Genomic DNA, 57,041 nt, shown 5'->3' with positions numbered 1-57,041 from the left:
AACATGTCGGCCAGCCGGCCGGCGATCGGCATCGCGACCGCGGCGGTCAACAGGGTGGACGTGATGACCCAAGAGGCGTTGTCGGGACTGGTGTCGAGGTATCCCGGGAGCCGGCCGACGATCGGTACGACCAGGGTCTGCATGAACGACGCGAGCAGGCCGCCGAAGCACAACACCGCGATCAGGACGTGTGGCTGCACCGGCTTGCTGTCTCTGCTGTTCATTACTTGCATCATGCATGCATGTGGGAGCTACAAACAAGTCAGACAGTGATTCCGATCACGGCCGGTCGACGGGTGAGGAGCTCAGACGAGCAGGCGGTTGCGCAGCGCCTCGACCTCGGCGTCGCCGACCTGGCATGCCGAGAGATAGGCGGGGAGCGAGCCGAAGGCGTCGGTCATCGCGGCGTAGGCGGTGTCCAGGAACTCTTCGCGAACGCCGAGCAGGTCCGCGGAGATCTCGAACGGCTCACCGTCCTTGGAGTCGGCGCCGTACACCCGCATCAGGTGGGCGCGGAGAGCTTCGATGTCGTTGTTGCTGGCCAGGTAGTCGGTGAAGATCTCCTCGCGGCGCACGCCCAGGGTGTCGAGCACGATGGCGGTGACCCAACCGGTGCGATCTTTGCCGGCCGCACAGTGGGTCAGCAGACGCCGATCGGGGTCGGCGAGGATCTTGATGGCCGACCCGACGGCGCTCATCGCACCCGGCAATGCCGGCATCATCCGGTAGACGTCGAGCATGTACTGGCCGCGGGCAGCGGTGTATTCGGCCGAGGTCATCTCGTGCGGCGCCTTGCCGTCGCGCCGGCTCAATCCGAACGGCAGCGCGTGTACCTGCACGCCGTCGGGTACCCGGTCGAATCCGCTGCGCTGCGCCTCGGGCAGATCGCGCAGGTCGAACACGTCGGTCACACCCAGTTCGGAGAGCTTTCGGACACCGCTGTCCTCCAGACCGCTGAGCTCGGAACTGCGGAACAGGAAACCCGCACCGACGCAACGCCCTTCGTAGGTTTTGAGGTCGGATACATCGCGGAAGTTCCAGGCGCCGGGGAGCATGGCGTCAGTGTAAATGGTCACTGCCGCAAGGTGATGGGTGTCGAAGAGGCGAGGCTGTGGAAAACTAGTGCCTCATGAGCAACGGAACCCTGATCCTGATGCGCCACGGCGAGAGCGTGTGGAACGCCTCCAACCAGTTCACCGGTTGGGTCGATGTCGCCTTGACCGAGAAGGGCGAGGCCGAAGCCGTCCGCGCCGGCGAGCTGCTCGTCGAGCACGACCTGCTCCCGGACGTGCTCTACACCTCGCTGCTGCGCCGCGCGATCTCCACCGCGCAGATCGCCCTCGACACCGCGGATCGGCACTGGATCCCGGTGGTCCGCGACTGGCGGCTCAACGAGCGCCACTACGGCGCGCTGCAGGGTCTGAACAAGGCCGAGACCAAGGAGAAGTTCGGCAACGAGCAGTTCATGCTCTGGCGCCGCAGCTATGACGTGCCGCCGCCGCCCATCGAAAAGGGCAGCGAATACAGCCAGGACGGCGATGTGCGGTACGCCGACCTGCCCGCGGTCCCGTTGACCGAATGTCTCAAAGACGTTGTGGTGCGGCTCATCCCGTACTTCGAGGAGACCATCGCCGCCGACCTGCGGGCCGGTAAGACGGTGCTGGTGGCCGCGCACGGCAACTCCCTGCGCGCCCTGGTCAAATACCTCGACGGCATCTCCGACGCGGACATCGCCGGGCTCAACATCCCGACCGGCAACCCCCTGCGGTACGACCTCGACGAGAACCTCAAACCACTCAATCCCGGTGGCGACTACCTCGACCCCGAGGCCGCCAAGGCCGGTGCCGCCGCGGTGGCGGCCCAGGGCAACAAGTAGCGAGTGTTTCGACCAACCGCAGGGGAAGTAATTCCCCTGCGGTTGTCGTAAAACCGGGACTCAGATTTCCGGGTGGGGTCTACTCTGGGTCCATGGTGGGCAAAAACACATCAGAGGTCGGGGAAGATACGCGCACGCCCAAAATCAGCGTGTTGCATTCAGTCCCTCAAGAGCGTTATGAAATGTATGTCGGCGACATGTACGTCGGCTATCTTGACTATGTCAACGAACCCGATCAGGTGGTGTTGACCCATACCGTCGTGCTCGATCAATACAGCGGCCAGGGTTACGCTGCGCACCTGGTCAAGTATGTTCTCGACGACATCGCCAAGACCGGGAAAGACGTGGTTCCGCTCTGTTCCTACGTCGGCTATTTCATCGAACGGCACCCCGAATATGCGGCAATGGCCACCGAGGTCACGCGCTGACCGGTAGGTGACCTGTTTTCGTCGGAGTTCGACGGGTGTGAAAGTCGCCGGGGCGACTTTCGGATGAACAACGATCGAACACTCGCGGCAAGACTTGTTATCGACCGTGGATGGCGAGCATTCTGCAGAGGTGTTGTGCCGCGCTGCCCGTAAGATTTGCCTGTGACCGTAATCGTTGTCGCAGGAGTGGCCATCCTGGCACTTCTCATCAGTGGGGCGGCCGGATGGTTCCTCGGCCGACGCCGAACTACTCCTCGTGACCTGCCCTCGCCCGGCCCTTCGCCGACGCGGTCGTCGCCGGAATCGACGCCGCCGGCGACGAGCACCGACAACCTGCCGATGACCCGCGCGACCCTGCTCGACCTCATCATCGAGGGCGGTGAGACCGGACTGGCAGTGGTCGACGTGGTCCGCGACGTCGTCTTCTACAACGAGCGGGCGGTCTATCTCGGGATGGTTCGAGAGCATCTGCTCGACGACGACGTCTGGGAGCACGCCCGGGTCACCCTGGAAACCGGCGCGGTCGAGCAGTTCAGCTTCGTTCCGCCACAGGGCTCCGGCGGCTTCGTCTCGACCGGGCGCAGTCCCGGCCGCAAGGTCCATGCGGTGTCCTGCCGCATCGGCCTGGTCACCGACGGCAAGGAACGCTACGCGGTGGTCTACGGACAGGACGACACCGAGAACGCCCGGGTCGAGGAGACCCGACGCGACTTCGTGGCCAATGTGTCCCACGAGCTCAAGACACCCGTCGCCGCGATCGGGCTGCTGGCCGAGGCGCTGATGGAATCGTCCGACGACCCGTACTCGGTCGAGCATTTCGCAGAGCGCGTGCACATCGAGTCGCAGCGTCTGGGCAACATGGTCTCCGAACTGATCGCGCTCTCGCGCCTGCAGGGTGCCGAACGGCTGCCCGACCTCGACGACCTCGAAGTCGATCCGCTGATCGACGACGTCCTCGACCGGGCCCAGATCAACGCCGAGGCCGCCGGGATCAGCCTGACCGCCGACGACGATTCCGGGCTGCACGTCCACGGTGACCACACGTTGCTGCTGACCGCCCTGAACAACCTCGTCGCCAACGCCATCGCCTATTCACCCAGCGGAACCGCGGTGTCGGTCAGTCGCCGGGTGGTGACCGTCGGGGACCAAAAGATGGTGGCGATCGCGGTGACGGACCGCGGCATCGGCATCGCACCCGAGAATCAGAAGCGGGTTTTCGAACGCTTCTTCCGGGTGGACAAGGCCCGGTCCCGTAAGACCGGCGGCACCGGCCTCGGGCTCGCGATCGTCAAACACGTCGCCTCCAATCACGGCGGCGCCATCGACCTGTGGAGCAAGCCCGGAACCGGCTCCACCTTCACGCTCACCATTCCCCTCGTCACCGAGCCGTCCCTGTCGGAGGGCCGGCAGACACCCGCGATCACCAAGTCCCAACCGGCGCCGGTGGTCTTCGAAGAGAAAGAACTGAGCCTTTGACACACGTGCTGATCGTCGAGGATGAGATCTCCTTGGCCGACCCGCTTGCATTTCTGCTCCGTAAGGAAGGGTTCGAGGCCACGATCGTCACCGACGGGGCCAGCGCGCTGCCGGAGTTCGAACGGGTGGGACCGGACATCGTCCTGCTCGACGTGATGCTCCCCGGCGCCTCGGGCACCGAGGTCTGCAAGGCCATCCGCGCGCGTTCCTCCGTGCCGGTGATCATGGTGACCGCCCGCGACAGCGAGATCGACAAGGTGGTCGGTCTCGAGCTCGGCGCCGACGACTACGTGACCAAACCGTATTCGGCGCGTGAGCTGATCGCCCGGATCCGGGCGGTACTGCGACGCGGTGGTGTCGAGGGCGAGAGCGTCGACCTCGACGGTGGACTGATCGAGGCCGGGCCGGTGTCCATGGACGTCGAACGGCACACGGTGTCGGCCGGTGGAAATCCGATCACGTTGCCGCTCAAGGAGTTCGACCTTCTCGAATACCTGCTCCGCAACGCCGGACGGGTCCTGACCAGAGGGCAGCTGATCGATCGGGTCTGGGGAGCCGACTACGTCGGGGACACCAAGACCCTCGACGTCCACGTCAAGCGGTTGCGGTCCAAGATCGAAGCGGACCCGGGCAACCCGAAACACCTCGTGACGGTCCGGGGGCTGGGCTACAAGTTCGAGCCCTGATCACACGTCCCGGCGCTCAGGCGTGTTCTTCGGGATGCTGGGCGTACTTGATGTCGCCTTCCTGGCGCTTGGTCGCGGCTGCGGTGGCCGGATGGATGGCGATGAGCCCCAGCGCGCTGCGCCGCGAGCAGATCTTGGCCAGTTCGTCGTAGGCGGGCTCACCGATCAGCGCGATCAGCTCCGGCCGGTAGGACTGCCAGACCTGCTTTTCGCCGATGTGCGCGTCGGGTGACCCCGAGCAGTACCACTTGAGATCCGCGCCGCCGGAGCCCCAGCCACGCCGGTCGAACTCGGTGATCGTGGTCTTGAGTACTTCATCGCCATCGGGACGCTCGACCCACTGTTGTTCGCGCCGGACCGGCAGCTGCCAGCACACCTCGGGCTTGACCTCGAGCGGTTCGATGCCCTTGCGCAATGCCATCGAGTGCAGCGCGCAACCCTGGCCGCCGGCGAACCCGGGACGGTTGAGGAAGATGCACGCACCTTTGTACTTGCGGGTCTTGAGGGCGGGCTCGCCGTCGAGATCGTCCTCTTCGAGATAGCCGCGCTTGCCCAAAGGGTTTTTGCCAGAACCCTTTTCGTAGAACTGCCAGTCGGCGGGGGTCAGCTGCGCCATGCCCTTGGCCAGGATCTCGCGGTCGTCGTCGTCCGAGAGATAGGCGCCATGACTGCAGCACCCGTCGTTCTCGCGGCCCTCGATGATGCCCTGGCAGGCGGGGGTCCCGAAGACGCAGGTCCAGTGCGACAACAGCCACGTCAGGTCTGCGTTGATCAGATGTTCGGGGTTCGAGGGGTCGACGAACTCGTACCACTCGCGTGGGAAGTCGAGAGGAACTTCGGGTTTCGGCGCGATTTTGGAGGCTGCGTGCACAATTGCCAACGGTAGACGCATTAGGTTGTAGAGCGTGCGTTTAGGAGTGCTAGATGTCGGGAGCAACACAGTCCACCTTTTGGTGGTCGATGCACATCGTGGCGGTCACCCGACCCCGATGAGTTCGACCAAGTCGACCTTACGACTCGCCGAGCAGATCGACGGCGACGGTCGGCTGACCCGTCGTGGCGCCGACACCCTCGTCGACGCGGTCGACGAGTTCACCAAGATCGCCTACACCTCGGGTTGCGAGCAGGTCATGGCCTTCGCCACCTCCGCGGTCCGGGACGCCACGAACTCCGACGAGGTGCTCGAGCGGGTCCAGGCGCAGACCGGTGTCCGCGTGACGGTGCTCTCCGGGGTCGATGAGGCCCGTCTGACGTCGCTGGCGGTCCGCCGCTGGTACGGCTGGGGTGCCGGTCGGATCCTGGCCGTCGACATCGGTGGTGGCTCGTTGGAGCTGTCCAACGGTGTGGACGAGGAACCGGACGTCGCGCTGTCGCTGCCGCTCGGCGCCGGACGGCTGACCCGGGAGTGGCTGTCGGAGGATCCGCCGGGGCGTCGACGGGTGGCCGTGCTCCGCGATTGGCTCGATGCCGAGTTGGCCGTGGCATCCAAACAGCTGATCGCCGCGGGACGACCGGACATGGCCGTCGGTACCTCCAAGACGTTCCGGTCGTTGGCGCGACTCACCGGGGCGGCGCCTTCCAGTGCTGGACCCCGGGTTAAGAGGACACTGACCAGTGATGGTCTTCGACAGCTGATCGCGTTCATCTCACGGATGACCACATCGGACCGGGCAGAGCTGGAGGGAGTGAGTGTGGACCGAGCTGGACAGCTGGTGGCCGGCGCACTCGTGGCCGAGTCCACCATGCGGGCTCTGTCGGTCGATACCCTGGAGATATGCCCGTGGGCCCTCCGAGAAGGCGTGATCCTACGCAGGCTGGACCTGGAGTCCAGTGATGCCGAATTGCCGGCGGGCCAACGCTAAGGATGGTGAAGTAACTCATGGCCAGAGGAATGGATCCCGAATCGCGTCCGATCTCGGTCGCCGAGCTGTTGGCCCGTGCCAAAGAGCAGGGTGCCGACGATGTGGTCTCGGCGGTCGGTAATTCGCCGACTGCGACCGGGCGTCGTCGTCGTGGCGGGAAAGACTCGGTGTCGGTTGCGGAGTTGACCGGCGAGATCCCCCGGGTGACCGCCCAGCCGAAGGCTGCCGACGCGTCCCAGCCGAAGGCTGCCGACAGATCACAGTCGAAGAGCAACGACAAGCCCCGGCCGAAGGCTGCGGAAGGGACTGAGTCGAAGGCGGATTCGCCGTCGACGTTGCCGCCGACCCGGGACTTCAGCACCGCGGAGGTCTCGAAGCGGGCTGCGGCCGCGCAGACCGGGGTGAAGCCGACACCCGGTGCACCTGATCGGCCGGCGCCACTGGGTGCGAAGCCGTCGACCGCGCAATCGGGGCCGGCCCAGAAATCCGACTCCGGTGATGCTGCCGCGGACGCGGCGTCAAAGGCGGGTGCGTCCGAACAGGATTCGGCGCGCACTCGATCGAGCGCCGGCGGTCCCGACGAGGAAACCACCGGTGTCATCCCGTCGATGCAGGCGTACTCGCAGGTGGACGACAGTGGTGACGACGACCATCACGTCCTCAGTGCTGCGGAGCGGGAACGAGAGTTCGAGCGGTACCGCAACTTCGAAGACGTCGAGACCGGTGCGGACACTGCCACCGCATCCTCGGGTGTCAAGAAGAAGCGGGGTCTGTTCGGGTTCGGCCGCAAAGCCGCGACCGAGACGAGGTCCGAGGCCGACCATGATGGTGATGGCCACGCGGATCGGACTGTGACACAGTTCATCCCGAAGGTGGCCGAATCCGGATCGTCGTCCGGGGCCTCGACGCCCGAACAGGAACCGGAACGTGCATCCGAGCCGGCAACGCAATCGTTGCCGATGTCGCGGGCGCAGGCGGCGAAGTCCGCAGATCGTTATCTCCGTTTCGACGCAGATCCCGACGCCACCGCTGCCGCCCCCGCCATCACCGCTGCCGACGACGAAGACGAAGACGACGACACGGCGAAGCCGGTTGAGGTCGCGGACGAATCCCCGACGTCAGAGATCGGGCGCGTTCGCGGGACCGATACCTCTCTCGCCGCGACCTCGGGTCCCGATGCCGGCGATGCCGCCGACAAACCGCCCGTGGACAAGACCGTCAAGCCATCGTTGATCAAAAATGTTCCCGAACCCACGGATTCAGGACGCGGCTTGACCCCGGCCCCCTCGGGCGGCGCAGAAGAACAATCCCCGACGGTCCAATGGGCGGTGCTGATCGGTCAGGTACTGGCCGGGCTCGCCGTCGGCGTGGCCTTGTTCTGGGGTTTCACCGAATTGTGGCGCTGGAACGTCCTGTTCGCGTTGATCCTGTCGGTGGCGGTGATCTTCGGGCTGGTGACGATGGTTCACGTCGTGCGGCGGAGCAACGATCTGATCAGCACCTTGCTGGCGATGGGTGTGGGATTGCTGGTGACGATCGGTCCGCTTGTCCTGTTGTTGATTGCGGGGGACTGACTCCAGGTGCCGGCGAGTCCGGAATCCCCACCGGGGGACATCTCAGCACGGCTGCCCGACGTGGGCCCGAGTCGTGAGCTCCTGCGGGGCGACATCTCGGTCGGACTGTCGACGGCCTCTGTCTATCCGCAGAACACCGAAGCCGCATTCCAGTACGCCGCCGACCTGGGATATGACGGCATCGAGTTGATGGTCTGGGCGGACGCGGCGAGTCAGGACATCACCCGGGTCGCGCGGCTGTCCGAGCGCTACCAACTACCCGTCTTGTCCGTGCACGCGCCGTGTTTGCTGATCTCGCAACGGGTCTGGGGACGTGATCCGGCCGCGAAACTGGCCCGTTCGGTGGCTGCCGCCGAGGATCTCGGCGCCAAGACCGTGGTCGTCCATCCGCCGTTCCGGTGGCAGCGGAAGTACGCAAACGGATTTCGTGATCTGGTGCAGATCCTCGAGGACGACTCCGATGTGGCCATCGCGGTGGAGAACATGTTCCCGATCCGCACCGACCGGTTTTTCGGCAAGTACGAGGAGGCGGCGGACCGGATGCTGCGGCGCGGTGGGGGACCGGGCACCTCGGTGTCCGCGTTTGCCACCTCGATCGATCCGACCGACGACGGCTTCGCGCACTACACGCTCGACCTGTCCCATTCGTCGACCGCCGGGATCGATGCGATCGAGATGCTCGAACGGATGGGTACCGGCCTGCGTCATCTGCATCTGGCCGATGGTTCGGGCGCCGCGGTCGACGAACACTTGGTCCCCGGTGAAGGTTCTCAACCCTGTGTGGAAGTGTGTAGTCGACTGGCCGAGGGCGACTTCTCCGGTTCGGTCATCTTGGAAGTCAGCAGCAGTGCGGTGAACACCAAAGCTGAGCGTCGCGAGATCCTTTCCCGCTCACTGGATTTCGCAAGAACAAACCTCGAGCGGGCATAACCACAGGAGTATTTGTAAGTTGTCTGTGCCCAACCTTGACATCGTCAACACCCTGCAGCAGGTCGGTGATCCGGAATCGGACCGGATCGAGTACACCGCGCAGATCGACCCCGTCTTCACCATCGGCCCCAAGGTTCACGGCGGCACCCTGCAGATGCTCACCGCCAACGCGGCGCTGGCCGGGTTCATCGCCACCGCCGACCCGGAAAGGCCCGCGGCCCAGGGGCTGGCGCCGATGGCGATCGCCACGAATTTCCTCGGAGCACCCGATCCCGCCGAGATCACCCTCGCGGTTTGGGTACGCAAGCGCGGGCGCCGGGTGTCGCTGGTCGACGTCGAGGTTCATCAGAACGGGCGCAACCTGGTTCATTCGACCGTGACGATCGGTACCCCCGACACCGAAAGCCACTACTCGGCACCCTCGTCGTTGCGGGATATGCCCGCCGAGCCCGGCGACGACGTGATCTACATCCAGGACAGCCCGATGGCCGAGATCATGCATCTGGGCGCGGTCCTCGACATCGCCATCGAGGAGAAGTCGGTCGCGTTCGTGCGCGGCCAGAAGGCCGACCCGGTCTTCCGGATGTGGGCCCGCCCGAAGACCACCGCGCCCGACGGACTCTTTGCCGTACTCGCCGGTGATCTGAGCGCTCCGGTGGTGATGAACCTGCACCTGTTCGGATGGGCTCCGACCATGCAGCTGACCACTTACCTGCGCCGCAATCCGGCGCCGGGCTGGCTGCGGATCGAGTCGTCGAGCACCGAGGTCGGGCACGGCTGGTTCGAAGAGGACCACGTGGTCATCGACTCGACCGGCAACGTTGTCGTGCAGTCCCGCCAGCTCGCCCTGGTCCCGGACGCCACCTGATCCCCGACCCCCCGACGCACACCTCCATCAATCTTCAGCGTGAGAAAGTGACTTCATGACCCAGCGAATCGCAATCGTCGGCGGCGGCAACATCGGCGAGGCCCTGTTGGCCGGGCTGATCCGGACCGGCAAGCCCGTCAAAGACCTCGTCGTGGCCGAGAAATTCGCCGCCCGGGCAAAAGAGCTGACCGATGACTACGGCGTCCGCGTCACGGACATCGCCGACGCGGTGGAAGGTGCCGCGATCGTCGTCCTGGCCATCAAGCCGGGCGACGTCGACTCGGTGCTGTCGGTGATCGCCGAGATCGAGGACATGGGTGAGAAGGAACGGCTGACCGTGACCCTGGTCAGCGGATTGCCCACCGCGAAGTACGAGAACGCGTTGCCCGCCGGCGCACCGGTCGTCCGGGTCATGCCCAACACCCCGATGCTCGTCGGCGAGGCGATGTGCGGTGTGTCCGGTGGCCGGTATGCCACCGAGGAGCACGTCGCGACCGTGGTGACGTTGCTCGAGACCGTCGGCAAGGTTGTCGTCGTCCCGGAAAAGCAGATGGACGCCATCACCGCGCTGTCCGGGTCCGGTCCGGCGTACATGTTCCTGATGGCCGAGGCGATGGCCGATGCCGGTGTCAGCCTGGGCTTGACCCGGGCGATGGCGACCGAGCTCGCCGCCCAGACCATCCGCGGCGCCGGTGTGCTGCTCACGGACTCCGGGGTCTCCCCGGTGGATCTGCGGGCCGCGGTCACCTCACCGGCCGGGACCACCGCGGCCGCGGTGCGGGAGTTCGAGCGGTACGGACTGCGGCATGCGGTCTCGGAGGCGGTCCTGGCCAGCGCGGCCAAGAGTGAGCAGATCGGCAAGGCCGTGCTTTCGGCGATCGAAACCGACTGACACGGAGATCTCATAGAGAGGCTGCGAACTGCCGCGGCGGTCGTATCCGGGAGCCTCTCTCCCGGATGCGACCGCCGTCGGCGTTTACCGGGACACGACCACGATCGATCGGCGCCAATTAGGAACAATTGCCCACTCGCGTCGCACTGACCCCACCCGCCACGCTAAGCTGCCTACAGCACGTGCGTGTCTGGAGTCCGCAGGAGGGGAAGCCTGCGGCCGCGACGCGTGCACCGGAGGTATGAAATTTTCATGGCATCTGCAAACAAGTCAGGTGACAACGCCGGTGGTGGAACCCAGTTCCTCACCGTCGCCGAGGTCGCAACATTGATGCGGGTCTCCAAGATGACGGTGTATCGCCTGGTGCACAACGGCGAGTTGCCTGCAGTTCGTGTGGGTCGCTCGTTCCGCGTGCACGCGAAGGCGGTTCACGACTATCTCGAGACGTCGTACTTCGACGCCGGTTAGGCCCGGCGCCGGCAAACGCCCCGCCACGGGCCGTGGACGAACATCCACGGGCCGGGCGGTGCTGACCTGCCAACATGTCGGCACCGGCCAGTGGTCGCCGGTCTTCGATCCGGGGTGGATTTCGCCACGGGTCGCTGTGCCGGTAAGGTTTGCAGGCGACCCGTTCGCCGGTGTTCTGGCGCGCGAAGTAAGTGAGCCACCCTGTGTGGACGGCCAAAACCTGTAGGACCATCAGGTCAGATCGTGAGGAAGTTCCCAGATGGGTTCAGTGATCAAGAAGCGCCGCAAGCGCATGTCGAAGAAGAAGCACCGCAAGTTGCTGCGTCGCACGCGAGTGCAGCGCAGGAAACTCGGTAAGTGAGTTTTCTCGCCCGATGACAGAACCCGCCGCATTGTCGGCGGGTTTCGTCATTTTCGGGGTCCGTCGGATCGTGATCGTGACGATCTGAAGTCGCTGGTTCGGATTATCAAGATGTTAACCCGCGACTCTCTGGTTAAATCCGAAACAAGTTCCGTACGCTGGGCGCATGACCGAGCATCGGGACGGGGCGGCGGCTGCGCCGGCAGTCGTGTTGGTGACCGGTGCCTCGACGTTCCTCGGCGGCTATCTCACCACCCGGCTGGCCCAGAATCCGGCGATCGACCGGGTGATCGCGGTCGATTCGCTGGTGCCGTCGAAAGACATGCAGCGACGCTTCGGTCGGGCGGAGTTCATCCGTACCGACATCCGTCGGACCAGCATCGCCAAGATCATCGACCAGGCCGGGGTCGACACGATCGTGCACGCCGCGACATCGGTGATGGATGCCGTCGGCCATTCGGCGGCGATCAAAGAGTTCAACGTCATCGGCACCATGCAGCTGTGCGCGGCCGCTCAGCGCAGCCCGACGGTCAAGCGGTTCATCGTCCGGTCGGCCGGGCTCATCTACGGGTCGAGTTCGGCGGATCCGGCGCATTTCTCTGAGGAGACCGCCGCCCGCGTCGAACCCACCAACGGATACGCCCGCGACCTCATCGACGTCGAGGGGTATGCCCGGGGCCTGGGGCGTCGGCGTCCGGACATGACCGTCACCATCCTGAGGTTGTCCGCGATGCTCGGCCCGAAGATCTCGACCCGGATGAGCAAATACTTCTCGTCGTCGGTGATCCCGGTCGTGATCGGACATGAACCGCGGTTCCAGTTCCTGCACGAGGAGGACGCGCTGTCCGCCCTCGAGCACGCCACGTTGGCGGGCCGGCCCGGGATCTTCAACGTGGCCGCCGACGGGGTGATGACGCTGACCCAGGCGGTCCGCCGGGCCGGCCGGATCGGTATGCCCGTCCCGGCGGCGATGCTCGGAACCGTGGCGGGGGTGTACCGGGGCATGCGCGTGACGGCGATGCAGCTCGACCAGGTCGATTACGTGACCTTCGGCCGGGTCCTGGACACCACCCGGATGCGGACCGAACTCGGTTTCGTACCCACGTATACGAGCATCGAGACGTTCGACGATTTTCTGTCGCGGAAACCTCTGGAACCGGTGATCTCGCCGGAGGCCTGGTATCGCATGGAGCGATGGGCGCGCAGGGCTGCGATGCAATTGACGTGAACCAGCAGGCAATTTGTCATCGGAAACGAGATGGGGTGGCGCGAAAGCCGTCGAGGCGGGGACAATCAAGATGTTGTGGCGTGAATGCGACATCCAGGGGTGGCAAGCGTTGAGCTTGAGGGAGGTGTGTGCTGGTGCCGGGTCGGGACCGAACAACTGATGCGCGGACGGCGAAGGTGATCGAGCTCTATTCGAGTTCACCGGGGCCGAACGGGCGTGCGCGACGGCGACATCCTTCCCAGGCGACCCCGGGTGGGGTGAAAGTTGATCCGCCGCAACAGAATTCGACCAACAATGCCCGCCCGACCAACGGTCATCCCAACACCGACGACTTTCATCAGGCGCCGGTCACACCGATCACCGCCGATGTCGGGGCGAAATTGGCGGCGGGGGAGTTCGCCGAACCCGAGTCGTCGTCGCTGCTCGGACTCGACGCCGTCCGCGGCGCGGTGGCCCACTCGATCACCGGTGCCGCGGGATACCTGCGGCAGCGGGTCACCGGCGACTACGAGGTCGACGACTTCGGCTTCGATCAGCACTTCACCGAATCGGTGTGGTTGCCCGCGATGCGGGTGCTGTTCGACATGTGGTTCCGCGTCGAGGTCAGCGGCATCGAGAACCTGCCGCTCGACGGCGGGGGACTGCTGGTCGCCAATCACGCCGGCACCATCCCCATCGACGCGCTGATGACGTCGGTGGCGGTGCACGACCACCATCCGACCAACCGGCACCTGCGGGTGCTCGCGGCCGACCTCGTCTTCGACACCCCGTTCATCAGCGAGATCGCCCGGCGCACCGGTTCGACGCTGGCCTGCACCGCCGACGCGCAGCGGCTGTTGCGGGGTGGTGAGCTCACCGCGGTCTGGCCCGAAGGTTTCAAGGGCATCGGCAAGCTCTACAAAGACCGCTACAAGCTGCAGCGCTTCGGTCGCGGCGGGTTCGTCACCACCGCGCTGCGGGCGGGCGTCCCGATCATCCCGGTGTCGATCGTCGGCTCCGAAGAGATCTATCCGATGCTCAGTGACCTCAAGCCGATCGCCCGATTGCTGGGTCTGCCGTATCTCCCGGTCACCCCGACGTTCCCGCTGCTCGGTCCGTTGGGACTGGTGCCGTTGCCGTCGAAGTGGAAGATCCATTTCGGGACGCCGATCGAGACCGGTCACTTCGACGAGCAGGCCGCCGACGATCCGATGGTCGTGTTCGACCTCACCGACCACGTTCGGGAAGAGATCCAGCAAACCCTCTTCAAGATGCTCAGTCGTCGCGGGAGCATCTACTTCGGCTGACCCCACCCCCCGATAATGTGCCCTTTTGGCGAACAAAACCCCAGGTCGGGTGCGCCAAAAGGGCACATTATCGGGGGTTGGGTCAGCGGCGGAGGTGTTTGACGGCGGCGGCGGCACCACCGCCGGCAGCGCCGAGGAGCACCGCCGTCGGCACACCGATCCTCGCGGCCTTGCGGGCCGTGCGGTAATCCCTGATCTGCCAGCCGCGGACCCGGGCGACATCCCGGAGATCGGCGTCCGGGTTGATGGCCACCGCGGTGCCACAGAGCGAGAGCATGGGCACATCGTTGTGCGAATCCGAGTACGCGGTGCAGCGCTTGAGGTTGAGCCCTTCGCGGATCGCCAGGGTGCGTACGGCGTGGGCCTTGCCGAGGCCGTGCAGGATGTCGCCGACGAGCCGGCCGGTGAACACGCCGTCGACGCTCTCGGCGACGGTGCCCAGCGCTCCGGTCAGGCCGAGCCGGTCGGCGATCGTCTGCGCCAGCTCGACCGGTGTCGCGGTGACCAACCAGACCTGCTGGCCGGCATCGATGTGCATCTGGGCCAGGGACGCGGTCCCCGGCCAGATCTTGTCGGCGATGAACTCGTCGAAGATCTCCTCGCCCAGCCGCACCAGCTCTGCGGTCTCGCGTCCGGCGATGAACGAGAGGGCCTTCTCCCGGCCCTGCGCGACGTCCCCGGAGTTCTCGCGGCCGGTGATACGGAACTTCGCCTGGGCCCAGACGAACTCCATGACGTCGCGGTAGCTGAAGTAGTCGCGGGCGGCCAGGCCCCGGGCGAAGTGGATCATCGAAGCGCCCTGCACCAGGGTGTTGTCGACGTCGAAGAAGGCGGCGGCGGTCAGATCCGGCGGGACCTCGGTCGGTACACCCGGCTCGTCGACCTCGATGGTGGCGACGGTGCCCTCGTTCGGAACGCGCAGGGAACGTTCCCGGAGCTTGGAATGCGCGGCTTGCGCGCTGGCCTCACCGGCCAGTGACTGGCGCAGTTCGGCAGCGGACTGACGAAACCGGCCGACCCGGCTCGCCAGTGGCGACAGCGGACCCGACGGGGTGGCCGGTTTCCCGGGGACCTCGTCGTCGTCATCGTCGTCGACCGCGTCATCGTCGTGTTCGACGTCGCGGGCATCGTCGTGGGTCCTGCGGTGGGCCTGTTCGGGCCCTGATCTTGCCCCGGTCGCGTCGTCGACGTTGTCTTCGATGCGGGAGTCGGTCTCGGAATCATCGCCGCCGGTGTCCCCGTCGCCTGGAGTTCGTGTCACTCCTCTTCGCCTCCCTGATCGGTCCGCTTCAAGCGTAGTCGGTGCGCAGTGGGAGACTGTCGGTGTGACGATCACGCTGCTATCCCGGGCGGGTTGTGCCGCCTGCGCCCGTGCTGTTGCCGATCTGCAACCGATCCTCGACGAGTTCGGGGTCGAGTTCGAAGAGATCGATGTCGACGCGGCCGCGGCGACCGACCCCTCTCTGCGCGCCGAATACGGTGACCGGTTGCCGGTCGTCCTGCTCGACGGTCGTGAGCATAGCTATTGGGATGTTGATATCCCCAGGTTGGAAGCCGATTTGCGGACGTCTGCTGGACACTAGTCCAGACTCCTGGCCAGAAATTCACGATTTCTGTGGTAGCCGAGTTTGTGAATGCATTCACAAGCGGTACCGTGGACCGTCGAGTGGTTACGTTCGCGTAAACCGAAGTGTTCGGGAGTGGACTTTTGTCCGTGCTCCACGAACAACGCAGCCCAGATGAGGAAGACGGTCGGCATGGCGAAAAGTCCCGCGTTGGGGCAGCCGGACATCCCGGGTGCCTCGGTGGCCCGGCTTGCCACGTACCTGCACGTATTGCGCTCGATCAGTGAGAGCGGCGCCCTGGTCGTCTCGTCGAATCAACTCGCCACCGCTGCCGGGGTGAACCCCGCGATCCTCCGCAAAGACCTCTCGCATGTGGGATCCGGCGGCGTGCGCGGCGTCGGCTACGACGTCAGCCGACTGATCGCGCGTATCGCCCTGACCCTCGGTGTCGAGAACAACCACAACGTCGTGCTCGCCGGGGCCGGACATCTGGGCCGGGCGCTGGTCAGCCGGGCCGGGTTCGACCGCCGGGGCATCAAGATCGTCGCGCTGGTCGATGCCGATCCCGACCTCGTCGGGACCGTCGTCGCGGGCAACGACAGCGAGATGCTGGTCGGCGATCTGGACGAGGTCCCCGCGATCTGTGTCGAACACGGCGTGGAGATCGCGGTGCTCGCCACCGCCGACGACTACGCGCAGGTCACCTGCGACGCCTTCGTGGCGGCCGGGGTGCAACAGATTCTGAACTTCACCGCCGTCACCCTGCAGGTCCCCGAGCACATCTTCGTGCGACCGGTAGACCTCGCGCTGGAGCTGCAGGTGATGGCATTCAATGCAGCACGCAGACACAGTGCGGAAAACGAAGCGGAGCAACCTAATTCGTTGCCGCGCGGTCGGGCGCCGAAACCCCGGGCGCGATCCAACAAGAGGTCGGTGGGCGTGTGAGTATTTTCCTGTTCGGCGTATCGCATCGCAGTGCGCCGGTGCCGATCCTGGAGCAGCTGGCGGTCACCGAATTCGACCGGCCCAAGCTCATCGACGAACTCCTCGAGAGCTCGCAGATCAGCGAGGCCATGATCGTCTCGACCTGCAACCGGGTCGAGATCTACGCCGTCGTCGATGCCTTCCACCCGGCTCTGGAGGCCGTGGGCGAGGTGATGGGCAGGCACTCGGGCATGTCGGTGAACGAGATGACCAAGTACGCCTACGTCCGCTACTCCGAAGCCGTCGTCGAGCACCTGTTCTCGGTCGCGGCGGGCCTCGACTCGATGGTGGTCGGCGAACAACAGATCCTCGGCCAGATCCGGTCGTCGTACGCCAGTGCCGACGCCAACCGTTCCGCCGGACGGGTACTCCACGAGTTCGCCCAGCAGGCCCTGCGGGTGGGCAAACGGGTGCACAGTGAGACCGGACTCGATCGGGCCGGCGCCTCCGTGGTGTCGGTGTCTCTGGATCGGGCCCGTTCGGTTCTGGGCCGCGACATCTCCTCGGCCGTCGTGCTCGGCGCCGGTGCGATGGGCGGACTGGCCGCCGCACACCTGGCCCGTGCCGGTGTGTCGGACCTCGCACTGGTCAACCGGACCCATGAGAAAGCCCGCCATCTGGCCGGCAATGTGACCAAGAACCACGGCATCAACGCGCATGCGGTCCCCATGGACGAGCTGACCGAGGCGCTGGCCGATGCCGACGTCCTGGTCACCTGTACGGGCACGATCGGCGCCGTGGTGGGGGTCGGGCAGGTGCACTCTGCGCTGGCCAGACGGACCTCCTCGAGCCCGCTGGTGATCTGTGATCTTGGTCTCCCTCGCAACGTCGATCCGGCGGCCGCGCGGCTGCCGAATGTGCACATCATCGACATCGAAGGTCTGCGCGGCGACGAGGCCACCAAGGCCGCCGACGCCGATGAGACCGCGGCTCGGGAGATCGTCCTGGCCGAGCTCGCCGACTACATGACCCACCAGCGGCAGGCCGAGGTGACGCCCACCGTGACGGCCCTGCGGCAGCGCGCGGCCGAGGTCGTCGAAGGGGAGATCCTGCGGCTGGAAAGCCGGCTCCCGGGCCTCGACGACCCGCAGCGTGACGAGGTCGCGAAGACCGTCCGCCGGGTGGTCGACAAGCTTCTGCACGCGCCCACGGTGCGTGTCAAACAACTTGCGAGTACTCCGCAGGGTGATCAATATGCCGAGGCACTACGTGAGCTTTTCGAGCTCAAACCTGGTGCCGCAGAATCGGTTTCAACCCCCGAAGTCGGTCTCGGTGAGACCGACGCACCCCGAAAGGGTCTTTGAGAAATTGAGTTCTGACACACGCCGCAATCCGATCCGGATCGGCACCCGGGGTTCCTTGCTGGCCACCACCCAGGCGGGCACGGTGCGTGATGCGCTGATCGCTGCCGGGCATCCGGCGGAGCTGGTCATCATCAAGACCGCAGGCGACCTGTCGGCCGCGCCGGTGCAGGAGATCGGGGTCGGGGTGTTCACCACCGCGATCCGCCAGTCGTTGACCGCGGGCGAAGTCGACGTCGCGATCCACTCCTACAAAGATCTCCCGACCGCCCCCGAACCGGGCCTGGTCATCGCGGCCATCCCGACCCGTGAAGATCCCCGAGATGCGCTGGTCGCAGCGGGTGGCAAGGTGCTCGGCGAGCTGCTGCCCGGCGCCACCGTCGGCACCTCGGCTCCCCGCCGGGCCGCGCAGCTTAGGGCATTGGGTCTCGGTTTGGAAATCCGCCCCCTTCGAGGCAATCTAGATTCTCGGTTGGGCAAAGTCGCCAGCGGTGAACTCGACGCGGTGGTGGTGGCCAGGGCCGGACTGGTACGTATCGGACGGGCTGATGAGGTCACCGAAGCGTTGGATCCGGTCCAGGTGCTACCGGCGCCTGCACAGGGAGCTTTGGCCGTGGAGTGCCGTGAGGACGATGCCCAACTGGTGAGCATTCTCGCCGAGTTGGATGATCCGTCCACCCGTGCGGCGATTGACGCCGAGCGTGCGGTACTCACGGCCCTCGAGGCCGGGTGCACCGCGCCGGTCGGTGCGATGGCCGAAGTGGTCGAGTCGATCGACGAGAGCGGGCGCATTTTCACCGAACTGTCGCTCCGCGCGACGGTGGTGGCCGAGGACGGATCTGATGCCGTCCGGGCCTCGGTGGTGGGCCCGGTCTCGAGAGCGACCGAACTAGGCCGAGAACTTGCCGCAGAACTGCTGGAACTGGGAGCGAAAACGCTCCTCTAGGACCGGCGGGCCGAGCTACAGCCCCGAGCGGGGCAGGAGAGCAACATGAGCCGAACCAAAAAGGTCATCACGCCTGGACGAATCCTCTTCGTCGGGGCAGGACCCGGCGATCCCGGGTTGCTGACCGTCCGCGCCCGCACTGCGATCGAGAACGCCGTCACGGTGTTCATCGACCCCGACGTGCCGTCCGCGGTCGTCGCGCAGATCGGTGCCGGATCCGGTGAGCCGACCGCGTCGAAGACGTCTCGTTCGGGTGCCACAAAACCGAGCAAGCAAGACATTAGCGCCGCGCCCGAGGGTGCGGATCAGCAGGGTGCGCAACAGCCCGACGCCGACGCTGCCGACGACGACAACACCCAGGTCAGCAACGTACGGCCGGCCCTTGGTGACCCCAATGAGGTCGCCAAGACGTTGGTCGCCACTGCGCGGGAGGGCCACGATGTGGTCCGTCTGGTCGCCGGTGACCCGCTGACCACCGATTCGGTCCTGGCCGAGGTCAATGCGGTGGCCCGCACGCAGGTGCAGTTCGAGGTCATCCCGGGATTGCCCGCCACAGCCGCTGTGCCGAGCTACGCGGGTATGCCGCTGGGTTCGGCCCATGCCGTGGCCGATGTCCGCGGAGAGGTCGATTGGGCGGCTCTGGCCGCTGCTCCCGGACCGCTCGTGCTGCACGCGACGTCGGGACATCTGGCCGAGACCGCGAGCGCGCTGACCGAGAACGGCCTGGCGCCGCAGACGCCGGCCGCGATCACCGTCAACGGCACCACCTGCCAGCAGCGCACCATCGAGGCCACACTGGCGACCCTGAACGAGAGCGGCAGCGCCCTGACCGGGCCGCTGATCGTGACCATCGGCAAGGTCGTCGCCCAGCGCGCCAAGCTGAACTGGTGGGAGTCGCGGTCGCTGTACGGCTGGACCGTCCTCGTGCCGCGCACCAAGGACCAGGCCGGCGACATGTCGGAACGGCTCGTCACCCACGGCGCCATCCCGATGGAGGTCCCGACGATTGCAGTCGAACCGCCCCGGAGCCCGGCTCAGATGGAGCGCGCGGTCAAGGGTCTGGTCGACGGCCGCTACCAGTGGGTGGTCTTCACCTCCACCAACGCGGTCCGCGCGGTCTGGGACAAGTTCGCCGAATTCGGTTTGGATGCAAGGGCTTTCAGCGGCGTCAAGATCGCCTGTGTGGGCGAGGCCACCGCTGAGAAGGTGCGCAGCTTCGGAATCAACCCGGAACTGCTGCCCACCGGCGAGCAGTCGTCGCTGGGGTTGCTCGAAGACTTCCCGCCGTACGACGACGTCTTCGATCCGGTGAACCGGATCCTGTTGCCGCGCGCCGACATCGCCACCGAAACCCTGTCCGAGGGCCTGCGTGGCCGCGGCTGGGAGATCGATGACGTGACCGCGTACCGCACCGTTCGGGCAGCGCCGCCGCCGGCCGAGACCCGCGAGATGATCAAGACCGGCGGTTTCGACGCGGTCTGCTTCACCTCGAGTTCGACGGTCCGCAACCTCGTCGGTATCGCCGGGAAGCCGCATGCGCGCACGATCGTCGCCTGCATCGGCCCGAAGACCGCCGAAACCGCGACCGAGTTCGGTCTGCGCGTGGACGTGCGTCCGGAGAACGCCTCGGTGCCGGAGCTGGTCGATGCGCTCGCCGAACACGCTGCACGTCTGCGTGCCGAGGGCGCACTGCCCCCGCCGCGTAAGAAGGCCCGGCGCTCGCGCTCGTAGGCTGGGGTCCATGACCGCACATCTCTACCGTCCGATCTCCGATCGACCCCGTCGGCTACGCAACACCCCGGCCATGCGCCGGCTTGTTGCCGAGACATCACTCGAGGCGCGCCATCTGGTGTTGCCGATGTTCGTGGCCGACGGGCTCGACGAGCCCCGTCCGATCAGTTCGATGCCGGGGGTGCAGCAGCACACCGTCGAGTCGCTCCGGAAGGCCGCCGACGCGGCGGTCGCGGCCGGTGTTGGGGGCCTGATGCTGTTCGGCGTCCCGACGCCGGAGGACAAGGACGCCGTCGGTACCGCCGGCACCGACCCCGACGGCATCCTCAACGTCGCGCTGCGGCAGCTGCGGAGCGATCTCGGTGATTCGACCGTGATCATGGCCGACACCTGTCTCGACGAGTTCACCGATCACGGCCACTGCGGTGTGGTGCGTCCCGATGGCGTGGTGGACAACGACGCCACACTCGCGCGCTACACAGAGATGGCCGTCGTGCAGGCACAGTCCGGAGCCCACATGGTCGGGCCCAGCGGAATGATGGACGGCCAGGTGGCCGCGATTCGCAGTGCCCTCGACGATGCCGGATTCATCGACACCGGGATCCTGGCGTACACCGCGAAGTACTCCTCGGCGTTCTACGGCCCGTTCCGGGAGGCGGTCGGCTCGTCGCTGCAGGGTGATCGCAAGTCGTATCAGCAGAACCCGGCCAACCTGCGGGAGGCCGCCCGCGAACTGCACCTGGATCTGGCCGAGGGCGCCGACATCGTGATGGTCAAGCCGGCGATGCTGTATCTCGACGTACTCCGTCGGATCGCCGACGAATCCGATGTTCCGGTGGCCGCGTACCAGATCTCCGGTGAGTACTCGATGATCACGGCCGCCGCCGAACGGGGATGGATCGATCGGGATGCGGCCATCGCCGAGTCGCTGCTCGCCATCCGGCGCGCCGGAGCTGACATCGTCCTCACTTATTGGGCGCATGAGGTTGCATCTGCGCTACATTGACAAGCGCAAACAATAAGTGATTGCCCGTCGGGGGTGGGGCCTGATGGTGACCGGGGTGCTGGGGGGCAGCTGTGTCGGATCAACCGAGTCGTCTTGAAGTGGCATTTGCCAGCTCCATCGAACGCCGGCGAGGGATCGCCGGGCCGTTCCGCGGCCGAGATGACCTGTACGACTTCGTGAGTCAGCTTCGGCTCGAAGGTATCCCGGTCGAGGCGTCGGCCGCCGTCCTCGACTTCGACCCGATGGATTTTCGGCGGTGGCTCGACAGGGACACGGTGGTTCAATGCCCGCCGGGTGATGGCCGCAACGGTTCGGCGCAGGTACTCGCGCTCGGTGGCGTCTCGCGTCCGATGCCCAAACGGGGTCGTCAGGAACCCGTGCCGAGTGACGAACTGCGTCGCGCATTTGACGTGCCGGTCCGAAAACGGGCATCCGAGCTCTTTTCTGAGCCCCCTCTCGACGAAGCGGGCTGGTTTCCGCTGGTGCGGTTGCTGGCCGGCGAAGGGGTGCCGGTGGATGTGAGCACCGCGATCCTCGGGGTGGACCTCGATGCCTACCGTTTCTGGATGGCCGATGGCCGACGGCAGATCACCAGCGCCGTCGGCGACTCGGAAAGGCCCGCCTGAGCGGCGCCAACTAGGCTGGGACGCATGTCCGTGCCCCCCACGTCCCCTGGCCACAACCCATACGGTGGGCCCCCGGCCGCCCAGAGTCCCGGCGCCGCGACGGAGCCCACATCGAACAAACCGGCCATCCCGAACGCCACGGCGATCGCGACCGAGCTGTGGATCCTGGTGATCATTGCCCAATGCGTCATCTTCGGGTCGCAATACCGGCAGTTCTTCGACACCGCCGACGATGTCGCCAAGGACAATCCGGATGCGCAGTTGCCCGACGGCGTGATCTGGGCGGTCATCGCTGTCACGGGCCTGGTCCTGGCGGTGGTTTTTGCCGGGCTCACCTGGCTGGCCCGGATCGGCTACAACTGGGCACGACTGGCCCTGGGATTCTTCAGCTTCTTCCTCGTTGTGCAAACGGTGTCGGCATTCTTCGCCGACAGTTCGGACACCTGGGTGATGATCCCGACCGTGATCGGCGGAGTGGCGGCCCTCGGTGCCGGCGTGCTGCTCATGCATCGGGATTCCGACAAGTACTGCGAGGACATGACGCGGTGGCGCAAAGACAAGAAGCAGCGGCCGCCGTCGTACTACAACTCCCAGAACCACTACACCCCGCAGTACAACGCGCCGTATCCGCCGCAGCAGTACGGGCAGCAGCCCCAGCAGTGGCAGCAACCCTATGGCCAGGATCAGCCGAGCCCCCAGGCGCCCCGCTACGGCGGCGAGGCCGGGGATCGTCCCGAGGGATACCAACCACACGCCGGTCCCGATGACTACAGTCCAGAAGACAACAGATCTGAGCCAGGAGACCGAACGTGAGCAGCAAGCCTGTCGAACCGGCCGCACCGCCGACCCTGGTCACCCGCGCCTACTGGCTGTGGACGATCAGCGGTGCGCTGATGGGCCTCTACGGAGTCGGGCTGATCGTCGCGAGCCTGATCGAGGGTATCGGCGGGTTCGTGGCCCTCGGGGTCTTCTTCACGGCCATCGGGGCCGCGTTGCTGTTCGCGGCGCGTAAGGCGTTCCCCGGCGATCCGCGGTGGCGGTCGGCGCTGGCCGTGTTCACCCTGATGTTGGTCGCACTCGGGATCATGGCGTCGTTCCTGATCAAGGGCGCTGCCGCGCTGCCCCTGCTGTTCAGCGTTATCGCGCTCATCGGATCGATGATGGCGTTCCGGCCCTCCTCGGATCCCTGGTTCGAAGACGAAAAATGAGCGGCGGTCGCGAGTGGGATCCGGCAGAGGGCGAGACCCTGTTCTATGAGCCCGGCGGTGCCTGGTGGGTGGTGGCCATCGGCCCGGTGCTCTGTCTGATCGTGCTCATCACGGAGATCGTCGGCGGCGGTCAGCTGCATTGGCCAGCGCTGCTGGCCTTCGCGGTGCTCATCGGCGGTTTCTCTCTGCTCCAGGTTTATGCGGCGCGCACCCATGTCAGCGTCCGGCTCACCGAGGCATCACTGCGGCAGGGTGCACAGACCATCCGCCTCGACGAGATCGAAGAGATCTTTCCGGAGAATCACGGCCACGAGCACGCGAAGTGGGAGAGTGCACCGGCGCTCGGCGAGCTGTCCGCGGTGCCCCGACGTCGCGGCGGTGTCGGCGTGAAACTGAGCGGCGGCCGCCTGGCGCAGGCCTGGGCCCGGGACGTCGACCGCTTCCGTTCCGAGCTGGTCCAGGCCCATCAGGCTGTGCAGATGGGTCTGGGACCGAAACGTCGCCCCGGCGACACGCCCGACTGACCACCGTCCCCGTCGAGCGTGCCGAACCGACCGTCGAGCGTGCCGAACCGACCGTCGAGCGTGCCGTTGTTGCCGCTGGTCAGGCCGTCTGGTCGTCGATCATCGCTGTTCGCAGCAGTTCCTCGGGCACCGCGAACCCGTCGACGAGTGTGCGGGCGTGGGGACGCAGGCTCAGGCACAGTTCGTTGACACCGCGCCGGATGGCCTTGGCCCGTTCGACGGAGACGTGCCGGTGCATCAGGAACCAGTCGAGGTCGGCTTCGAGCGTCGAGTAGACGAACAGGTCGCAGACCTTGCCGAGCAACTCGGTGCCGGCCTTGCTGTCGCAGCGGTCGATCGCCTCGATGAATGCCTCTAGCACCACCCGCTCGGTGTGTGCGGTGCCGACCTTCAGCAGGTGATCCTGTGCGCTGTTGAAGACCTCGAACGGGTCGTTGCCCTCGTCGGTGGCGCGGCGCAGCCGGTTGGCGCAGGTTCGCAGGAGATGATCCTCACGATTGCGCAGAAGCCGGATCTGCGTGCCGCGGTTGGTCAGATCGGACTGTTCGGGATCCTCGTCGCTGCCGTCCATCAGCGTTTGCACGACCTGGCGGGCCGCGGACTTCTCGAGGAAGACGTCGCGGGCCATCCCGGCGATGAACCGGGCCCAGCCCACGGCGTTGAGGCCGCGCACGTCGTCGGCGTATGCCGAGAGCAATTCCTTGGCCACCAGTTGGGTCAGGACCGTGTTGTCGCCCTCGAACGTGGTGAAGACGTCGATGTCACCACGCAGGATCGACAGCTGGTTCTCGTCGAGGTAACCCGCGCCGCCGCAGGCCTCGCGGCAGACGTTGATGGTGTTGGAGGCATGCCAAGTGGTCATCGCCTTCAAACCGGCTGCGGCGGTTTCCAATTCGCGTTGCCGATCCTCGTCGGCGGCCTCCGCGGACTGGACCTCGTGGAGTTCTTCGATGATCTCGTTCTGGGCGAAGGCGAGCGCGTACGACTTCGCGATCAGCGGCAGGAGCTTGCGCTGATGACCCAGGTAGTCCATGACGGTGATCTCGTCGGTGGAGTCGGGGGACTCGAACTGCTTGCGCTCCAGGCCGTATCGGGTGGCGATGGTGAGCGCTTTACGGCTCGCCGCCCCCGCGGTGGCGGCGACGCTGACCCGGCCGCGGATGAGGGTGCCGAGCATCGTGAAGAAGCGACGGTTCTGGTTCTCGATCGGGGACGTGTAGGTGCCGTCGGCCGTGACGTCGGCGTAACGGTTGAGGAGGTTCTCGCGCGGGACGCGGACGTGGTCGAACGTGATGCGCCCGTTGTCGACTCCGGGGAGTCCGCCCTTGTAGCCGCAGTCGCTCGTGGTGACTCCGGGCAGATCGTTGCCGTCGGCATCCCGGATCGGAACGACGAGACAGTGCACACCGCGACCGGTGGGCTCTTCGCCGGGACCACCGGTGATCAACTGGGCGAACACCGCCGCGACCCTGGCGTGCTGCGCGGCGCCGCCGATGTAGTCCTTGCGGGCCAGATGCGTGGGCGAATGGACGATGAACTCGTCGGTCGCCGGGTCGTAGGTGGCGGTGGTCTGCAACGCCTGCACATTGGAACCGTGCCCGGTCTCGGTCATGGCAAAGCAACCGAGGACGTCGAGGTTGATCAGGCCCTCGACATACTTCTTGTGATGCCGCTCGGTGCCCAGGTTCTCGATCGCGCCGCCGAACAGACCCCATTGGACGCCGGCTTTGACCATCAACGACAGATCGGCGTAGCCGAGCAGTTCGATCGCAGTGATCGATGCACCGATGTCACCGGTGCCGCCATGATGTTCCTGGAAACCGGCTCGGGCGAATCCGGCCTCGGTCAGCTCACCCATGACCTCGAGCATCCGGGCGCGCGCCTGCTCCAGGGAGCGAGAGGGGTCGGGCAGCAGGTCGGCTCGGTTCAGTTGTTCGCGAACGTGTTCCCGGGTAGTTCGCCACCGACCATCCAGTGCGAGCCGGAGATTGTCGACGAGCAACGCTTCGTCAGCTTCTGGGGTTTCCGTTCCCGGAAGGTCGGCCGAGATGTCGTCTGAGCTGGCTTCGATGGCAGTCATGATTTCGAGCCTACCCAGCGGAGGCGACGCTCAATCCGCCATCACGTCGATGGGGCGACGGTGATGGCGTCGAGACGTTCGAGGATGAAATCGCCCGAGGTCACCGGTGGGCGGCCGGCCTCTGCGCCGATGGGTGGTTCGAGCGGCGTCACCACTGCGTCGTGATTGGCCTCATAGAAGAAGATCAGTGAGACGAGGTCCTCATCGGGGGTATCGGCCTGCGGCGGCAGGACACGGTGACGTCCGGCGGGCCACCGACCGCCGGTCCAGTATTCGAGGAGATCGCCGATGTTGATCGTCAACGCCGCCGGATCGTAGGGGGCATCGGCCCATCCGCCTTCGGTGCTGTAGACCTGCAGCCCACCGGCACCGGGCTCACGGTCGAGCACGGTCACGGTCCCGAAGTCGGTATGGGGTCCGATCCGGTACTGGCCGTCTTCGACCGGCCCGGTCTCGGTGATCGCGGGGTAGTGGTTGATGTTCGCGGTCCAGGTTGCGAGATCGGTCAGGCCGAGAAAGGGATTGGCCTGCCCGGTCAGGCCCAGCGATGCCGCCATCAGATCGAGCAGATCGTCGGACAGGGACTTCATCTGGCTGCAGTATTCGACGAACAACCCATGCAGGTGCGGGACCTCCTGCGGCCAGACGTCCGGCGGGAACCACAGGGCGTCGACCTCCGGATCGCCGACCGGGGTCTGCGCGCCGCAGTTGTAGGTCTCCTTGAGGTCCGGTGGTGTCTCGGTGCCTTCGGCGTATCCGTTGGCCTCCATGCCCGGACCGATCCAGCCGCGCCCACCCACCGCGACGGCGTACTTTTGCTTCACTTCGGTTGGCAGCGCGAAGAATTCGCGTGCCGCCGACCGCAATGCGGCAGGTAGCTGCGGGTCGACGCCGTGTCCGGTGACCAGGAGGAATCCGGCCTGCTGCAGGCTCTTGTCCACGGCCGCACACAGAGCCTCCGCCGCCTCACCTCCGGCGCGCCACTGCGAGATGTCAACGGTCAGAATGGGACTGCTCACGACGTGCTCTCCTTCGGGGTCTCGGTGTCCACGGCGACACCGATGTCCTCGTTCCACAGCAGTGGATTGAGGTCGACGAACTCCGACATCATCGAGGCGCACAGGGGGTCGTCGAGCACGGTCACCGAGACGCCGTTCTCGATGAGCCAATCCTCGCCGCCGCGGAATGTGGTGTTCTCGCCGATGATCACGGTCCCGATGTTGAACTGACGGATCAGTCCACAGCAGTACCAGCACGGCGAGAGTGTGGTGACCATGATCGTGGACCGGTAGTCGGTCTGCCTGCCGGCGTTGCGGAACGCATCGGTTTCGCCGTGGACGCAGGGATCGTCGTTCTGTACCCGCCGATTGTGACCGCGTCCGAGGAGCGTGCCGTCGGCGGCGAACAGCGCCGCGCCGATGGGGATCCCGCCCTCGGCCAGGCTCTGCCTGGCTTCGGCGTAGGCGATCTCGAGCAGAGTGGTCGGGGAAACATCGAGGGATGTCGTCATGCCAGCAACGGTGCCCGGGATGCGGACTCGCGGCAACCGACATAGTGTCCCGGTAGCGATGCTGGCCGGCGTGCATTCCGTCCGGTCCCTGACGTCGATCGGTGAGAAGGGGACGCCATGGTCCTGACATTGCGGAACGTGCTCGACCGGCACCTCGCGGCCGCTGATCCGCAGGTCCTGAGCGGGTACGACGGCCTCGACAACGAGGTTCGGTGGGTGCATTCGAGCGAGATCTTCGAGATCGGGCCGCTGCTGTCGGGCGGTGAACTGCTGCTGACCACCGGACTCGGGTTGGCCGGGGTCGATGCGGGGACGAGGCGGCACTACATTCGGGAACTCGCGCAGCGCAAGGTTGCCGGGGTGGCCATCGAGATGGGCCGGACCTTCGACCAGGTGCCGGACGAAATGGTGCGCGAGGCCTCGGCCGTGCACTTCCCGCTGATCGCGCTGCGCACAGTGATCCCGTTCATCGATTTGTGCCGGTCGGCCAACACCGATCTGGTGTCGGGCGAGGTTGCGCTGCTGCGTCGGCGAGGTGAACTCGGTACGGAACTGCACGCAGAGATGGCGGCGGGCAACGGTGCGCCTGCGATGCTGAAACGTATTGCAGCCGCGACTGGTTGCCCGCTCGTGCTCGTGGGGAGCGGTAACGCGCTGATGGCGGCTGAGGGCGTCGACGACGATCATTCGGCGTGGCAGGCCGTGGATGCGCAGGTGGCGGCGGTGCCGGTGGGGATGCGCGGAGAGGTCATCGCACGGTTGATAGCCGGCCCGGGATCGCCGCTTGATCGGGCCGGGTTGATCAGCGTGCTCGAGGTCGGGGCCGGGCCGCTCGGGGTGACACTCTCGTTGTCGCGGGAGCTCGGTGGACTTCCGCATCGGGCTGCGTCGGCGTTGGTCTCGGATCTGCTCGAGGCCCGTATCGATCGTCGGTCCGATCTGATGATGCGGTTGGGGGCAGCGGGTTTTCGGCCGTCGGCGTCCGCGAGGATCGTTCCGGTCGCGGTTGATGTGCCGACACCGCGGATGGCCACGCAGCTCAGCGCCTCTGCTGCCAAACGGATCTCGGCGCAGTCGATGCACGCGCAGGTACATGCGACCGCGTTTGCCCTGATCGCGCCGTCGAGGCTCGACCGCGACGACGTGACCGAGATAGTCGGTGCCTACGCGGGTGGTTCGGGTGCCGCGACGGTGGTGGTGGGCGATCCGTGTCGCCTTGACGCGCATGAACTCTCATCGGCGCTGGTGCGGGTACGTCACGCGTTGTCGCTCGCGGTGGCCGATCGGCGGTCGGGTTCACACGCGGATGCGGTCACCTCGGTCCGGGCGCTGGCCGCGGACCTGGCAGTGGAGACCTTGCCGGATAACGTGCGATCCGAGTTGGCGGCCGCAGCGCTCGGACCGGTGATCGCCTGGGACAACGCCCACGGCTCGGAGTTGATCCACACCCTCGAAGTCCATCTGCGGAACGGGTGCAGCGCCACCCGGTCGGCAGCGGCGCTGAATCTGGGGCGGCAGAGTCTGTATCAGCGTCTGGAACGGATCCGTGGATTGATCGGCTTCGATTTCACTGCACCGCAATCCTATCCGGGACTGCTGATGGCCCTGTGCGCTCATCGCGCACAGGGCCGTCGCAGAGCCGACTGATCAGAACCACTTGTGGAGCAGTCCGAGGGGTGATCAGTCGGGCTCGGGTCATCGGCCGCAGATCAACGGATGGTTGATCAGACCGACCGGTAGTCCTTGTTGATCTTCTTGCCGCACAACAGGAGGTAGCCGACGAAAGCGATGACGAACCCGACGAAGAAGGCGATGTCGCCCAGCTCGGGCACCGTTTCGGCGACATAGCCGACCCAGCGTTCCTGATTGCCGAACAGCAGTACGGAGACCACCAGCCCGACCAGGAACGAGATGAGTCCGCCCCAGTTGGAGTACTTGGGGTTGTACAGGAATTCGGCGATCGGCCGGTTCCGGCGCAGCAGTTGGTCGGCGAACATGATGCCCAACCACGGTCCGATCCAATAGGCCACGATCAGTAGGAAGGTCTCATAGTTCGCGGCTGCGTCGGCCAGGGCCCACCAGGCCACCAGGAATCCGACCACACCGAAGACTGCGGTGACCAGGGCCCGCTGGATTCCGACGGAGAACTTGAATCCCATTGTCACAAAGGCCATGGCGCCGGAGTAGAGGTTGATCGCGTTGGCCGCCACGGCGCCGATGGCAATCGCAAGCAAGGTGAGGTTGGCGACGACGGAAGGCATCGACGAGGTGAATGCGTCGGTGTAGTTCAAGTCGGGGTCGAAGCCGATCGTGACCGATGCCGCGCCGATCGCCATCAGAACGGTGGTGGAGATGAACAGGCCACTGGATGCGAAGAACCCGGTCTGGAGCTTGGAGACATCCCTCGGGAGGTAGCGGGTGAAGTCGGCGGCGTAGGGCGTCCAACCGGCGGTGTACCCGAAGGCTGCACCGACCGTCAGCAGGAATCCGCCGAGTGTGCCGCCACTTTCGCCCAACGACGGCATCGAAAGGTCTGCTTCGCTGAAGATGAAGATGCCGGCGATCACGAAGATGATCGCGAGGACCGGTGCGGCGGCCCGTTCGAAGCTCTGAACCAGGTTGTGCCCGAAGAACGCAAAGCCCGTCTGCAAGACCACGACGATGAGCAGCGCGATCGCGGACGGCACACCGATGAGCGTGTTGAGGGCCAGCGCGCCGCTGACGCTGTTGGTCGCAAACCACCCGACACCACACATCACGGCCATGAAGGTCGCCGGGACGATGTTGCCTCGGTACCCGAAACCCAAGCGGCCGAGCACCATCTGTGGCACACCGTGAAGCGGGCCGCGCGCGGACAACAGGAAGTGGGCAGCGGCACCGAGCAGATTGCCCAGGGCCATCGCGGCGACGGCCTGCCAGAAGGTCAGGCCGAAGTAGAGGACTGCGAGGATGCCAAGGAAGATCGTGGCGAATTCGAGGTTGGGGGCAGTCCAGGTCCAGAACAGGCCGCGGGGCTTACCGTGGCGTGCATCGAGCGGAATGAACTCGTTACCACCCGGCTCCACTGCGAGAACTTTGTCGCCGTAGGTGCCCGATGCAGTCTCCGGTTCCGGAGTGGCGCGGGGCGTCGTGGATGTCATTGCGCAACAATCTCCTGCGCAGCACCATGCTGCAACTGACATTTCGTCGGTTGGGATCGCCGATTCGGTGGTCGAATTGTCCGAATCGGCCACTGAACGGCAGGCCGGTTGCCGTGATGCTGCCGCCGGAGCCCGTCGGTCCTGCTTGAACGGGCTTTCGCGGGCGGCAGCATCACGCACTTTCACACTGTGGAGTTGTCAATTTTCATGCGCGGTCCCGACGGTGAGATCGGGTGCGCGAAGGGAAGTCGGTGAGGTCTGATCAGGCGGCGACGGGTCAGGCGGCCAGGGTCAGGGTGCGTCGGTTGTAGGCCGGTAGAGGTTTTCGTTGCGGGTCGATGTCGGCCGGCGGGATCAGCCAAGGATGTCCATCGGAGCCCATGATCACGTCCCAGCCGGTGTTATGAACCGCCATATGGCAGGTGCGGCAGAGCAGGCATCCGTTCTCCAACGTGGTCAGACCGCCGTCCACGAAGTGCACGATGTGGTGACAATCCGACCAGCTGGCATGCCCACCGCACTTCACACAGCAGACGTCGCGGATGATGATCGCCTTACGCACCAGACCGGTGAACAAACGTTTCGGTGGACTCAGATCAACCGGGACTTCTTGACCATCAAGGGTGACGGAGGTGATCGACGAATCACAGGCCAACGCAGCAGCAGTCGCCTCGGTGACCGGACCCATCCAGGGCAGGGTCGCGGCCTCGGGATGATCTGCGGGCACGGTCACCATCACCTCGGTGCGCGGCGCCGACATCAACGTTTGCCCACCACCACCGCAATCGAGCAGTTGGTGCAGTGCGTCCGCGCGGCGTTGGGTTGGGGACCGCGGATCATCCGAACCATCGGGTTCGGGACGTGCCCGGGACCAGCGATCCAACGCCGAGTGCAACTTCTCTCCGATGACCGCATCCACATCGAACGTGCCGACACAGCGGCCTTCGCGGACTTTGTATTCGAGGCTGTTCAGCGACCGGTCTTCTGCCGGCGGCGGACCACCGGAGTCCTTGGCGACCTCGTTGCCCAGCGCTCGGGCTGCGGCGCTGATCTCTGCAGGTGGCGCTCCGGAGATGGCCTGGTTCAACAGTTTCCGCTCGAACTCAACCTGCTGCTCGGCGGTGACCGGATCCTCGGACCGCCCGACAACATGCGCGACACCCTTGACCACCGCGTCCACATGCTCAGAAGACAGAAACCCATCCTTCGAATACCCGGCCGTGCGATCCAGACCCGCCAAACCCGGCCCGATCCGCAGCCACCGGTACGCCGATGCTGGTGCTGCACCGTTGGCCTGCAGCAACTTTGATGTCGTCGACCCGGACTTACGGGCGATCCCCGACTCGTCGATTACCACCGCACACACTGCAAGTTGATGCTCCGTGGCGTTGCGCAGCGTGATCAGATCTTTCACCACCCCCAGCACGACATCCGCGTCGTCGGGTATCGGCAGGTCAACCAGATCGTCGACCATCTCGAGTAGTCGCATGGCACAGCACCTTCCAACGGGAACACGAACCGGGAACGTCGACCGGAGTGTCTCTGCGGGGAAGGCGTCAGATACATGATGCGTGTGGTCGATTGACTCCACTGTACCTATTCGAACGCATGTTCGCAAGGGGTAAACCTGACCAATCATATTCAGTCTCAACATCTTTCGATAGCATGACGAAATAGTTCGGTCAGACGGGCGCGTGCACCGCTTGGTTCCTCGTCCAAGGGCTAGGTCAGCGCGATGTATTTCGTGGTCAGGTACTCGTAGATGCCCTCGGAGCCGCCTTCACGACCTATCCCGGACTGCTTGACGCCACCGAACGGCGCGGCGACATCGGAGATGACGCCCCGGTTGATGCCGACCATGCCTGATTCGATCTTGTCGGCGACACGCAGCGCCCGGTCGAGGTCGGTCGTGTAAAGGTATGCGGCCAAGCCGTATTCAGTGGAGTTCGCGGCATCTATTGCCTGCTGCTCGGTGGAGAAGGTGCTGATCACGGCGACGGGACCGAAGATCTCATTCCTGACGATCTCGGCATCGGCGGCGACCTGGTCCAGCACGGTGGCCGGGTAGAAGCATCCGGCGTCATCGAAGGGGTCGGCGCCGAGACGTACGCGCGCTCCGCCGGCCACCGCGTCGGATACGGCCGCGGCGATGGACTCCTGTTGTTTGCGGTTGACCATCGGGCCCAGGGTGGTCTTCGGGTCGTAACCCGGTCCGAGCACCAGGGCCTTCATCTTGTCCGCCAGGGCCGAGGTGAACTCTTCGGCGATGTCTTCGTGAACCAGAAAGCGATTGGCCGCGGTGCAGGCCTCTCCGCCGTTGCGGGTCTTGGCCGCAAAAGCACCCTCGATCGCAAGTTCGAGGTTGGCATCGGAGAAGACCAGGAACGGTGCGTTGCCGCCGAGTTCCATGGAGGTCCGTTGTACGTTCGCGGCGGCATCGCCGAGTAGTGTGCGGCCCACCTCGGTCGACCCGGTGAAGCTGATCTTGCGGACCCGTGGGTCGGCGATCAGGGGTTCGGTGACATCGGTTGCCTTGCTGGTCGGCAGCACCGCGAGGACGCCGTCGGGCAATCCGGCCTCGCTCAGAAGCTTCGCGAGGTACAACATCGTGAGCGGGGTTTCTTTTGCCGGTTTGACCAGCATCGTGCAGCCGGCGGCGAGCGCGGGACCGATCTTGCGGGTTCCCATGGCCAGCGGGAAGTTCCACGGTGTGATCGCCAGGGCAACGCCGACGGGCGCGTGCTTGACCAGGATGTTGCCGGTACCGGCGGGCGACTGGGTGAATCGTCCGGCGATCCGGACCGCTTCTTCGGCGAACCAACGCAGGAACTCACCACCGTAGTTGATCTCGGCCTTCGAGTCGGGGAGCGCCTTGCCCATTTCCAGTGTCATGATCATCGCCATGTCGTCGGCGTTCTCGCGGATCAACTCGAAGGTCGATCGCAGGATCTCCGAGCGGACCCGCGGCGCGGTGCCTGCCCACTCGTCAGCGACCGAGAGTGCGCTCTCCAAAGCGGTTTTGGCGTCCTGCGGGGTGGCGTCGGCGATCTGCAGCAGCGAAGTCCCGGTGGCCGGGTCGTAGACCGGGAAGGTTTCATTGTTGGCCGAGTCGACGGACTTGCCGTTGATCCACAGGCCGGCCGGAACGGTGTCCAGCAGGTCCCGGTAATCGGCGATCGGATCGGTGGTGTTCTCAGTCATGGCAGTTGCCTCCTGTGGTTTCGGTTGAGCAGTGCGAGCTCGGGCTTGGTTGGACGTCCAGTGACGGGTTGCGGTCGAAGAAGCCAAAGGGTTTGAGCCAGAACGACACCGTGTCGACCGGCATGATGGGCCAGTCTTCTGGCCGGGTGATGTGGTGGATACCGAAGGTGTACCAGAGGACCACGTCGGTGTTGTCGATGCTGCGGTTGGCCTTGGTCCATTCACCGAGTCCGGTGTCGGTGGCGGACTGGTTCACGAACTCGCCTGCCGGCCAACGCTCGTCGGGATGGTTGGGCGTCACCCACACGGTGTGTCCGATGACCTGTGCGCGCCCGAAGATCGGGGAGGCGGGATCGAACATGGCCGGGATGGCATCGCCGGGAACGAGCTTGTACGACGGATGGGTTCCCAAACCGTTGGTGGTGTTGGTGTTCACCACCTTCCAGGCGCGCTGCGTCGCCCAGTTCATGTCCTGTTTGCCCTCCTGTTCGGTGCGCAATGGGGTGTTGCGTTGCACCAAGGACAGGCCGTACGGATTGCCGGGACCCATGGGTTCGATCTCGGTTTCGCTGGCATAGACGGTGTTCTCGGTGCCGTCGACGTCGAGGTCGAGCCTGGCGGTGAGGAAATGTTGGTGGAATGGCGCGTAGGTCCGATCGTCCACGAGAGTGCCGTTGGGGTGGGCGGCGCCGGGCGCGATCGGTGTGGTCACCATGATCCCGGTGGCGCGGACCTCGCATTCGATGTTGCCGTCCTGGTAAAAGCGCCAGTAGACGAGGTATTCGTAGTTCGCCACCGTGACATGGAACGAGACGGTGAGCCGGCGCATCCGTCGGACCTCTGCCCCGGCGTCGTGGTCGACGTGCTTCCACAGCACGGCGTTGTCTTCTTCGTGGATGCAGATGGCGTTCTTGATGGTGTACGGCTCGCCCTTGCTGTTGTGCAGGACCGCGTCGAGGTAGCGGATCTCACCGAGGCAGTCGCAGCCGAGTTCGAGCGATGTGGTCATGAACCCCAGGCCCCACTCGCCGATGTCGAATGCTGTTCTACGGTAGTGGTCTTCGGACGGGTCCCGGTAGGGGACCATCATCTCGGCGAACGACAGTCGATGTGCCACCGACCGCTCGCGACCACAATCGTTGTAACTGATCGTGTGCAGCGTCATGCCCTCGCGATGGTTGAAACCGACTCGTAGAGACCAGTTCTGCCAGGTCAGCAGGTTCCCGTCGAGGGTGAACGACGGTCCCTCGGGCTGGGTGATCTCCAGCGGTTTGAGTGGTTCCCGAGTTGACTTGGCCCGGATGCGCTCCGGGATCCGGGCCGGGACGTATTCACCCATGACCTCGGGCGGATCCACGGCGCCGGTGTCCTCGATCTCGAGCAGTTCCATCGTGTTGAGGTCGATGACACAGTGCAGCCCGCTGACCGGATGCGCATATGGGTTGGCGCCGGGTTCGCCTTTGACCCAGGTGTCCGACCATCCGATCCGCCGGTCCCGATACTTCTCGGGCGCCACCGCGTCGCCGTAGGTCCAGGTGTCCATGAAGACCAGGTCGAGGTCGGTGATGCCGCGACCGGCCAGTGCCGCGATCACATCGGGATGCCTGCGTAGAACCTCATCACATTCCTCGAACTCGTCGACGGTGAAGTTCGGCTGCACACCTGGGATGTGGGTGAACGATTCGACGGTGTCGTCGGTCAGCGAGACCACCGCCTTGTAGGTGGTGTTGCGGCCGCTGTCCAGGCAGGTGACGAGGGCCTTACGTGCGGGGACCGGGCCACCGACGGCGTGGTCGGCGAGTTCGGCCTTGCCGGGTTCGAGGAGTTCGATGGAGGTGAACCGCCAGCCATCGCCGACACCCTGATCACGTTGCAACAGGGCTGCGGTGGCCCGGAACTCGTCTTCGCGTAGGGGATCGAGCGGATGGAGCGCTGATGTCGTGGGCACGCACTGCTCCTAGGGGCCGGTGAGTTCGTTCAACGCATCCTCGATGACATCGAGGCCGTCGTGCAGGAGTTCGTCACCGATCACCAGTGGCGGGAGAAGTCGGATCACGTTGCCGTAGGTGCCACACGAGAGCACCACCACCCCCTTGGCCAGGCAGGCGGCCACCAGATCTTTGGCCAGGTGCGGATTCGGTTTCTTGCCGTCGCGGTGGACGAGTTCGATGGCCAGCATCGCACCGCGTCCGCGGACCTCTCCGATTTCTTCGGTCACCGATGCCATTGCCTGCAAACGGCTTCCGGCAATGGCTTCGATGTCGCGTGCTCGGCCGGGCAGATCCAGATCGGACATCACGTCGAGGGCCGCGAGCGCCGCTGCGCAGGCCACCGGATTACCGCCGTATGTGCCGCCGAGACCACCGACATGCACGGCGTCGAGCAGATCGGCGCGACCGGTCAACGCAGACAGCGGCATACCGCCGGCGATGCCCTTGGCCATCGTGACCAGATCGGGGACAAGCCCTTCGTGCTCGCTGGCGAACCAGGCGCCGGTCCGGGCGAATCCGCTCTGCACTTCATCGGCGATGAATACGATTCCGTTCGCCCTGGCCCAGTCCGCGATCGCGGGAAGGAAACCCGTTGCGGGGACGATGAATCCGCCCTCGCCCATCACGGGTTCGATGATGATCGCGGCGATCTGATCGGCCCCGATCTGGCTCTCCATCTGCGAGATCGACCGCGCGGCCGCGGTCGGTCCGTCGAGTTCGTCGCGGTACGGATACGACGTCGGCACTCGGTAGATCTCCGGCGGGAACGGGCCGAAACCGTGTTTGTAGGGCATGGTCTTGGCGGTCAAGCCCATCGTCAGGCTGGTGCGACCGTGGTAGGCATGGTCGAATGCGACCACGGCATCGCGACCGGTTGCCAACCGTGCCACCTTGATTGCGTTCTCGACGGCCTCAGCGCCGGAATTGAAGAGCACCGTGCGCTTTTGGTGATCCCCCGGCGTCAGATGATTGAGGCGTTCGGCCACCGCGACGTATCCCTCGTACGGAGTGATCATGAAGCAGGTGTGCGTGAAGTGTCCGGCCTGTTCGGCGACGGCGGCGGAGACCGCAGAGTTGCTGGCACCGACCGTTGTCACGGCGATGCCGGAGCCGAAGTCGATGAACGAGTTGCCGTCGATGTCGACGATCACCCCGCCGTCGGCATCGGCGGCGTACACCGGCACGGTCGAACCCACGCCACCGGCCACCGCCATCGCCCGGCGGCCTTGCAGTGCGGCGGATTTCGGACCGGGTATCGAGGTGACGATGTTGCGTTCCTGGGGCAGGCGGTAGTTGACGCTCACTGATGTCATCCTCATTCCACCGAACTCATGACGTGCTTGATGCGGGTGTAGTCCTCGACCCCGTAGCTGGAGAGATCTTTGCCGTAACCGGAACTCTTGAATCCGCCGTGCGGCATCTCTGCGACGAGCGGGATGTGGCAGTTGACCCAGACGCAACCGAAGTCGAGTCCGGCGCTCATTCGGCCGACGGTGGCGTTGTCGGTTGTCCACACGCTGGAGGCCAGGCCGTAGCTCACGTCATTGGACATTTCGAGGGCCTGTTCTTCGGAGTCGAAGGCCTGCACCGTCACCACCGGTCCGAACGTCTCCTCCTGGACGAGGGAGTCCGTCTGTTCCACACCGGTGATCACCGTGGGTTCGACGTAGAAGCCTTTGTCGCCCTTCCGTTTACCGCCGGTGGCCACCGTGGCGTGCGGTGGCACCGAATCGAGGATCGACGTCACCTTCGTGAAGTGGTTGATGTTGTTGAGTGGGGGAACCGTTGTGCCGTTGGCCTTGTCGACGAGGGCATCGACGAACTTGTCGTGGATCGACGAGTGGACCAGGATGCGGGTGACCGCCGTGCAGTCCTGGCCTGCGTTGAAGAACGACGCTTCACCGATACCGTCGACGGCCTTGTCCAGATCTGCGTCTGCGAAGACCACCGCCGGGGCTTTTCCGCCGAGTTCGAGGTGGGCTCGTTTGAGGTTCTGCGCCGCAGAGACCGCGACCGCGATCCCGGCCCGTACCGAACCGGTGATCGAGACCATGCTCGGAGTCTGGTGTCCGACGATCTCGGCGCCGGTGGCGCCGTCACCGAGGATCACGTTCAACACACCGTCGGGCAGGATGCCCTTGGAGATCTCGGCGAGGACCAGCGTGGATTCGGGAGTGGTGTCGGACGGTTTGAGGACCACGGTGTTGCCGGCGGCGATCGCGGGCCCGATCTTCCACAGCGCCATCATCAGTGGGTAGTTCCACGGCGTGACCTGTGCGATCACCCCGACCGGCTCGCGACGCACGTACGAGGTGAAGCCATCCATGTATTCGCCCGCGGATTTGCCTTCGAGGAGTCGTGCGGCACCGGCGAAGAACCGGATCTGATCGGCACCGACGGTGACTTCTTCGTCGGCGATCTGTTCGTCGGGCTGTCCGGTGTTGCGGGCCTGCGCGGCCACGAGTGCATCCGAGTTCGCCTCGATGGCGTCTGCCAGTGCCAGGAGCGCCTTCTGGCGGACCTTGGGGGTGGTCTTGCCCCACGATTTGAAGGCCCGTGCGGCGGCGGCCATCGCGGCATCGATGTCGGATCGGGTCGAGATCGGCGACACACCGACCACGGACTCATCGGTGGGATTGATCAGATCGATGGTCGCGGTCGAATCCGAGGCGACGAAGACGCCGTTGATGTAGTTCTTCAGGGGCTCGTGTGCCATGACACCAGGTCACTTTCGGTTGCGGGTGGATGGAAACTCCTACCGTCACCCAGTCTTCGCCGCGGGGCCGCAAACCGGATCCTGACAGTTTGTCCAACACCTGGTCACCAGCCTGCCACTCTGTACAATCGACTGAAGGTCATCCCAGGTCTGGGTCATTCCGTAGCAGGTGAACTCAGGGGGTAGCGGCAGTGAGCACAACGGTTCGTTGGCTGCTCGCCCAGCGCGACCTCGGCCTGACGTTGCTCGGTGGCCGCGCCGGGATCGACCGGGACATCGATTGCGCGTTGCCGTCGGAACTCCCGGCGCCACAGGAATGGCTGGCCGGGGGCGAACTGCTACTCACCACCGGACTACGACTGCCGGAGTCGCGGGAGGGACGTCTCGACTATCTGCGCGGACTCGGTGAGGCCGGTATCGCCGGCGTCGGGTTCGGTGTGGGCTTCGGTTTCGACGCCGTCCCCCGGGATCTCGTCGAGGCGGCCGACGATTGTGGCATCCCACTGGTGGAGGTGCCGCTGCCGGTGCCGTTCTCGGCGATCGCCCGGGCGGTGCTCGATCGGATCGCCGAACAGCGATACGACCAATTCGTTCGCGCGTCCCATACCCAACCGCGGATCACGAGGGCAGTGATATCCGGTGGGATGCCCGCGGTCGTCCGCGAGTTGGGGGAGGCGATCGATGCCGTTGTCGTGTTGCTCGATCATGAACGCGAACTGGTGAGTTCACGGCCCGCTGTTGTCGGTGCCGAACAGATCGAGATGGTGCGCGGTGAGGTCACGCGTGATCCCAATGCGGCCAGTGGTGTCACGATGACCGAAGAGCACACGGTCACGATCCAGCGGATCAGCGTCGGCGGCAGCGTATTCGGTTACCTCGCAGTGCTCAGTGCGTCACCGCTGGGCGACCTCGAGCGGGTCCTACTGGGGCATGCGACCTCGCTGCTCGGTCTGGAGCACGCCAAACCCCTTCAGGTGCAGCGTGATCAACAAGCCTTGCATGCTGATGCCCTGATGATGGCGGTGGCCGGTCCGCCACCGGCGGCCGCACGCAACATCGTGCTGCGGGCGGCTGATCGGGACGGCCGGGTCCGCGTTGCCACCGCGACATTCAGCAGTGTTGCGGCGGCGCAGCAGGCAGCGATCGCGGCGGCCGTCGAACTTCGATCGCGGTGGCGACCGGTGTTCGTGCACCACCTGGGACAGGAGATCGTGGTACTGCTGCGTGGGGAAGACCAGCGGCGCGTTGCGGAATCCGTCCTCGGCGTCGTCGGGATCGGTGGCTGTCGCGGTGGATTGGGTTCGGTTGTGGCCGTTGATGGGATCGCCGAGTCCGCCCGCCATGCCAGGCTGGCCGCCGATGTGGCGGCGGAGGGTGAAGTGGTCGATCTCTTGGCGCAACGGTCGCTGCTGGCGCTCGATCCGGTCCGGAAGGCACTGAGCGGGGCCCGGGTCTCGCGGCTCGGTCCGCTGGTCGACCAGGACCGCGAGCAGGGGAGCGATCTTGTCGAAACCTTGCAGGCCTACCTGCAGGCCAACGGTCAGTGGGATCCGGCGGCCCTGGCAGTCGGGGTTCATCGACACACACTTCGCAATCGGATCGACCGCATCGAGCGCCTACTACGCATCGATCTCACCGATGCCCGGACGCGAGCCGAACTGCTGCTGATCCTGTTGTCCGATCCAGACTGAACGCAACCTCACTGAACACACCATCACAGCCCGATTTCGGACATGCCGGACGCGGGCAGGCTCGGTTCGGCCCGATCGTCGTGAATTGCTGTCCGATCAAGAATTTTTATGTCAGAACACGGAGTATTCCGCCGCCGACCGTGGTTGAAACACTCATGGAAGCAGCCGGTCTGATCGTGCCGCGCTGGGCGCGGGTCTCGGCGGCAACGGCCCCGGTCTTGTTGCTCGTCACCGCGACCGCGGCGGATGAGCTGACCACGGCCGGCCACAACCCGCTCCGTCAGACACTGAGCGTGCTGGCTGCATCGGACCGCGCCGAATGGGTCATGTCCCTCGGGATCGCGCTCAGTGCTGGTTGCCTGATCGCGGTGGGTCTGGGTTTGTTCATGGTGCGGCCGATCGCCCGTGTTGTTCTCGTTGCCGGTGGTGCCAGCGGTGTGGCGGTCGCAGCGCTTCCGATCACGCTGACAGCGACCCTGCATCTCACGGCAACCTGCGTCTCGGCATTCCTGCTGGCGCTGTGGCCCGCGCTCGCGGTATCCCGGTCGAGGGCGGCGCCGGCCGCGCTCCGGATCCCCGCTGCGACCGCGGCGTCGGGCACACTCTTTCTTCTGCTTGCCTGGACCGCCTACGAAACCCAGGGCGGGGCACTGCTCGGGCTCGCCGAACGCGTGACCGTGGTCGCCGAACTGGTGTGGCCGGCAGTCGTGGTCGCCTCTGCACGATTGCGGCGGCCATCCGACGCGCTTGCCCTGGGTCGAGGTGACCCAGATGCAGCTGGTTCGATCCGGACCACAGAGATCCACGTCGCACCGTCGGGCCTGGGTGCCCGGTTCCGCTGAACTCGCAAGATCCTGGTTCGGGCAGCGAAGACCAGCGCGAGCAAAGGGGCAGGTCAGAGTCGTCGGAGCCCGCCATTTTCGGTTGTCGGGTCGGCGTTTGCCACACTGGAGGTCGTGTCGCATGCCACCGATAAGTCAGCGCAGCTCTTCGAGCGCGCATCCCGTGCCATCCCAGGCGGAGTGAACTCGCCGGTTCGAGCCTTCAATTCCGTCGGCGGAACCCCGCGGTTCATCTCCAGCGCATCCGGTTATCGGATGACCGATGCCGACGGCAACAGCTACGTCGACCTGGTCTCCAGCTGGGGCCCGATGATCCTGGGCCACGCCCACCCGGCGGTGGTCGAGGCGGTGCAGAAGGCCGCGACCACGGGTCTGTCGTTCGGCGCGCCGACCGAGGCCGAGATCGAGCTGGCCGAAGAGATCATCAAGCGGGTGGCGCCGGTAGAGCAGGTCCGGCTGGTGAACTCGGGCACCGAGGCGACGATGTCGGCGGTGCGGCTGGCCCGGGGATTCACCGGTCGCAGCAAGATCATCAAGTTCTCCGGCTGCTACCACGGCCACGTCGACGCCTTGCTCGCCGACGCCGGTTCGGGTGTGGCCACGCTGGGCCTGCCGACCTCACCCGGTGTCACCGGCGCGCAGGCCCAGGACACCATCGTCCTGCCGTACAACGACCTGGCCGCCGTCCGCGAGACATTTGCGGCATACCCCGGGCAGATCGCTGCGATCATCACCGAGGCCGCAGCCGGGAACATGGGCGCGGTCGCCCCGGTCGACGGCTTCAATCAGGGTCTCAAGGACGTCACCAGCGCGGATGGTGCACTTCTCATCATCGACGAGGTCATGACCGGTTTCCGGGTGAGCAAGGCCGGCTGGTTCGGTCTCGAAGGCGTTGCCGGTGATCTCTACACCTTCGGCAAGGTCATGAGCGGTGGACTCCCGGCCGCAGCATTCGGCGGACGCGCCGACATCATGGCGTACCTGGCCCCGGCCGGTCCTGTCTACCAAGCCGGCACCCTGTCCGGAAATCCGGTCGCGGTCGCTGCCGGGTTGGCGACCCTGCGGCACGCGGATGACGCCGTCTACGCCGCGCTCGACGCCAACTCGAAACAGCTCGGAACCCTCATCGGGGATGCACTGAACACTGCGGGCGTGGGCCACCGCGTGCAGTACGCGGGCAACCTCGTGAGCGTGTTCTTCACCGCAGATACCGATACCCCCATCACCGACTATGCGGCGGTGAAAAACACCGAGACCTGGCGTTTTGCGCCATTCTTCCACGCCCTGCTCGATGCCGGCGTCTACCCGCCGCCGAGTGCATTCGAAGCCTGGTTTGTATCCGCGGCCTTGGACGGGGATGCTTTCGGTGTTATAGCCGGGGCACTCCCGGCTGCTGCGACCGCCGCTGCCCGGGCCCTGAAGGAGAACTGATGCGCACAATCGTGCACATGATGCGACACGGGGAAGTCCATAACCCCGACGGCATCCTCTATGGCCGACTGCCGGGCTATCACCTGTCCGAGCTCGGCGCGAAACAGGCGCAGACGGTCGCCGACGCCCTGGCCGATCACGACATCACCCACGTGTTCGCCTCCCCGCTGCAGCGGGCGCAGGAAACCGCGACCCCGATCGCGGACGCCCACGGACTGAAGATCATCACCGACGAGGGCCTCATCGAGGCCGACAACACCTTCGAGGGCCTGCGGGTCTCGGTGGGCGACGGCGCATTGCGGCGCCCCCGGCACTGGATCAAACTGCGCGACCCGTTCACCCCGAGCTGGGGCGAGCCGTACATCCAGCTGGCGCACCGCATGCTCGCAGTCGCCAACAAGGCCCGCGAAGAGGCCAAGGGGCATGAGGCAGTCTGCGTCAGTCACCAGCTACCGGTGTACACGTTGCGGAGATTCCTTGAAGGGCAACGACTTTGGCACGATCCGCGGAAGCGTCAGTGCTCGTTGGCGTCGCTGACGAGCTTGATGTACGACGGGGATGCGTTGGTGGACATCGTTTATTCGGAACCTGCCGGTGCTTCTGACCCCCTTGCCACGGGAGCCTGAGGTAGCGACACAGTGATGGAGCCAGGCCCTGAGCGTAGGAGGACCCGCATACTGGCGCCGCTGGGTTGGCGGCTGGTCACGTTGTGCATCCTCGGAATCGCGACGTTGCTGGTGATCGCCGGCTGCGGCACCGGCGACGACGCCGTGGCGCAAGGCGAGAACTTCGAATTCGTCTCTCCCGGTGGCAAAACCGTGATCTTCTACGATCCGCCGGCCGAACGTGGCAAGGTCTCGAACCTCACCGGACCGGACCTGCTGTCCGACGACAAGACCCTCAGTCTCTCCGATTTCGAGAATCAGGTCGTGGTCATCAACGTGTGGGGTTCGTGGTGCGGCCCGTGCCGCGGCGAGGCGACCGCCCTCGAAGAGGTCTACGAGAACACCAAGGATTCGGGTGTTGCGTTCTTGGGCATCGACTTTCGTGACCGCAAGGATTCGGCCCGCGACTTCGTCGTCGATCGCGCGGTGACGTACCCGTCGATCTACGACTACGACGGACGCACCCTGTCGAAGCTGACCACCCCGACCTCGGTGGTCCCGACCACACTGGTGCTCGATCGTCAGCATCGCGCCGCGGCGGTGTTCCTCAAAGCCGTCACCGCGGACGAACTGCAACCTGTCGTCGAGCGGATCGCCGCTGAAACATCTGATACCGCATGACTTTTGTAGCCCAGAGTTCAAGCCACCTCGCCGGAGTCGGTGACACCTTCGCGGACACCGTGTCGAGCGGTCCGCTGTTGCTGGCACTGGGGGCATGCATGCTCGCCGGGCTGGTCTCGTTCGCCTCGCCCTGTGTGGTGCCCCTGGTTCCGGGCTATCTGTCGTACCTGGCCGGATTGGTCGGTGCCGAGGCCCCGGCGATGAGCGATGCGGAGTCGAAGAAGGCCGGACGACTGCGGGTCACCGGGGCCGCTTTGCTGTTTGTGCTCGGATTCACAATCGTTTTCGTGCTCGCCACGGCCTCTGTGTTCGGGATCACGAGCGCCTTCGTGGTCAACCGTGAACTACTGCAACGCGTCGGCGGTGTGATCACGATCATCATGGGTCTGGTGTTCATCGGACTCATCCCCATCCTGCAGCGCGACGCCAGGTTCCATCCGCGACTGGTATCGAACCTGGTCGGAGCCCCTTTGCTGGGTGCGGTCTTCGCGCTCGGCTGGACGCCCTGCCTCGGCCCGACACTGGCCGCGGTCATCACCACCGCCAGCGGTACCGAGGGCGCGACCGCAGCCCGAGGTGTGACGCTCATCGTCTTCTACTGCCTCGGTTTGGGCCTGCCGTTCATCCTTCTGGCCTTCGGTTCGGCCTGGGCTTTGCGGGCGGTCGGCTGGATGCGCACAAACGCTCGAGCCATCCAGATCTTCGGAGGTGTACTACTGGTTGTCGTGGGCGTGGCGCTGGTGACCGGACTGTGGGATCAATTCATCGTTTGGGTTCGGGACATGTTCGTCTCCGACACGGTGCTCCCGATATGACCGCCACCGAGACCCGAACCCCGCCGCCCGTACCGAAGGCCGGCCCGCTCAAGCGCTACCTGCTGTGGCCGGCGCGGAACACCTGGCGTTCGCTGACCTCGATGCGGACCGCCCTGGCCTTGCTCTTCCTGCTGGCCCTGGCCGCGGTACCCGGAGCGCTCCTGCCGCAGCGGTCGCTGAATGAGTTCAAGACCGAGGAGTACATCGCCGATCACGGCTTCATCGGTGAGTTCTTCGACAAGATCCAGATGTACGAGGTCTTCTCGAGCATCTGGTTCACCGCCATCTACGTGCTGCTGTTCATCTCGCTCGTCGGCTGTCTGACGCCTCGCATGATCGAACACGCCAAGGCGCTGCGGGCCCGTCCGGTCCCGGCCCCACGCAACCTCGGCCGGTTGCCCCGGCACGAGAGCCATGAGGTCGACGGCACTCCCGACGCGCTCGCGTCGAAGATCAACTCCGGTCTGCGCGGATGGCGCAAGACCACCCGCACCGTCGAGCGCAAAGAAGCCGACGGGTCGGTGGTGACCGTCGTCGAGGTCTCGGCCGAGAAGGGATACCTGCGCGAAGGCGGCAACCTCCTGTTCCACTTCGCGCTGCTGGCACTGCTGGTCGCGATCGCGGCGGGCAAGATGTTCGGTTACGAGGGCACCCGCATCCTGGTCGCCGACGGCCAGGAAGGTCTCTGCAACACCTCGACCGCGGTCTACGACTCCTTCCGCGCGGGCAACATGGTCGACGGCACCAACCTCAACGAGTTCTGCCTGCAGGTGGAATCGTTCGACGCGGACTTCTTGCCGAGCGGGCAACCCGAGATGTACAGCGCCGACCTCAAGTACCAGGTCGGCAGTGACATCGACAGCGACCAGTGGAAATCCAGCGAGGTCAGGGTCAACCATCCGCTGCGGATCGCGGGCGACCGGATCTATCTGCTCGGCAATGGTTTCGCCCCCACTTTCACGGTCACGTTCCCCGGTGGTGAGACCCGCACACAGACGGTTCCGTTCCGGCCGGACGAGCTGCAGACGATGATGTCGAGTGGCGTGGCCCGCTTCGACACCCCGGCCGGGCTCTACCCCAACGAGGACGAGCGTCGGAAGAACCAGATCGCGATCGAAGGACTGTTCGCGCCGACGGCCACCTTCCACGGCGGCCTGATGACCTCGAGCTTCCCGCTGCCGGAGGCTCCCGCGGTCGCCATCGACATCTACAAGGGCGACACCGGGCTCGACACCGGACGACCACAGAACGTCTTCACCCTCGATGTGAACCTGATCAACCAGGGACGTCTGCTCAAGCAGGAACGGGTCAACCTCAACATGGGCGAATCGACGACGCTGCAGGACGGCACGACCGTGCAGTTCGAAGGTTTCCAGCGCTGGGTCTCGTTGCAGGTCTCACACGATCCCGCCCAGAATTGGGTGCTGGTCTCCGCCATCGCGATGCTCGTCGGCCTGCTGGTCTCCCTGCTGATCAAGCGGCGCCGGGTGTGGGCGCGGATCACACCCTTGACCGGGCCGCCGGGTGATGGCACCTCTACGGCGGATGTGCGACGCTCTGTAGTAGAAATGGCCGGTCTGGCGCGCACGGATCAGGCTGGTTGGGGCGAGGGCTTTTCCGACATGGTCGCCGATCTGTTGGGCATCGACCCCGATGCGAACAAGAACAAGCCTGGTGGCAGAGAACAAGGTGGACGCAAAAAATGAATGCTGGGAAAAGGTGACTGATGAACGTCGATGAGACACTTTCTCGGTTTTCCGACCTGACGTATGGCACGGCGCTGACCGTGTACGTCCTGGCGATGGTCATGTTCCTGGCTTCGCTGGCCACCAAGAACAAGACCGTCGAGAAGTCGAACGAGCTCGTCGCCGCGGGGGTGTCGGGTGGTTCGCCGCTGGTCGGCGCCGACGATGTGCGTACGCCCGGCAAGCTCCAGACCACAGAGAAGGCACCGCTGGGGGACCGGCTGGCCAAGATGGCCTACGGCGTGGTCCTCCTGGCGACCGCGCTGCAGATCGCCTCGATCGTGTTGCGCGGCGTCGCGACCGGCCGGGCGCCCTGGGGCAACATGTACGAGTTCGTCTCCATCACCTGCGCCACCGGCATGGTCGCGGCGCTGGTGGTGCTGCGTAAGCGTGAGTACCGTCCGCTGCTCGGATTCGTGTTGCTGCCGGTCGTCATCCTGCTGTTCGTCGCAGGCACGTATCTCTACACCAACGCCGCACCCGTGGTCCCGGCGCTCAAGTCGTACTGGCTGGCCGTCCACGTCTCGATCGTCGCACTCGGATCCGGCGTCTTCCTGGTCTCGGGTGTCGCGAGCATCCTGTACCTGCTGAAGCTGAAGTATCCCGAACCGAGCGACCGGTTCTGGGGTCGGATTCTGCAACGTGTGCCGTCGGCCCAGACGCTGGATCGGCTCGCCTACAAGACGGTTGTGTTCGCATTCCCACTGTTCGGCCTCGGCGTCATCTGTGGCGCGATCTGGGCCGAAGCCGCCTGGGGCCGGTTCTGGGGATGGGACCCCAAGGAGACCGTCTCGTTCATCGCCTGGGTGATCTACGCGGCGTACCTACATGCCCGCGCCACCGCCGGTTGGCGGAACACGGCGGCGGCCTGGATCAACATCGCCGGTTTCGTGGCAATGCTGTTCAACCTGTTCATCATCAACTTGGTGGTCTCGGGCCTGCACTCCTACGCCGGGCTCTGACACCACGCCAAAAGGCGCCCTGACCTTCGGGTCCGGGCGCCTTTTGGCGTATCAGGGGTGTGTCATCGGCGCGCACACATCGGCGCCGACGACGGGGCAGATCAAGGGCTTCTCCGACGTAGGTCAGCTCACGCGGTCGTTCTGCTGCTTCTTGACGACCTTCAGGAGTTCGATCACGACATCGATCGTGTCGGTGGAGATGGCCTCGTGACGGAAGGCCGCCAGGTGCGCTCCGGTCTCGGCGGCCATCTGCACATATTCACGTTGCTGTTCGACACGTTTGAGATCTTCATCCGGGTCCGTCAAGAAATACGTGACGCTGATTTCGAATGCCCGGGAAATTGCCTCGACGGTTCGAAACGACGGAGTTTTGGCCTTGCCGGTCCGCAACTGGGAGATATACGCGTCGCTCAAGGTGTAGCCGAGTTGGTTGGCCTTGAGGGCAATCTTCTTGCCCGTGTAGGGGATTCCATTCTCGTCGCGCACAGTGCTGAACAATTCGTTCAGGTGGTCGGCGAATGTTTTTCCATCGTGTACAGCAGCCACTTATCTAACTCCCAGACCTCTGATTGGACCGCAGCAGTGTGAAGCGGTCGAACTAGAGCGTGACTCTACCTTTAAAGTTCGCAAAAGGGGTACCGAGTAGCGGGCGACTTCCGGCAATTTGCGCACGTTAATTTCGGACTTAGTCCGGCAAATGCGAAAGCGCAATTGGATTTTAATTCTTGGACAATAGGCCAAAAAAACTTGGACAGTTGTTCAGTGTTTCTTGAACCCCAGCCGGGATCGCCGGCGTCAATCGGTGGGGTTGGGTCGTTCGTCACCGTCGGACTTGAACTTCGGGTTCTTGTCGCGGGCCTTGCGCTCCAGGTCGTTCAGGAAATCGAGATCGTCGTCCGGGCCGACCGGTCCGCGCTTCATCTGCCGCCGTGGAACCGGTGGCCCGCTGGATTCTGCGCCGGCTGCGTCCGGGCCGAAGGCGCGCCAGGCGAGGTAGGTCAGTGCCAGCAAGCCGATGATGGCAAGTAGGTAGATCATTTCGGCACCTCCAAGAATCAAAGCCGTTGACGCCAGGCTACTGGAGGCGTCAGCGGGCGGTGCCGGCTGCGCCGAACAGCAGATCGAAAATCCCCAGACCGTCCGGGTGGGGGCCTGGGGATCTGTCGGAATCGGTCCGTTGGTCAGCTACCGGTCGCGGGGGTACGCCGATTGAGAAGTTCGACCACGTCTTCTTCCCGAAACCGCCGGTGGCCACCGGGTGTACGGATCGCCCCCAGTAGCCCCGAACTGGCCCAACGGGCGACGGTCTTGGGGTTGACGTTGAACATCGCGGCCACCTGGCCCGGAGTCAGCGTGTGCTGGCTGGCGGCCTGGGGTGAGAGAACCGGGCCGGGGTTGTTCAGAGCTGGGCTGGGTGTGTGTTGTCCGAGTGGGCCTGCAAACGTCATGGCTGCTCCTATCGAGTGGGCCGTCAACCGCATGCCGCGACTCAGGGTGGAGCTGTGGCACGGATTGTGTGCAGGTCTCCCACATGTCTCTGGAGGAGCCTACGAACACCATGGTTACACCGAAATGCCCAAGTATTCGAATAGTTAAGTGTTGGTAATGCGATTGCAAAGGTGCACGTGTCAGCCCTGCTCTTTGCGCAGTAAGGTCTAGGGCGTGAGCACGAATGAGCCCTCTGGAAACAATCGGTCCTCTGCAAAGAAGGACCGCACCCCTCCCGCCGTGGAACCGACGCCCGGTGCGGGACGGCGATTGGCGATCGACCTGGTGCTCTTCACCGGTGCCCGGATCGCCCTCGTCATCGCGCTGGCCGCCGGGATCTACCTGATCGGCCAGGCCGTGGGGATCGACGTCCCGATCCTGGTCGCCGCGTTCTTTGCGGTGATCATCGCGCTGCCGTTGGGAATGCTGCTGTTCAAGGGTCTGCGCGACCGCGTCAACGTCGGGATCGCGACGGTCGACGCCGGCCGCAAGGCGCAGCGCGAGAACCTGACGTCGCGGCTGCGTGGTGAAAACGGATCTGACACCTAAAAGATCATGGTGAACGGTGGCGGCGGGGCGCAGTGGACGCGTGAGGTCGACAGACGGGGTGATCGGCGGTGGGTCGACAACGCGATCCGGCTGATCGACGCCGATGCGACCCGGAGTGCCGATACCCATCTGTTGAGATTTCCGCTGCCGGCCTGGTCCCGGTGGGGCACCGGCGCCGGTGCCACCGGGATCTCGCTCTATCTGAAAGACGAGAGCACCCACATCACGGGTTCGCTCAAGCATCGTCTGGCACGGTCGTTGTTTCTCTATGCGCTCTGCAACGGCTGGATCACCGAGGGGACCACGGTCATCGAGGCCTCGTCGGGGTCGACGGCGGTGTCCGAGGCCTACTTCGCGCAGCTGATCGGTGTCCCGTTCATCGCGGTGATGCCCGCGACGACATCGCCGGCCAAGATCGGGCTGATCGAGCGGCAGGGTGGACTGTGCCATTTCGTGGAGCGGTCCGACGAGGTGTACGACGCCGCGCAGCAGCTGGCCGATCAGACCAACGGTCATTTCATCGACCAGTTCACGATGGCCGAACGCGCCACCGACTGGCGAGGCAACAACAACATCGCCGAATCGATCTTCAGCCAGCTGTCGCAGGAAGAGTTCCCCGTGCCGACCTGGGTGGTCGTGGGAGCCGGAACCGGCGGGACCTCGGCCACCATCGGCCGCTTCATCAGGTACCGGCGGCACCACACGTGGCTGTGTGTCGTCGACCCCGAGAACTCGGCGTTCTACCCCGCCTATCGCGACGGTAATCCGGACGCCCTGGCCGGACCGGTGCCGGGCTCACGCATCGAAGGGATCGGTCGTCCGCGGGTCGAACCGTCGTTCGTCTCACAGGTGATCGACCGGATGGTGTCGGTGCCCGATGAGGCGAGCATTGCCACCGCCCGGCGCGCCAGCGATGTTCTGGGCTGGCGGGTGGGTGGATCGACCGGCACCAACCTCTGGGGCGCCCTGCGTCTGGTCGCCGAGATGCGGCGGGAAGGGACGCCGGGCAGTGTCGTGACCCTGCTGTGCGACGGTGGGGACCGGTATTCCGGCACGTACTACAACGACGACTGGGTTGCCGGTGCCGGTCTGGATCTGACCCGCGCCGAAGCGACACTGGAGACGTTCTTCACGACGGGGGAGTGGATTGAGTGAGCAGGGCTCGGGACTGGGCGACATCCGGGAGATGGATGGACGGCCGATCGTGGAGGCGATCGACCTGGTGCGGGAGTATCAGATGGGCCAGGAGAAGGTCCGGGCGCTCGACGGTCTCAATCTGACCCTTCAGGCGCGTCAGTTCGTGTCCATCGTCGGGCCGTCGGGTGCGGGCAAGAGCACCTTGCTGCACGTCCTGGGGGCACTGGATGTCCCGGACTCCGGACAGATCATCGTCGACGGTCTCGACCTGGCGGGATTGTCCGAGGAAGAGCAGTCCGCATTCCGGCGCAACCGGGTCGGATTCATCTTCCAGTTCTTCAACCTCATCCCGACGATGTCGGCCTGGGAGAACGTCGCATTGCCGCGGCTGCTCGACGGCAAGTCTCTGCGGTCGGCCAAACCGGAGGCCATCGCGCTGCTCGATCGGGTCGGGCTCGGCGAACGTGCGAAGCACCGCCCGTCCGAGTTGTCCGGCGGGCAGATGCAGCGCGTCGCGATCGCGCGGTCGCTGATCATGAGCCCGCGGATCGTGCTGGCCGACGAGCCGACCGGAAACCTCGATTCGCAGACGGGTGAGTCGATCCTGGAGCTGCTCTCCGAGGTCGCCCGCGAGGGTGACGGCCGGTTGGTGGTGATGGTGACCCACGACAACAAGGCCGCAGCGCACGCCGATCGCACGATCACCGTGCGGGACGGGAAGATCCAGGAGTGAAGCCGTCGGCACTGTTCGGGGCGGTGCGCGCCGGCCTGACGCGGATCAGGCTTGTCAATCTTCGGGAACTACTCGGCCATCGCCTGCGGGTGACCACGTCGCTGCTGGTGGTCGTGGTTGCCTCGGCACTGTTGGTGGCGGTGTTGGGAACCTACGGGTCGTTGACGTCGTCGGTGCAGAAGCTCGGCGCGACCATTTCGGGATCCGCCGATCTGGAGATCGCCGGCATCGTCGACTCGGGTGTCGACGACGAACTGATGGGTGAGATCCGCCGCGATGCCCCGGCCGCGAAAAATGTTGTCCCGCTGATCAACAGCTCGATCTTTGTCGACGGCAAACGCACCACCGTGCTCGGCAGCGACAACAACATCGCCTCGATCCAGGGTGGTCTGCGTGATGCCGTGGCGTCGGCCACCGAGGGTGCTGATGTCACCGCGCTGATGTCGGGGATCAGCGTCGGCAAGGCAACCGGATTCCAGAAGGGCCAACAGGTTTCGATCAACGGTGTCGACACCACCGTGACGATGGTGATCGACGCGCCGGCGGCGAGGTCGATCAACAACGGCCAGTTCATCTTTGCCTACCTGGGGCTGGCGCAACAGCTGACCGGCCATGACGGTCGGGTCGATTCGATCCTGGTCACCAAGGAGTCGGGTTCGTCCACCGCTGCGCTGCGGGAGCAGTTGAACGACCTTGTCGATGGCCGTGCGGTGGTCGTCGATCCGGATTTCCGGGCCAAGCAGGCCGAGACCGCCGGTGCGGTGACCCGGGACTCGACGTTGCTGGTGTCCCTGATCTCACTGGTCATCGCCGGCTTCCTGGTGTTCAACACGATGAACATGGCGGTGGCGTCGAGGCGTTCGTCGATCGCGATGATCCGCGCCCTCGGTGGTCGTCGGGGTCCGCTGGTGGCCGATCTGATCGGTGAGGCCGCGCTCTTCGGACTGGTCGGGGGTCTGATCGGCGTCCCGGTCGGAATCCTGGCCGGGCGCTGGGCAATCGGGCAACTGCCCGACGTGTTGTCGTCGTATGGCGCCACCATCGAATTCGGCCTGCCGTCCTATGCCGCACCCGTTGCGGTCCTCGCCTGTGTCCTCGCCTGTGCCGGGGCCAGCATGCTGGCGGCACGGTCGGTGTTCACCGTGTCGCCGATCGAGGCGATGACCGGTGGCGCGGTGGCCGATCAGAAGGCCGGGACCGGTGTGGCCGCCAAGGTGTCCGCGGTGGTCGGCGTCATCCTGATGGTGATCGGCTGGGTGATGGCCAACGAGATCCAGAACCAAGGTGTTGCGTTCGCGGGCATCGTGGTCTGTGTCGGGATGTTGCTGATCTGCTACTCGCTCACCAAACCGCTTGTGGCGGGCGTGACCTGGCTGGCCGGCCGCCTCGGTGGTCCGGGCAAGCTCAGCGCCGTCAACACCGACCGGGCCCCCCGCCGGGCCTGGGCGACGCTGATGACCGTGGCAGTGGCGATCACCGTCGGTCTGTGTACGTCCGGTGTGATGAACAACCTGGTCTCCTCGATCTCCGGTTCGTTGGAAGGGTTGGGCGACACCGACTTCTACGTGTCGTCGCAGGAGAAGTCGACGATCCCCGATGGTCCGATCCTGGATCCGGCCGTGACCGCAGCGGTGGAGCAGGTCGATGGCGTCGAGAATGTGCTCGGCGGCCAGTGGGCGTCGGTGAACGTCGGTGAATCCCGGGTCATGTTGCAGGGGTTGGCCCCTGGGACGATCGCCCCGTTCATCCGCAAGGGTTCCCCGGAGGTCATCGAGGAGGTGTTGGCCGGCCGGGGCATCATCATGTCGCGCACGCTGGCCCGTAACCTCGATGTCGGGACCGGTGACACCGTCGAGATCGCGTCGCCGACGGGGTACCACTCGTTGCCGGTGTTGCAGCTCGTCGACTACGTGAGCATCAACTCCGGGACGGCGGCGATCTCCTACGACCTGTTGACGCAGTGGTTCAACCGGCCCGGCGACACCTATCTGCAGGTGACGCTGGAACCCGGTGTCGACCAAGAGCAGATCCGTCCGGAGCTCGAAGCCGCGGCCGCGGGCGCGTCCACCATGCCCGTGAACATCTACACCGGCCAAGAGGGCCTCGACGCCACGAAGGCCTCGGTGGAACAGTCCGGCGCGTTCGCCATCGCCATTCAGTGGATCGTGGCCGTGGTCGCGGCCATCGCGTTGCTGAACACGTTGTTGCTCTCGGTGATCGAACGCAAACGCGAGATCGGTGTCCTCCGGGCGATGGGTGCGTCGAGGAAGTTCGTCCGGCGGATGGTTCTTGCGGAAGCCGCTGCGGTGGCGGCGGTGGGGTCGCTGTTGGGTGTGGTGATGGGGACCGTCATGCACGTCATCGGCAACAAGATCCTGACCCAGACGACGTCGGTGCAGATCGAGTATTCGCCGCAGATCTTGATCGCCGGATATGTGGTTGTGGCCTTTGTCCTGTGCTTTGCGGGTTCGTTTTTCCCCGCCGCCCGCGCCGGTCGGATGAACATCAGCGAGTCCCTCCTCACCGAGTAACCCCGCCCCCCGATGATGTGCCCTTTTGGCGGGGCCCACCTGGGCTTTTGTTCGCCAAAAGGGCACACTTTCGGGTTCAGGGCTGTGGATAACTCGGTGGTGGAGTGCGCCTTCGGTCGGTCGGGGTGTGTTCGGTGTCGGTATGGGGGAATTACCAACCGGCCCGATGCGGGCGGAGAACTTACTTGCGGTGATGTCGCGGTATCAGCTGCGGGAGAACTACCGGCTCCTGTTTCGGGGCGTCTGGGTCCGAGGTGATCAGGTCGTCGACTTCACGATGCTGAGTTTCGCGGCGGGGCTCGCCTATCCCGGGGGCGACAAGGACGTGCCGGGCATTCTGTGCGGGTGGTCGGCGGCCGACCTGTGGGGGAACGTGTATCGGCCCGAAGACGCGCAGCCCGAGGTCATCGTGCCGATCAACGGACGTCAGTTCCGAGGGATCAAGGTGCGTCGGCTGCAGATCGACGAGGACGAATACACCGAGATCGACGGATCGTTGGTCACCACGCTGACGCGTACGGCAATTGATCTGGGACGCTTCAATTCCCGCGACGACGCCGTGGCCGCCCTGGATTCCCTGGCCCGTCGGCATCCGGGACTTCTCGAGGACGTCCGGCCGGCACTGCGGCGCTGGGAACGTCATTGGGGGATCGGCAAGGCGATCACCGCGTTCAAGCTGGTCGATCCGTTGTCGGAGTCGCCGTGGGAAACCCGCCTCAGACTCGTCTTCATCGACGAGGGTTTCCACGGGTTCGTTCTGCAACACCGGGTCATGGACGGCCGCTACCGACTCGACTCCGCCTGGCCGCATCTGTTGGTGGCGGTCGAATACGACGGTGAACACCATCGGGACCCGCATCAGCACGCCTTGGACCTGGAACGGTGGAACCGTCTGCGGGCTGCCGGATGGGTCGTCATCACGGTCACCGCGCAGAACATCAGAAGCGGACGGGATGAGTTCGTTGTCCAGCTTCGACGAGAACTCACCCTGCGCGGATGGGCCCCCAAACCCCGATGATGTGCCCTTTTGGCGGTGCCCACCTGGGGTTTTGTTCGCCAAAAGGGCACACTATCGGGGTAAGGGAGGCGGGTGTCAATAAATGTTGACAGCGCGATGTTGTCAGGGTAACTTGACAATCGTGCAAGACAACGAAGATGACATCACCACGGCAGTTGCAGATCGTGACCCGGCCAAAGGGTTGGCAGCGGTCAGGGCACTGCGTACGTTGGCCGATCGCCTCGAAGACGTACAGGTCGCCAATGCTCGGCAACAAGGCTGGAGCTGGCAAGCAATCGCCGACATCCTGCAGGTGAGCCGTCAAGCCGTGCACCAAAAGCATTCCCGCGGCGAATAGCCGCCGCATTCCACATCAGGAAGCGAGACAACATGTTTCACCAGTTCACTCGCGAAAACAGGATGACCCTGGGTTTCGCATATCAGGAGGCCGCCGACCTCGGACATCCCACACTCGGCAACGACCACCTCATTCTCGGCATGCTCTGCAACGCCCGGAGTTCGGTGTTCAACATTCTCGGTGAGCAGGGTTTGACCCTGGCTCAGGCCCGTGAAGTGGTGCGTGAGTACCACGAGGCCAACAAGTCCGATGCCGACAAAGACCACGTCGATGAAGACCGGAACGCCCTTGCGGCCATCGGAATTGATCTCGACAAGGTTCGCGCAGCGGTCAAATCCCAATTCGGCGACGACATCACCGAGAACTGGGGTAAACGCCGCGGTGGCCGTCGGGGCGGCCCGCATGGGGGTCCACACGGACGCGGCGGTCCGCACGGACCTCACGGCCGTTTTCGGCCAGGGCCCTGGGAGCGTCCCGAAGGGGACGACACACCCCCGTGGGACCGCGAAGAAGGCGACGGCGGACCGTGGGAAGGCGGCCGAGGTCGTCGTGGACCCCGCGGTGGCATGCGTCGGCCCCGGTTCTCCCTCGACGCCAAGGCCGCGATCACGCGCGCGGGCATCACCGCCCGTGATGCCGGCCGCGAGTTGTTGCCCGAGGACGTCCTGCTCGGCATCCTGGACACCGGTGATGCTGCCTCGAAGGCACTCATCGAATCGGTGACAACCCCGGAAGCCCTGCGCGAGGCCGTGCTACAGGCCACCAGCTAGCCGATAGTGTGCCCTTCTGGCGAACAAAAGCCCAGGTGGGCGCCGCCAAAAGGGCACATCATCGGGGGGCGGGATCAGGCGACGAGCAGGCCGACGGCCGTGCCGATCGACCAGAGGAGCATGGCCAGGCCGGTCAGGCCGAGCGCTGGAATCAGCGCCGGTCCACCGGCACCGGCCCGAACCGGCGCATTGGCCTTGTAGGCCAGCGGAGCCGCGATCAAACCGAGCAACGCCCACGGCGTCGCCGCGATCAACGCGAGGGTGACCAGCGTCGGAACGGCCACGAGTGCCGTGTGCAGCATCCGGGTCCGCTTGTCGCCCAACCGAACCGGCAGCGTCACCTTGCCGGACTCGGTGTCGGTGGGGATGTCGCGGAGGTTGTTGGCCACCAAGACCCCACTGGAGTAGCAGCCCACGGCGACTGCGGCCAGCACTCCCACCCAGTCGATTTCCTCGGCCTGGACGAACTGCGTGCCCAGCACGGCGACGAGACCGAAGAAGACGAAAACGGAGACCTCACCGAAACCGCTGTAGCCGTATGGGTTTCGGCCACCGGTGTAGTACCAGGCGGCGGCGATGCAGGCCAGGCCCACCAGGATCAGCCACCACGCGCTCGACAATGCGAGCACCAACCCGGCGATCCCGGCGACAGCAAAAGCCACCATCGCCGCGGTCTTCACCGACTTCGGGGTGGCCACCTTGGAGCCGACCAGACGCATGGGTCCGACCCGTACGTCGTCGGTACCGCGGATGCCGTCGGAGTAGTCGTTGGCGAAGTTGACGCCGATGATCAGCGCCACCGAGACCACCAGGGCCAGCGCTGCCTTCCACCACACGATGTCGCCGGCCCAGCCGGCCGCGCCAGTTCCGGCGATTACCGGGGCGATCGCGTTCGGGTAGGTACGGGGCCGAGATCCTTCGAACCATTGCGCTGCGGAAGCCATGTGAGCATCCTTCCGTACCGAGCCATACCTGTTGTCCGGCCCCCGCACTATGCTCCATCCGGCCACATGCCATCTCTACCGAACAGTTGAGCTCGGCACCGCGCTAGTCTGTAGCGAGTCCCACTGACCTGCAGTTATGCATCGAATCCGCCCATGATTTGCGAGGAAAACGTGCCACCTCCCGCAGTAGTGCCGATCATCGGACTGCTCGGACCGGTTTCGATCGCGGACGAGAACGGGCAAATGCGACCGGTTCCCGGGATCCGGGCACGTCGGCTGCTGGCCGTCCTGGCCGTGA

57 protein-coding genes (2 of these 57 cut by a window edge) are annotated in these 57,041 nt (G+C 65.2%); 40 read left to right on the top strand and 17 right to left on the bottom strand.

All coding sequences use genetic code 11. The features are described from left to right. Both AC51GT_RS13475 and AC51GT_RS13470 read right to left on the bottom strand, forming a co-directional pair. A protein-coding gene (locus AC51GT_RS13475) for an MFS transporter (RefSeq protein ID WP_496329074.1) crosses the window boundary here: on the bottom strand, window positions 1–224 show its start. The gene continues 1,225 nt to the left of window position 1, outside the view; only the first 224 of its 1,449 coding nucleotides appear in the window; it begins with the start codon at window positions 222–224; its stop codon lies beyond the left edge, outside the window. An 81-nt stretch (window positions 225–305) separates the two neighbouring features. After that, window positions 306–1,076, bottom strand: coding sequence for a tyrosine-protein phosphatase (locus AC51GT_RS13470; protein WP_496329073.1), 771 nt, complete (start codon window positions 1,074–1,076; stop codon window positions 306–308). Window positions 1,077–1,129: 53 nt separating this feature from the next. Between AC51GT_RS13470 and AC51GT_RS13465 the strand changes: the two genes are divergently transcribed. The 4 genes from AC51GT_RS13465 to AC51GT_RS13450 all read left to right on the top strand — a co-directional run bounded on the left by AC51GT_RS13465 (window position 1,130) and on the right by AC51GT_RS13450 (window position 4,466). After that, complete coding sequence (locus AC51GT_RS13465) at window positions 1,130–1,876, top strand: phosphoglyceromutase (protein ID WP_496329072.1); 747 nt, start codon at window positions 1,130–1,132, stop codon at window positions 1,874–1,876. Window positions 1,877–2,058: 182 nt separating this feature from the next. Beyond that, window positions 2,059–2,304 carry a GNAT family N-acetyltransferase gene (locus AC51GT_RS13460; RefSeq protein WP_496322977.1) on the top strand — a complete coding sequence of 82 codons (246 nt, stop codon included), beginning with the start codon at window positions 2,059–2,061 and terminating at the stop codon, window positions 2,302–2,304. Between the two features lie 162 nt (window positions 2,305–2,466). Then, window positions 2,467–3,780, top strand: coding sequence for a sensor histidine kinase (locus AC51GT_RS13455; protein ID WP_496322978.1), 1,314 nt, complete (start codon window positions 2,467–2,469; stop codon window positions 3,778–3,780). Further along, window positions 3,777–4,466 (top strand): winged helix-turn-helix domain-containing protein, encoded by a 690-nt coding sequence (locus tag AC51GT_RS13450; RefSeq protein WP_496322979.1) that lies wholly within the window; start codon window positions 3,777–3,779, stop codon window positions 4,464–4,466. Before AC51GT_RS13455 ends, AC51GT_RS13450 begins: the two co-directional genes overlap by 4 nt. Window positions 4,467–4,482: 16 nt before the next feature. On the opposite strand, the gene AC51GT_RS13445 is transcribed toward AC51GT_RS13450, so the two are convergent. Beyond that, window positions 4,483–5,358, bottom strand: a complete 876-nt coding sequence (locus AC51GT_RS13445; protein WP_496322980.1) for a DUF3109 family protein — start codon at window positions 5,356–5,358, stop codon at window positions 4,483–4,485. A gap of 13 nt (window positions 5,359–5,371) precedes the next feature. Between AC51GT_RS13445 and AC51GT_RS13440 the strand changes: the two genes are divergently transcribed. The 9 genes from AC51GT_RS13440 (at window position 5,372) to AC51GT_RS13400 (ending at window position 13,935) form a co-directional block, all read left to right on the top strand. Continuing rightward, window positions 5,372–6,328, top strand: a complete 957-nt coding sequence (locus AC51GT_RS13440) for a Ppx/GppA family phosphatase (RefSeq protein WP_496322981.1) — start codon at window positions 5,372–5,374, stop codon at window positions 6,326–6,328. 17 nt (window positions 6,329–6,345) lie between these two features. Continuing rightward, entirely contained in the window at window positions 6,346–7,902 is a 1,557-nt protein-coding gene (locus AC51GT_RS13435; RefSeq protein ID WP_496329071.1) for an Rv0497 family membrane protein, read from the top strand. Window positions 7,903–7,962: 60 nt separating this feature from the next. Then, entirely contained in the window at window positions 7,963–8,832 is an 870-nt protein-coding gene (locus tag AC51GT_RS13430) for a sugar phosphate isomerase/epimerase family protein (RefSeq protein WP_496323340.1), read from the top strand. A gap of 25 nt (window positions 8,833–8,857) precedes the next feature. Then, window positions 8,858–9,700 (top strand): thioesterase family protein, encoded by an 843-nt coding sequence (locus AC51GT_RS13425; protein WP_496329105.1) that lies wholly within the window; start codon window positions 8,858–8,860, stop codon window positions 9,698–9,700. A gap of 55 nt (window positions 9,701–9,755) precedes the next feature. Beyond that, entirely contained in the window at window positions 9,756–10,592 is an 837-nt protein-coding gene (gene proC / locus AC51GT_RS13420) for a pyrroline-5-carboxylate reductase (RefSeq protein ID WP_496322984.1), read from the top strand. A gap of 252 nt (window positions 10,593–10,844) precedes the next feature. Beyond that, window positions 10,845–11,060 (top strand): helix-turn-helix domain-containing protein, encoded by a 216-nt coding sequence (locus tag AC51GT_RS13415; protein WP_496322985.1) that lies wholly within the window; start codon window positions 10,845–10,847, stop codon window positions 11,058–11,060. Window positions 11,061–11,319: 259 nt separating this feature from the next. Further along, window positions 11,320–11,421, top strand: coding sequence for a 30S ribosomal protein bS22 (locus tag AC51GT_RS13410; protein ID WP_003402602.1), 102 nt, complete (start codon window positions 11,320–11,322; stop codon window positions 11,419–11,421). A gap of 166 nt (window positions 11,422–11,587) precedes the next feature. Next, window positions 11,588–12,649: an NAD-dependent epimerase/dehydratase family protein gene (locus AC51GT_RS13405; protein WP_496322986.1), complete on the top strand. Its 1,062-nt coding sequence runs from the start codon at window positions 11,588–11,590 to the stop codon at window positions 12,647–12,649. Between the two features lie 128 nt (window positions 12,650–12,777). Beyond that, on the top strand, window positions 12,778–13,935 hold the full coding sequence (locus AC51GT_RS13400; RefSeq protein WP_496329070.1) for a lysophospholipid acyltransferase family protein: 1,158 nt from the start codon (window positions 12,778–12,780) through the stop codon (window positions 13,933–13,935). Window positions 13,936–14,017: 82 nt separating this feature from the next. Here AC51GT_RS13400 and AC51GT_RS13395 read toward each other — a convergent pair whose 3' ends face one another. After that, window positions 14,018–15,196 carry an HAD family hydrolase gene (locus tag AC51GT_RS13395; protein WP_496329069.1) on the bottom strand — a complete coding sequence of 393 codons (1,179 nt, stop codon included), beginning with the start codon at window positions 15,194–15,196 and terminating at the stop codon, window positions 14,018–14,020. Window positions 15,197–15,260: 64 nt separating this feature from the next. Between AC51GT_RS13395 and AC51GT_RS13390 the strand changes: the two genes are divergently transcribed. The 10 genes from AC51GT_RS13390 (at window position 15,261) to mce1N (ending at window position 23,826) form a co-directional block, all read left to right on the top strand. After that, window positions 15,261–15,518, top strand: coding sequence for a glutaredoxin family protein (locus AC51GT_RS13390; RefSeq protein ID WP_496322989.1), 258 nt, complete (start codon window positions 15,261–15,263; stop codon window positions 15,516–15,518). 174 nt (window positions 15,519–15,692) lie between these two features. Next, window positions 15,693–16,445, top strand: coding sequence for a redox-sensing transcriptional repressor Rex (locus tag AC51GT_RS13385; protein WP_496322990.1), 753 nt, complete (start codon window positions 15,693–15,695; stop codon window positions 16,443–16,445). After that, on the top strand, window positions 16,442–17,788 hold the full coding sequence (locus tag AC51GT_RS13380; protein ID WP_496329068.1) for a glutamyl-tRNA reductase: 1,347 nt from the start codon (window positions 16,442–16,444) through the stop codon (window positions 17,786–17,788). The genes AC51GT_RS13385 and AC51GT_RS13380 overlap by 4 nt, the downstream gene beginning before the upstream one ends. 4 nt (window positions 17,789–17,792) lie before the next feature. Continuing rightward, window positions 17,793–18,731: a hydroxymethylbilane synthase gene (gene hemC / locus AC51GT_RS13375; RefSeq protein ID WP_496322992.1), complete on the top strand. Its 939-nt coding sequence runs from the start codon at window positions 17,793–17,795 to the stop codon at window positions 18,729–18,731. A 45-nt stretch (window positions 18,732–18,776) separates the two neighbouring features. After that, entirely contained in the window at window positions 18,777–20,462 is a 1,686-nt protein-coding gene (locus AC51GT_RS13370) for a bifunctional uroporphyrinogen-III C-methyltransferase/uroporphyrinogen-III synthase (RefSeq protein WP_496322993.1), read from the top strand. Window positions 20,463–20,472: 10 nt separating this feature from the next. Beyond that, window positions 20,473–21,468, top strand: coding sequence for a porphobilinogen synthase (gene hemB, locus AC51GT_RS13365; protein WP_496329067.1), 996 nt, complete (start codon window positions 20,473–20,475; stop codon window positions 21,466–21,468). A gap of 98 nt (window positions 21,469–21,566) precedes the next feature. After that, window positions 21,567–22,094: a hypothetical protein gene (locus AC51GT_RS13360; protein WP_496329066.1), complete on the top strand. Its 528-nt coding sequence runs from the start codon at window positions 21,567–21,569 to the stop codon at window positions 22,092–22,094. A 24-nt stretch (window positions 22,095–22,118) separates the two neighbouring features. After that, entirely contained in the window at window positions 22,119–22,907 is a 789-nt protein-coding gene (locus AC51GT_RS13355; protein WP_496329065.1) for a hypothetical protein, read from the top strand. Continuing rightward, window positions 22,904–23,302, top strand: a complete 399-nt coding sequence (locus AC51GT_RS13350) for a hypothetical protein (RefSeq protein WP_496329064.1) — start codon at window positions 22,904–22,906, stop codon at window positions 23,300–23,302. The genes AC51GT_RS13355 and AC51GT_RS13350 overlap by 4 nt, the downstream gene beginning before the upstream one ends. Then, a complete protein-coding gene (mce1N, locus tag AC51GT_RS13345) occupies window positions 23,299–23,826 on the top strand; it encodes a transport-regulating membrane protein Mce1N (RefSeq protein ID WP_496329063.1) in 528 nt (175 codons plus the stop codon). Before AC51GT_RS13350 ends, mce1N begins: the two co-directional genes overlap by 4 nt. Before the next feature lie 79 nt (window positions 23,827–23,905). On the opposite strand, the gene AC51GT_RS13340 is transcribed toward mce1N, so the two are convergent. The 3 genes from AC51GT_RS13340 to AC51GT_RS13330 are packed head-to-tail and all read right to left on the bottom strand — an operon-like array spanning window position 23,906 to window position 27,416. Continuing rightward, window positions 23,906–25,906 (bottom strand): acyl-CoA dehydrogenase family protein, encoded by a 2,001-nt coding sequence (locus AC51GT_RS13340; RefSeq protein ID WP_496329062.1) that lies wholly within the window; start codon window positions 25,904–25,906, stop codon window positions 23,906–23,908. Between the two features lie 41 nt (window positions 25,907–25,947). Beyond that, the gene (locus AC51GT_RS13335) at window positions 25,948–26,925 is read right to left on the bottom strand and encodes an isopenicillin N synthase family dioxygenase (protein WP_496329061.1); all 978 of its coding nucleotides are present in this window, start codon (window positions 26,923–26,925) and stop codon (window positions 25,948–25,950) included. Then, on the bottom strand, window positions 26,922–27,416 hold the full coding sequence (locus AC51GT_RS13330) for a nucleoside deaminase (RefSeq protein WP_496323001.1): 495 nt from the start codon (window positions 27,414–27,416) through the stop codon (window positions 26,922–26,924). Before AC51GT_RS13330 ends, AC51GT_RS13335 begins: the two co-directional genes overlap by 4 nt. 117 nt (window positions 27,417–27,533) lie before the next feature. Here AC51GT_RS13330 and AC51GT_RS13325 point away from each other — a divergent pair, with 117 nt between their 5' ends. Further along, on the top strand, window positions 27,534–29,063 hold the full coding sequence (locus tag AC51GT_RS13325; RefSeq protein ID WP_496329060.1) for a PucR family transcriptional regulator: 1,530 nt from the start codon (window positions 27,534–27,536) through the stop codon (window positions 29,061–29,063). 77 nt (window positions 29,064–29,140) lie between these two features. On the opposite strand, the gene AC51GT_RS13320 is transcribed toward AC51GT_RS13325, so the two are convergent. The 6 genes from AC51GT_RS13320 to AC51GT_RS13295 form a co-directional block, all read right to left on the bottom strand. Further along, window positions 29,141–30,556 carry a purine-cytosine permease family protein gene (locus AC51GT_RS13320; protein WP_496323003.1) on the bottom strand — a complete coding sequence of 472 codons (1,416 nt, stop codon included), beginning with the start codon at window positions 30,554–30,556 and terminating at the stop codon, window positions 29,141–29,143. A 277-nt stretch (window positions 30,557–30,833) separates the two neighbouring features. Then, the gene (locus tag AC51GT_RS13315; RefSeq protein WP_496329059.1) at window positions 30,834–32,045 is read right to left on the bottom strand and encodes an HNH endonuclease; all 1,212 of its coding nucleotides are present in this window, start codon (window positions 32,043–32,045) and stop codon (window positions 30,834–30,836) included. Between the two features lie 233 nt (window positions 32,046–32,278). Continuing rightward, complete coding sequence (locus tag AC51GT_RS13310) at window positions 32,279–33,757, bottom strand: NAD-dependent succinate-semialdehyde dehydrogenase (RefSeq protein WP_496329058.1); 1,479 nt, start codon at window positions 33,755–33,757, stop codon at window positions 32,279–32,281. Further along, entirely contained in the window at window positions 33,750–35,705 is a 1,956-nt protein-coding gene (locus tag AC51GT_RS13305; RefSeq protein ID WP_496329057.1) for a primary-amine oxidase, read from the bottom strand. Before AC51GT_RS13305 ends, AC51GT_RS13310 begins: the two co-directional genes overlap by 8 nt. Window positions 35,706–35,714: 9 nt before the next feature. Next, the gene (gene gabT, locus AC51GT_RS13300) at window positions 35,715–37,061 is read right to left on the bottom strand and encodes a 4-aminobutyrate--2-oxoglutarate transaminase (protein ID WP_496329056.1); all 1,347 of its coding nucleotides are present in this window, start codon (window positions 37,059–37,061) and stop codon (window positions 35,715–35,717) included. A gap of 2 nt (window positions 37,062–37,063) precedes the next feature. Beyond that, the gene (locus AC51GT_RS13295; RefSeq protein ID WP_496329055.1) at window positions 37,064–38,464 is read right to left on the bottom strand and encodes an aminobutyraldehyde dehydrogenase; all 1,401 of its coding nucleotides are present in this window, start codon (window positions 38,462–38,464) and stop codon (window positions 37,064–37,066) included. Window positions 38,465–38,655: 191 nt separating this feature from the next. Here AC51GT_RS13295 and AC51GT_RS13290 point away from each other — a divergent pair, with 191 nt between their 5' ends. The 8 genes from AC51GT_RS13290 (at window position 38,656) to ccsB (ending at window position 47,236) form a co-directional block, all read left to right on the top strand. Further along, window positions 38,656–40,155, top strand: a complete 1,500-nt coding sequence (locus tag AC51GT_RS13290; protein WP_496329054.1) for a PucR family transcriptional regulator — start codon at window positions 38,656–38,658, stop codon at window positions 40,153–40,155. Window positions 40,156–40,295: 140 nt separating this feature from the next. After that, entirely contained in the window at window positions 40,296–40,997 is a 702-nt protein-coding gene (locus AC51GT_RS13285; RefSeq protein ID WP_496329053.1) for a DUF998 domain-containing protein, read from the top strand. Between the two features lie 114 nt (window positions 40,998–41,111). Beyond that, window positions 41,112–42,428 carry a glutamate-1-semialdehyde 2,1-aminomutase gene (gene hemL, locus AC51GT_RS13280; RefSeq protein ID WP_496329052.1) on the top strand — a complete coding sequence of 439 codons (1,317 nt, stop codon included), beginning with the start codon at window positions 41,112–41,114 and terminating at the stop codon, window positions 42,426–42,428. Continuing rightward, window positions 42,428–43,054: a histidine phosphatase family protein gene (locus tag AC51GT_RS13275; protein ID WP_496323012.1), complete on the top strand. Its 627-nt coding sequence runs from the start codon at window positions 42,428–42,430 to the stop codon at window positions 43,052–43,054. The genes hemL and AC51GT_RS13275 overlap by 1 nt, the downstream gene beginning before the upstream one ends. Window positions 43,055–43,069: 15 nt before the next feature. Further along, window positions 43,070–43,714: a TlpA family protein disulfide reductase gene (locus AC51GT_RS13270; protein ID WP_496323013.1), complete on the top strand. Its 645-nt coding sequence runs from the start codon at window positions 43,070–43,072 to the stop codon at window positions 43,712–43,714. Beyond that, window positions 43,711–44,529: a cytochrome c biogenesis CcdA family protein gene (locus AC51GT_RS13265; protein WP_496329051.1), complete on the top strand. Its 819-nt coding sequence runs from the start codon at window positions 43,711–43,713 to the stop codon at window positions 44,527–44,529. Before AC51GT_RS13270 ends, AC51GT_RS13265 begins: the two co-directional genes overlap by 4 nt. Continuing rightward, on the top strand, window positions 44,526–46,235 hold the full coding sequence (gene resB, locus AC51GT_RS13260; protein ID WP_496329050.1) for a cytochrome c biogenesis protein ResB: 1,710 nt from the start codon (window positions 44,526–44,528) through the stop codon (window positions 46,233–46,235). The genes AC51GT_RS13265 and resB overlap by 4 nt, the downstream gene beginning before the upstream one ends. 20 nt (window positions 46,236–46,255) lie before the next feature. Next, entirely contained in the window at window positions 46,256–47,236 is a 981-nt protein-coding gene (gene ccsB, locus AC51GT_RS13255) for a c-type cytochrome biogenesis protein CcsB (protein WP_496323016.1), read from the top strand. A gap of 123 nt (window positions 47,237–47,359) precedes the next feature. Here ccsB and AC51GT_RS13250 read toward each other — a convergent pair whose 3' ends face one another. The 3 genes from AC51GT_RS13250 to AC51GT_RS13240 form a co-directional block, all read right to left on the bottom strand. Continuing rightward, on the bottom strand, window positions 47,360–47,782 hold the full coding sequence (locus AC51GT_RS13250) for a helix-turn-helix domain-containing protein (RefSeq protein ID WP_496323017.1): 423 nt from the start codon (window positions 47,780–47,782) through the stop codon (window positions 47,360–47,362). Window positions 47,783–48,031: 249 nt separating this feature from the next. Then, window positions 48,032–48,274 (bottom strand): hypothetical protein, encoded by a 243-nt coding sequence (locus AC51GT_RS13245; protein ID WP_496323018.1) that lies wholly within the window; start codon window positions 48,272–48,274, stop codon window positions 48,032–48,034. A gap of 143 nt (window positions 48,275–48,417) precedes the next feature. Next, window positions 48,418–48,684, bottom strand: a complete 267-nt coding sequence (locus AC51GT_RS13240; protein ID WP_496323019.1) for a BldC family transcriptional regulator — start codon at window positions 48,682–48,684, stop codon at window positions 48,418–48,420. Window positions 48,685–48,898: 214 nt separating this feature from the next. Here AC51GT_RS13240 and AC51GT_RS13235 point away from each other — a divergent pair, with 214 nt between their 5' ends. The 7 genes from AC51GT_RS13235 (at window position 48,899) to AC51GT_RS13205 (ending at window position 55,799) form a co-directional block, all read left to right on the top strand. After that, complete coding sequence (locus tag AC51GT_RS13235; RefSeq protein ID WP_496323020.1) at window positions 48,899–49,273, top strand: DUF4229 domain-containing protein; 375 nt, start codon at window positions 48,899–48,901, stop codon at window positions 49,271–49,273. A 6-nt stretch (window positions 49,274–49,279) separates the two neighbouring features. Continuing rightward, window positions 49,280–50,428, top strand: coding sequence for an L-cysteine desulfhydrase Cds1 (gene cds1, locus AC51GT_RS13230; protein WP_496329049.1), 1,149 nt, complete (start codon window positions 49,280–49,282; stop codon window positions 50,426–50,428). 31 nt (window positions 50,429–50,459) lie between these two features. After that, window positions 50,460–51,143 carry an ABC transporter ATP-binding protein gene (locus tag AC51GT_RS13225; protein WP_496329104.1) on the top strand — a complete coding sequence of 228 codons (684 nt, stop codon included), beginning with the start codon at window positions 50,460–50,462 and terminating at the stop codon, window positions 51,141–51,143. Continuing rightward, complete coding sequence (locus tag AC51GT_RS13220; protein ID WP_496329048.1) at window positions 51,140–53,674, top strand: ABC transporter permease; 2,535 nt, start codon at window positions 51,140–51,142, stop codon at window positions 53,672–53,674. The genes AC51GT_RS13225 and AC51GT_RS13220 overlap by 4 nt, the downstream gene beginning before the upstream one ends. A 142-nt stretch (window positions 53,675–53,816) precedes the next feature. Further along, complete coding sequence (locus AC51GT_RS13215; protein WP_496329047.1) at window positions 53,817–54,692, top strand: endonuclease domain-containing protein; 876 nt, start codon at window positions 53,817–53,819, stop codon at window positions 54,690–54,692. An 82-nt stretch (window positions 54,693–54,774) separates the two neighbouring features. Further along, on the top strand, window positions 54,775–55,029 hold the full coding sequence (locus AC51GT_RS13210) for a helix-turn-helix domain-containing protein (protein ID WP_496329046.1): 255 nt from the start codon (window positions 54,775–54,777) through the stop codon (window positions 55,027–55,029). 62 nt (window positions 55,030–55,091) lie between these two features. Further along, window positions 55,092–55,799 carry a Clp protease N-terminal domain-containing protein gene (locus tag AC51GT_RS13205; RefSeq protein WP_496329045.1) on the top strand — a complete coding sequence of 236 codons (708 nt, stop codon included), beginning with the start codon at window positions 55,092–55,094 and terminating at the stop codon, window positions 55,797–55,799. Between the two features lie 74 nt (window positions 55,800–55,873). On the opposite strand, the gene AC51GT_RS13200 is transcribed toward AC51GT_RS13205, so the two are convergent. Then, complete coding sequence (locus AC51GT_RS13200; protein ID WP_496329044.1) at window positions 55,874–56,743, bottom strand: 1,4-dihydroxy-2-naphthoate polyprenyltransferase; 870 nt, start codon at window positions 56,741–56,743, stop codon at window positions 55,874–55,876. 153 nt (window positions 56,744–56,896) lie between these two features. Between AC51GT_RS13200 and AC51GT_RS13195 the strand changes: the two genes are divergently transcribed. Beyond that, window positions 56,897–57,041, top strand: partial view of an AfsR/SARP family transcriptional regulator gene (locus tag AC51GT_RS13195; protein ID WP_496329043.1) — the start only. It continues 3,107 nt past the right edge of the window; the window shows 145 of its 3,252 coding nt (coding positions 1–145); it begins with the start codon at window positions 56,897–56,899; the stop codon falls past the right edge of the window.

The sequence above is a fragment of the Williamsia sp. z34 genome, from assembly GCF_059553395.1.
Note: the sequence above shows the minus strand (reverse complement) of the source record. Positions and strands in the feature narration are given on the sequence as shown.

Excerpts from the sequence above, each read along its gene's own strand:
- AC51GT_RS13460 (WP_496322977.1), top strand. The coding sequence starts at position 2,059 with ATGTATGTCGGCGACATGTACGTCGGCTATCTTGACTATGTCAACGAA.
- AC51GT_RS13310 (WP_496329058.1), bottom strand. The coding sequence starts at position 33,757 with ATGACTGAGAACACCACCGATCCGATCGCCGATTACCGGGACCTGCTG.
- hemB (WP_496329067.1), top strand. The coding sequence starts at position 20,473 with ATGACCGCACATCTCTACCGTCCGATCTCCGATCGACCCCGTCGGCTA.
- AC51GT_RS13340 (WP_496329062.1), bottom strand. The coding sequence starts at position 25,906 with ATGACTGCCATCGAAGCCAGCTCAGACGACATCTCGGCCGACCTTCCG.
- AC51GT_RS13435 (WP_496329071.1), top strand. The coding sequence starts at position 6,346 with ATGGCCAGAGGAATGGATCCCGAATCGCGTCCGATCTCGGTCGCCGAG.
- AC51GT_RS13410 (WP_003402602.1), top strand. The coding sequence starts at position 11,320 with ATGGGTTCAGTGATCAAGAAGCGCCGCAAGCGCATGTCGAAGAAGAAG.
- AC51GT_RS13325 (WP_496329060.1), top strand. The coding sequence starts at position 27,534 with ATGGTCCTGACATTGCGGAACGTGCTCGACCGGCACCTCGCGGCCGCT.
- cds1 (WP_496329049.1), top strand. The coding sequence starts at position 49,280 with ATGGTGAACGGTGGCGGCGGGGCGCAGTGGACGCGTGAGGTCGACAGA.
- AC51GT_RS13315 (WP_496329059.1), bottom strand. The coding sequence starts at position 32,045 with ATGCGACTACTCGAGATGGTCGACGATCTGGTTGACCTGCCGATACCC.
- AC51GT_RS13320 (WP_496323003.1), bottom strand. The coding sequence starts at position 30,556 with ATGACATCCACGACGCCCCGCGCCACTCCGGAACCGGAGACTGCATCG.
- AC51GT_RS13225 (WP_496329104.1), top strand. The coding sequence starts at position 50,460 with ATGGATGGACGGCCGATCGTGGAGGCGATCGACCTGGTGCGGGAGTAT.
- AC51GT_RS13445 (WP_496322980.1), bottom strand. The coding sequence starts at position 5,358 with ATGCGTCTACCGTTGGCAATTGTGCACGCAGCCTCCAAAATCGCGCCG.
- gabT (WP_496329056.1), bottom strand. The coding sequence starts at position 37,061 with ATGACATCAGTGAGCGTCAACTACCGCCTGCCCCAGGAACGCAACATC.
- AC51GT_RS13210 (WP_496329046.1), top strand. The coding sequence starts at position 54,775 with ATGTTGACAGCGCGATGTTGTCAGGGTAACTTGACAATCGTGCAAGAC.
- AC51GT_RS13265 (WP_496329051.1), top strand. The coding sequence starts at position 43,711 with ATGACTTTTGTAGCCCAGAGTTCAAGCCACCTCGCCGGAGTCGGTGAC.
- AC51GT_RS13270 (WP_496323013.1), top strand. The coding sequence starts at position 43,070 with ATGGAGCCAGGCCCTGAGCGTAGGAGGACCCGCATACTGGCGCCGCTG.
- AC51GT_RS13200 (WP_496329044.1), bottom strand. The coding sequence starts at position 56,743 with ATGGCTTCCGCAGCGCAATGGTTCGAAGGATCTCGGCCCCGTACCTAC.
- AC51GT_RS13215 (WP_496329047.1), top strand. The coding sequence starts at position 53,817 with ATGGGGGAATTACCAACCGGCCCGATGCGGGCGGAGAACTTACTTGCG.
- ccsB (WP_496323016.1), top strand. The coding sequence starts at position 46,256 with ATGAACGTCGATGAGACACTTTCTCGGTTTTCCGACCTGACGTATGGC.
- AC51GT_RS13240 (WP_496323019.1), bottom strand. The coding sequence starts at position 48,684 with ATGACGTTTGCAGGCCCACTCGGACAACACACACCCAGCCCAGCTCTG.
- proC (WP_496322984.1), top strand. The coding sequence starts at position 9,756 with ATGACCCAGCGAATCGCAATCGTCGGCGGCGGCAACATCGGCGAGGCC.
- resB (WP_496329050.1), top strand. The coding sequence starts at position 44,526 with ATGACCGCCACCGAGACCCGAACCCCGCCGCCCGTACCGAAGGCCGGC.
- AC51GT_RS13330 (WP_496323001.1), bottom strand. The coding sequence starts at position 27,416 with ATGACGACATCCCTCGATGTTTCCCCGACCACTCTGCTCGAGATCGCC.
- AC51GT_RS13355 (WP_496329065.1), top strand. The coding sequence starts at position 22,119 with ATGTCCGTGCCCCCCACGTCCCCTGGCCACAACCCATACGGTGGGCCC.
- AC51GT_RS13245 (WP_496323018.1), bottom strand. The coding sequence starts at position 48,274 with ATGATCTACCTACTTGCCATCATCGGCTTGCTGGCACTGACCTACCTC.
- AC51GT_RS13370 (WP_496322993.1), top strand. The coding sequence starts at position 18,777 with ATGAGCCGAACCAAAAAGGTCATCACGCCTGGACGAATCCTCTTCGTC.
- AC51GT_RS13295 (WP_496329055.1), bottom strand. The coding sequence starts at position 38,464 with ATGGCACACGAGCCCCTGAAGAACTACATCAACGGCGTCTTCGTCGCC.
- AC51GT_RS13415 (WP_496322985.1), top strand. The coding sequence starts at position 10,845 with ATGGCATCTGCAAACAAGTCAGGTGACAACGCCGGTGGTGGAACCCAG.
- AC51GT_RS13205 (WP_496329045.1), top strand. The coding sequence starts at position 55,092 with ATGACCCTGGGTTTCGCATATCAGGAGGCCGCCGACCTCGGACATCCC.
- AC51GT_RS13385 (WP_496322990.1), top strand. The coding sequence starts at position 15,693 with ATGGCGAAAAGTCCCGCGTTGGGGCAGCCGGACATCCCGGGTGCCTCG.
- AC51GT_RS13405 (WP_496322986.1), top strand. The coding sequence starts at position 11,588 with ATGACCGAGCATCGGGACGGGGCGGCGGCTGCGCCGGCAGTCGTGTTG.
- mce1N (WP_496329063.1), top strand. The coding sequence starts at position 23,299 with ATGAGCGGCGGTCGCGAGTGGGATCCGGCAGAGGGCGAGACCCTGTTC.
- AC51GT_RS13465 (WP_496329072.1), top strand. The coding sequence starts at position 1,130 with ATGAGCAACGGAACCCTGATCCTGATGCGCCACGGCGAGAGCGTGTGG.
- AC51GT_RS13275 (WP_496323012.1), top strand. The coding sequence starts at position 42,428 with ATGCGCACAATCGTGCACATGATGCGACACGGGGAAGTCCATAACCCC.